Consider the following 52,895-nt stretch of genomic DNA (forward strand, 5'->3'; position numbering starts at 1 on the left):
AGCCGATCTTGAACTCGTGCAACGCACTGTAGTCTGCGGGCCGTTCTTGCCCGGGCAGACCCCAGGCCCAGTCATCTCAGATCTCAAACGCGGTCTCAGGCGAGGTGGTCCAAGTGCCCGCACGAGTACAAGATCCGGTACCGCAACGCGGCCGGGAAGCAGATCGAGGAGTCCGGGTACGCCACCCAGGACAAGGCCACCACCCGACTGTCCGAGGTCTACAAGGCCAAGAAGGACACCCCGAAGAACCAGACCAGGGCCGAGCGCATCCAGAAGTACGGGGGACGCCCATCGGCTCGGCATCTACGACGAGAACCCGCTTGAGGGGGTGAAACCTCCACAGTATGACCCGGCACGCGCAGTCATTCCCTCACCGTCGCAACTCCGGGACATACGCACCGCCGGCGACGACATGTTCCCCCTGATCACCGACCTCATGAGCGGCTGCGGGATGCGCAACGGGGAGGCAGCAGCAGTCAACCTCAAGAACATCGTGGCCGACGACATCTACCGGATCACGGAGCAGGTGAATCAGACCACCAAAACCTACGGGCGACTGAAGCACCGTAAGGTCACCGAGTACCGCGACGTCCCGCTTCCGGCACGCATCAAAGAGACCATCGACTGGTACGCGGACAAATACGGAACGGTCGACGGCTACCTTCTCCGGCATCCGCACGACCTCAGCAAGGCACTCCCCTACTATTACCCCGAAAACCAGTGGGTGAGGATCAAGCGGGCTGGCGGGGTCGATCGGCAAGGCCGCCAAGATCCTCGATCTCGGCCTGGCCTCTTAGAAGTCATCTCATTTGGGGAATCCGCGGCGTCGTAGTCCGCACCGAACAGGAGCTCCCCGGCCTCCTCGCGCTGCACGCAGGGACAGAGGTATCCCCGCCATAACAGGGGCTCGTCGAGGAGCTCGGGAAGATGGGCGAAGGGTCCGCCGTCGTAGCCTGGGATCCGGTCCGGGTGCATGTCCGCGCCGTTCGTCATGCCGCTCAGCATGCCGCCGACCCCTGTCCTGGCCGAGAGCGGGCGGGAGTTGGAGGCTGGAGGGTGGCTGCCGGAGCGCCCAGGCGGCCAGCCGGTCCGTGCGGGACGAGCGTGCAGGGTGACTTCACCGAGGCGGGCGGTGATCGCCGCCGGTCTCCGCTGTGGGGTCGGGCCGCCCCGGACAGGCAGGGCAGCGCGCGGGGCATTTGCCGATTAGGTCAGTCTCTGACCAGGACGGCCTGCTGTCTGACCGTCCCCGCCCTGCGCTCCCTGCGGTGGAGGTGCGGGGTCTTCAATCGGTGTGCCGCGGATGTCGCGGTGGTGGGTGGCCGACGGAAGGTGTGGCACATGACGGAGTTCGTGGTGTTGGAGGGCGGGCGCATCGCCTGCGACGTGGTTGGCGAGGGCCCGCTGGTGGTGCTKTCGCACGGCATGGGGACATGGCGCCAGGACTTCCGGCATCTGGTGCCCGTGCTGGTCGGCGCGGGGTACCGGGTGGTGAACGCGGACATGCGGGGGCACGGGGAGTCCAGTACCGGCTGGGCTTCTGTGACGGGGAAGCACGCCATCANGCTGGTCGGCGCGGGGTACCGGGTGGTGAACGCGGACATGCGGGGGCACGGGGAGTCCAGTACCGGCTGGGCTTCTGTGACGGGGAAGCACGCCATCAGCCGGACCGACGTCGCCGGTGATCTGCTCGGGGTCATCCGGTACTTCGGCGGGCCCGCGACGATCGTCGGGCACTCCATGTCCGGSGGCGCCGCCACCGTCGCCGCGGCTCTGGCCCCGGAACTGGTGACCGCGATCGTGGAGATCAACCCGTTCACCAGGGTCTCGAAGGTGGATGCGAGCGCGCTGCTCACCGTCCGGCGCTACCGCCGGGGCGGCTTGCGGCTGATCGGGACACAGCTGCTGAAGTCCCGTGGAATGTGGCGCAGTTACCTCGATGTCGCATATCCCGGCAAGCCCGACGACTACGGACGGCAGATCGACGACCTCATGACGGCGCTGCGGCGACCCGGGCGGTGGNGGCGCAGTTACCTCGATGTCGCATATCCCGGCAAGCCCGACGACTACGGACGGCAGATCGACGACCTCATGACGGCGCTGCGGCGACCCGGGCGGTGGGAGGAGTTCATGAAGACCGGCCGGACCACTCCGGCCGACGCCGAGGCTCGGCTGGCGGATGTGGAGTGCCCGGCGCTGGTGATCATGGGCGCCCAGGACCCGGACTTCCCCGACCCGGTGGCCGAGGGCGAGGCGATCGTCGCGGCCATGCCCGAAGGGCTCGGGCGGGTCGCCGTGATCGAGGACGGCGGGCACTACCCCCATGCGCAGTCCAGCGACCAGGTCGCCGAACTGGTCATCGCCTTCCTGCGGGAGCACGCCGGCGACACCGGCCGGCACACCGGGTGACCGGTGGCGGCCGAATGGGGGTCACAACATCCCCTGCTCGCGGCGATGATGGTGACATGCCTTCACCCCGCACCGTCGTTCTCGTGGTGTACGACGGTATTCAACTGACCGAACTGGCCGGTCCGATGGACGTGTTCAACGCGGCGAACACCGTGTTGGAAACCACGGCCTACCGGCTGGTGACGGCGGCGCCGCGGGCGGGGGCCGTCACCGCCGACGGCGGGCTGAGGTTCCACGTCGAGCACTCGATCCGGGGGGCCGCCCTCGGCGAGCCGGACATCGACACGATGATCGTGATCGGCGGCTTCGGGGCGTTCGACCCGTCGACGTCCCAGGGGGTGGTCCGGGAACTTCCCCTGCTCGCCGGGGTTTCGCAGCGCGTTGCCGCGGTGTGCTCCGGCTCGATACTGCTGGCCGCGGCCGGGCTGCTCGACGGGTACCGCGCGACGACGCACTGGGGCGCGACCGAGCAGCTTGCCGAGCGCTACCCGCGGGTGCGGGTCGAACCGGACCGGATCTACGTGCACGACCGCACTCGGTGGACCTCGGCAGGGGTGACCACCAGCATCGATCTCGCGCTGGCCCTTGTCGAGTACGACCACGGAGCCGAACTGGCACAGTCCATCGCCCGCAGGCTGGTCGTCTTCACCCGAAGGCCCGGCGGCCAGACCCAGTTCAGCGCCCAACTGCGCGCCCAGAACGCACGGACCCCGGCCATCCGGTCCGTCCAGGACTGGCTGCCCGACCACCTCGACCAGGACCTGAGCGTGGCGGCCCTGGCGTGCCGGGCGGGAATGAGCGAGCGGAACTTCGCCCGCGCCTTCCGCGCCGAAACCGGCAGCACCCCGGCCGACCTCGTCGAGAGCCTCCGCCTCGAAGCGGCCTGCCGCCTGCTCGAGACGACCGTCCTGACCGTCGGCGCCATCGCCAGGACGGTCGGGTACCGACACGGCGAGACCCTCCACCGCGTTTTCTCCCGCCGCCTGGCTACCACCCCGGACCGCTACCGCCGGAACTTCCCGATGTCCGCTCCCGCGGATACGCGCGCACTGCGGCCCGTCAGCGGGCGGTGACCCGGAAGGACCAAGGGTCTTTGCTGATCACGGGTCGGTCGACGAGCCGACGGCCGTCCCCCTGATGGGACAGACCGGCCGTCTGGGTGGCAGGGTCGACGTCCAAGGCGTTAGAAGATGTCTCATTTGGATAGTCGTCGGGTGCAAATGAGGGCTGCGGCGATGCTGGCGAAGGCAGCGAAGTGGTCGGCCTTGCGTTCGTAGCGGCGGTGCCTAAGCAGGCGGCGGTACCCCGACGTGCGCCTTGAACAGCGTCCGGAAGTTCGCCGGGGTGCCCAGGCCGCAGCGGCGTGCGACGGCTTCGACCGTGAGGTCGCCGGATTCGAGGAGTTCGCGGGCGCGGGCGAGCCGGGCGTCGAGCAGCCAGCGGATCGGCGGTTGGCCGGTGTCGGTCTGGAAGCGGCGGATCAGGGTCCGGCGGGAGGCGCCGGCCCGGCGAGCCAACTGGCGGGTCGCGAGGCCGGCGATGCCGCCGCCATGATGGTGATCCCCATCCTGTTCCTCCCCGCGCATCCCGCAATGCTGACCGGTGCGGGCGCGGATACGCACGACAGCGCCCCGGTAGCCAGTGTGGCCCGCTGTCCGGCCTCGGAGGCAGTGGTTGACGGAACCAAGCCGGCAACTACCGGGCATGGTTGGACCTTCAGGACCCGGCCCTCAGTGCGCAGCCCGTCGACGGGGCACGACCGTCCGCGGACTCGGTGGCACGGGAGATCTTCTCCGACCTCGCCAACAAGTGGGCCCTCCTGATCATCGAGGCCCTCGGGGACCGCACCCTGCTCTTCGGCGAGCTGCGCGACGAGGTCGAGGGCGTCAGCCACAAAATGCCCACCCAGAACCTCCGGATGCTCGAGCACAACGGCCTGATCCACCGGGAGGTCACCCCGTCGTCCCGCCACGGGTCGAGTACACCCACACCGAACCCGGCCGGCCCCGTGCTCCACCCCTCGACCGCTGCCACGCGAGCCGTCTGTAGGAAGATCGGTACGGCGACCACATGACGGCGTGGAAGCAGTGCATACGAGGGGATCGAAGAGGGATGCACGGTATCGGAGCGGAGACCGACGGCACGCGCGGGGTGTTCGCAGTGGACTCGACCGCCCAGGGCGCCGCACCGCGGGGACTCGACGCCTTCCGGCGCGGGTGGGAGACCCAGGTCGGCGACGACGTCTTCCAACTGCCGGACTTCACCACGGATACGGTCGGTGACTTCCGGGTCAAGGGCAACGTGGCCAAGGTGCACGACGCGGCGATCGCCGATCTGCACGCCGCGTCGGCCACCCGGACCGCGGACGTCCCGGGCGGCGATCAGGATCTGGTGGCCATGTACGTCGTGCGGCACGGCGCGTGGACTCTGGGCGGCCCGCCCGGTCAGGGCGACCGGACCGTGTCGGCCGGGCAGTTCCTCGTCCGGCACGTCGGGAGCCTGACGGCCTTCGAGACGTCGGCGAACCTCACGGCGAAGTTCCTCGTCCTTCCCCCCGCCGAGCTCAAACCCCTGCTCGGGAACCGGGTCGTCACCGGCCCGGCGGACTCGGCCGAGATGCGCTTGCTGACGGCCCTCACGGACATGATCCACACCACCGTGGCCGACCTCGGCCCGGCCGGTGTGGCAGCCGCCCAAGGCACCCTGGTCGAGCTGGCCAAGGCGGTGGCGAAGGGCCGGTTCGACGACGTGGAACCCCGGCTGGCCCCCGCACTCACCCAGGCGGCGAAGGACCTCGCGGACCGTCTGCTCACGCACCCCGAGCTCTCTCCGGCCATGCTCGCGCGTGAACTCAACGTCTCCGTCCGCACGTTGCACCGGGCCTTCGCCGCAGTGGGCGAGCAGGTGACCACCTACATCCGCCACCGGCGACTGCACGAGGCCCGGCTCGCCCTTGACGCGCCGTCAGGGCGACTGAGCATTTCGGAACTCGCCGCACACTGGCAGTTCGCGGACGGCAGCCACTTCACCCGAGCCTTCAAGAAGCACTACGGTCAGACCCCCAGCGAGTACGCCCGGTCGGCCGCAGCAGCCTCGCTCTCACCGAACCGGCACCCGCCCGGCCATGGACCGGCCGACAGCGCGTGACCAGAGGTGGGGCCGCAGCTCAGCGAATACCGCCAACTCACGGCCATGGAAAGGAAGTTCGGCGGCACGGGCGGTCCGGGCGTCAGCTGGAGGCTCGACGATCTGCATCACCTGCGGCCTGCGGACAACGAGGTCGCCACTACCCACGCTTCGCCAACCTCCGGTCCCCGTAGCCGGCGCGGCTCGACCCTCAGCGGGCGATCGAGATCGCGAAGGGGGTGAATCCGCTGGACCGGATGACGTGCGGCACAAAGAGGATGGCGGCCTCCGTGGCGCGGGCGGTCCGGATCCCGCCGAGGTCGGTGATCCATTCCTTGCTCCAGCCGAGGTCGGTGAGGAGTTCGCGGACGGTCTGCTTGGCTTGCGGGTCGTCGCCGGAGAGGAAGGCGGTGGGCGCCTGGGTGAGCGCGGCCGGCGCGGTCATCACGGGGAAGAGCATGGTGTTGAGCGTCTTGACGACGCGCGTCTCGGGGAGTGCCTCCTGGAGCTGCTCGGCGAGGCTCGAGCCGGGGTAGACGAGGTCGGCGGGCAGTCCGTCCGGTCCGTCGGTGGTGGCGTTGGAGACGTCGATGAGGATCTTGCCGTGCAGCTCCTCGCGCAGGGCGGCGAGACGCTCCAGGGAGCCGGCGCCAGGGGTGGCGTTGATGACGATCTCGGCTGTCCGGGCAGCATCGGCGGCGGCCCCCGGCGAGCGGTCCACTGCAGTCACCTGGTGGCCTGCCCGGGTGAGGGCCGTGGCCAGGTTGCCGCCGACGCGGCCGTTTCCGAGAACTGCGATCGTGGTCATGGTGATGTGCTCCTTGCGTGGGTGCGGTTGTGGTGTGCCGGGTCAGCGGGAGAGCGTGGCGACGGCCTGGGCGTGGACGCCGGGCGCGGTGGCGAGGAAGCTCTCGCTCTGCGGGGTCCAGGGCCGGCCCTCGGCGTCGGAGATCCGTCCGCCGGCCTCGGTGACGAGCAGCGCTCCGGGCAGCAGGTCCGCGCGGGCGCCGGCGAACTGCCAGAAGGCGTCGGTCCGGCCGGCGGCCACGTTCGTCAGGTGCAGGGTCGCGGGCACCGAGGTGCGGACGACGAGCGCGTCGAAGAGCATCGCGGTGATCGAGGAGCCGACGCGCAGCACGACCTTCTGGTCCTCGTCCGGCCGGGCCTGGCTGGTGGCCACGATGCTCAGGCCGAGGTCCGCGGTCGCCGAGACGTTCAACCGCCGGCCGTCCAGGTGGGCGCCGCCTCCGGTGCGGGCGGTGTAGGTCTCGCCGGTCAGCGGCAGGTGGACCACGGTGAGCACCGGCTGGTTGTCGCGCACCAGGGTGGCGGTCACCGCCCACTCGGGCAGGGCGTGCAGGTGGTTGACGTTGCCCTCGGCCGGGTCCACCACCCACCACTCGCCGGACGGCAGCGCCCCGCCGTCGAGCTCGTCCTCCACCCACCGGGCCCGCGGCCGCAGTCGGGTGAGGGCCGGGCGGAGGATCTCCAGGGCGGTGTCGTCGTTGGCGGCGAGCGCACGCATCAGCTCTTCGCGGCTCTCGTAGCGGACCACTTCGCCGAAGCGCTCGCGCAGCGCCGCGCCGGCTGCGTGCACGGCGACCGCGGTCTGATCGAGCAGGCCTGCGTCGGAGGTGGCGGCGTCAGTGGTCTGAGGAGTTTCGGACATGGCGGTGCTCCTGTCTGAGGAGGGGTGATGAGGCCGGTCGGAGCCGAACCGCGCGGTGCTTCTCGCGCTTTCCGGGTTTCCCTTCCGCCGTCGAAATCCTAGGAACACGAACACGGCACGCACTTGAACCTCCGCGACGTTCGTTCGGAACCTCAGCGCCATCCAGAGGCTCGTACAGCCTCAATGCCCGGGCCCCGTCCGCGAATACCCCAGCGCCGTGACACCCGAGCAGCAATGACGCTACGTCACCACCGATTACGGGCCAGAGCCGAAGACACCCACCCGCACCCAGGCACGTGATCTGCTGGCGCCTACCTGACTCCACGTCAGCTGAGTCAGCATTGCGTCAGCATTGATATGACTCAACCCGGCTACAGGCGGCCAAACCCGAGAACCCTGGCCGCCCAACAGAAGCGGCTTCCGGGCCCGCCGGCAGGCTCCCGGGGCGACCTACTGCGGCGCCTCGCGACAGCAATCCACAACCACGCGCCGCCAGTCGCCCTGAGCTCACCATCCCAGGTCAGCGCACTCGCCCCCGTGGTTTCAGGGGCAGTTGGGGCAGCTCGGGAGCAGGCAGCCGGGCGCCGTCGTAGCCCTGGACCTCGCCGAAGCGCGACCCCTCCATCCAGTCCGACCGCGCCTGGGCGATCTCCTCGCCGGATCGGCCCACATAGTTCCACCACGTATCACGCCTTTGGCGTTTCTCCCCAGCTCAGGGCTTGACCGATCATCCGGGATCAGCAAACAGTCAGCATGACACCCGGGAGTGGGACCGACCATGGCGACCACCAGCCTCATCCGCGGCATGGGTTCCTTCTTCAAGGACTGCGAGTACCCGGAATCCCGGTGGGTCAGGTGCCCCCACGGGTACAAGATCCGGTACCGCAACGCGGCCGGGCCCCCCGGTCGGCTGGCGCGGAGATCCAGAACAGGTCGGCCCGCTCATCGGTGAGCGCGAGGAACAGCAGGCCGTGGGCCTTGTGCTTGCCGGAGTAGCTGGTAGCGCTCCGGCCAACAAGGACGTTCACCGGCTTGCCTCGGCGGGCCGTGCGCCGGTGTCTCATGCGTCTACGGTCACCGGGCGCTGTGGCTGTGCTTGCCCTGCAGTTCGGCTTCGAGCCTGCCGTAGAGCTCGTGCCATGACGTGGTGAATTTGGCGATGCCCTCCTCTTCCAGGGCCTGGACCACGTCGTCGTACGAGATCCCGACGGCCGCCAGGTCGTCGAGGACCTGACGGGAGGCGGCGTAGGTGCCGTGGATGGTGTCGCCGCGGATAGGCCGGTCCTTGACGCCGGTGGAGGCCCACAGCGGTCGCTGCGGGCGGGCACCCGCCGCTGCCAGCGCGCTCCAGCGGTCCGAGGCGCAGACGCCTTCGTGGTGCTGGTAGGCGAGGCGGGCATTGGCGATCGCGGACAGGTCGCGCCCGGCCGCCCGGGCCCGCTCCATGCCGTCCAGGAAGGCGTTCACGACCTGGGCGTAGCGCGCCAGGGAGAAGATCAGCGTCACGTTGATGCTGATGCCCTCGCCGAGTGCCGCGCTGATCGCCTCCAGGCCCTCGAGGGTCGCGGGGATCTTGACGAACAGGTTGGGGCGGTCCACCGCCCACCACAAGGCGCGCGCCTCGGCGATCGTCGCCGCGGTATCGCGTGCGAAGCGCGGGTCGACCTCGATCGAGACCCGCCCGTCGAGGCCGTCGGTGGCCTCGAGACCGGGTGCAGCACGTCGCAGGCCCACCGGACGTCGTACGCGGTGAGTAGTCGCACCGCCTCTTCGACACCGGCGCCGCGCCGGGCGAGCATCGGCCCGGCGCTGACCGCCGAACAGATGCCGGACGGCTGGACCGAGACCGTGGCAGACGACGTCCCGAGCCAAGACCGACTGGTCGAGCTGCCGGCCGCCATCGCTGAGGCCGCCACCTGAACGCACCCGCACTGCACAGGCCTTTCCCGCCTACTCGGCGGTACTGCCATCCGGCCGTTGTGCCGGGTGGCCGCGCCGATAGAGTCCTGGCCCATGCGAATGATCAAGGCTTTCACAGTCGTTGTCGCGGTCGGTCTGCTGACCACCGCGTGCGGCGGTTCCAACAGTCCGTCAGGCTCCGCCGACAGCGGCGCGAAGAACGCCGTCAAGGTGCTGCCGGTGACCATCGACGGCCCGCAGAAGGACGTGCTCCCGCGCGGGGGCGACGCGCTCAGGGTCACACCGCTACCGGGCACCAAGGCGCCGGTGGTGGAGAAGGTCGAGCACGCGCTGCGCGAGGACGTTCTCTCCGGCGCCCACGTGCCCGGCACGACGAGCGCCAAGTGCGCCGACGGCATCACCATGAAGGCCGGCGCCGTCAGCCAGTGCGTGGTCACCTACGAGGGCGCCGAGATCCCCTACGAGGTCAAGATCGACGACAAGTACACCGAAGGCAGCATGGTCTTCTCCTACACCAAGACCCCGAAGAAGGCGCTCCTGGTCGCGAAGGAAATCTACAACCGGTTCAACGAGCGCTACGGCTCCGCCTCCGGTGCCAGCGACGCGAGCAAGCTTGCCTGCGACGAGATCCCGGTCGCCAAGACCTTCGACTTCGGAGCCGACACCGGCTACACCTGCCAGTACTGGGGCGAGCACGGCACCAAGGACGGCAAGCCCGGCTACGTCACCGTGAAGATCAAGATCGGCCCCACGCGCAACAGCATCGCCCTAGACGAGGTCCGCTAGCCACCCAGTCGAGCCGCCGCGCCCGCACCGCAGGAGTTGATGCTCCGATGGCGCGATACGGCGCTCGATTGGCGGCCCGAGGCCGGGGTCGGCGGGGGCCGGCCTGGCCGTGTGCGAGTTGTCCGTGTGCGCGCGGGTGACGCGCGTAGGGTCGATTCCGCGGGATCGGTGGAGCTGGACCTGGTGATGCGGTGGCTGGCGAGGCGGCGCCCGCCGGCGAGGATCAGATCTGCCGAGCCGGGTCGGAGAAGGTGAGGCCACCGGCGGCGAGCGGGCGCCGGGCCGGGGCGGGCACCGGCGCGGTCTCGCCGGGCGGCTGGCGGAAGTCCGCGCCCTGCTCGACCGGCAGCAGACGGCGGCCGCCCGCCTGGAAGGGTACGGAAGCGTCGGCGGTGGGCTCGGAGAAGGCAGGCAGCGAGAGGCTGCGACGGTCGGTCATGATCCCCAGTCTCGCAGCCCGAGCGGGCCGGCGGATCGGTATACCACTCGTGTACCAGCGGTATACGATTTCGGTATGGCTGATACGACGATCAAGGTTTCCCCTGATACACGTGACCGGCTGGCCGCTCTCGCGGCAGCTCAGGGCACCACGATCGGTGCCCAGGTGGCCCTGCTGGTGGAGCAGCAGCCCACCCCGGAGCAGATCGCCGAGCGCGTCGCCGAGGGCCGTCGGCTGATGCGGGAGCACTTCGGGATGACCCTCACCGACACCGATCTGGACCAAGGTCCGAACCTGCTCCAACGGGTCTACGACATCGCCGCGGCTGACGCGCGCGCCAAGGTCGCCCCCCGGCGCAGCGCGTGATCATCCTGGATTCCAGCGCCTTGGCCGCGCTGGCCGACGGTCACGAGCGTCTGCACCGCCTGGTGGACTCCGCCCTGCGGAGCCCGTTCCAGCATCTGCTGGTGCCGGTGCTGTGCCTGGTGGAGGCCGAGGTGAAGGACGAGGGCACCGCGCACGCGATCCTGTCGCTGCCCTCGGTCGAGTTCGAGCCCCTGGATGCGAGTACCGCCGTGATGGTGGCGACGATGGTCCGTGACGGGTTCGGGGGCCAGGATCTGGCCCATGTCATCGCCACGAGCCTGCCCACTCCGGTGCGTCCGTTGCAGCACCTGATCCTGACGGCCCGTCCGGGGCTGTATCCGCCTGGGATCCACACCGTCGACATCGAAGACCCGCGCCTGGCGCCGTAGGTGCCCGGCAAGCAGCTTGATCATCCGACCGAGCCGTTCCGGTCGGACTCACGTCCGTGAAGACCGGTACCGCAGACGCTTCTCAAGGGGTGCCGGGTGTGGCTCAGTGGCCCAGACGGGCGAGGAGGAGGTTGGGGTCCTTCGCGGTGAGGTAGGCGGCGCTCATGACGTAGACGGTGTTGCCGCGCAGCGCGATGGAGGTGGGCCCCTGGAGGCCGTCGGCTGCGGTCAGGACGGTGGTGTGGGTGCCGTCGGGCCTGATCAGGGCGACCTGGTTGACGGTGTTGAGGGCGGCGATGATCTGGTCGTCGCCGTGGCCTGTGAAGGCGAAGTCGTCGATTCCGGTCAGGCCGATGGCGGTGACCTGGGCGGTGCCGGCGCGTTGTCCGGGGAGGATCGGGATGCGGACGATGGTGCCCTTGTCGAGGTTGGTGGCCCAGACCGCCCCATTGTGGATCTTCAGGCCGTTGGCGCCGAGGAAACCGGCGGGAGCCAGTGCCGGGTCGGTGGACCAGGCGGTGGCGGTGCCGCCGGAGGCGGGCACACGCCAGATGGTTCCGAGGGCGGAGTCGGTGATGTACAGGGTGCGGGTGCGGGCGTCCAGGGCCAGGCCGTTGGGCAGGCCGGCGGCGGGCAGTGCGGCGATGCGCTGCGGTTGGCCGCCCGGACGCAGGCGCCATACGCCGGTCAGGTCCGCGGTGCCGGTGGCGTAGAGGAAGTACAGGGTGCCGTCGTGGGCGCGGACGATTCCGGTGGTCAGCGGAAGCCGAGGGCCGGGGTGTGCACGCCGCCGTCGGCTGGTGCGGGCAGGGTGGCCAGGATTTGGATGTCACCGAGGCGGGAGACTGCGGCGATCTGGCGGGCCTTGGCGAAGGTGACGTACGCGCTGCCGTCCGGGGCCAGCGCGATGTTCTCCGGTGTCCGCCCCTTGGCCAGGTCGAAGTGTACGGCGGTACGCGCGTGGTCGAGCGGCAGCGAGACAGCGGACGCCGCAGCCGGAGCGGCCATCGCGACCACGATCGCGGCGGCGGCCGGCATCACGGACTTGGGGAGCTTGGTGAACACGGGGATTCCTTCACTGCTTTCGGGCGTGCGGAGGCGACGCGCCGCCGCATCGGGTGGATGGTTGCCTGGTCGGGACCGGCCACGCAGGTACGGGCCGGCCGGAGAGAAGTGTGCGGGGTCAGCCGTTACTGAGCCGGCTGTCCGAACGGGCGGGGGCGGTCTGGGTGATGGCCTGGTCGAGGAGGCTGCGTGACGGTCAGTGAACCGACCAGCGGGTGCCGCATCTCGTACTCGGCGACCGCGCACGCCTTGACCCGGTGATCGGCCCACATGGACGCGAAGTCCTCACTCCGCGCGCTCAGCTCACCCAGCAGCGTGTGCAGTACGGCGTCCTGCGGGTACTTGCCCGCCACCAGGCGCAGGCTCCCCACCACCGCCCTGGCCTTGCTCGGCCAGTCCGCGTACAGATCGCGGGTGTGGGCGTCAAGGAACACCAGCCTGGCCATGTTGGGGCGCTGCGCCGGAATGTCCGGGGCGCCGGGGTCGAGGTGCCCCGCGAACAGCGCGTGACCCAGCCGGTTCCACGCCAGGACGTCGCTGCGCCGGCCGATCACGATCGCGGGGAGGTGCCCGAGCGCGTCCAGCAGTTGGGTGGTGGCCTCCGTCACGCGCTCCGGTGCGGGGCGGCGCCGGCTATGGGGTTTGGCCGACCGGGTCAGGTCGTGCAGGTGTCGGCGTTCGGACTCGTCCAGTCGCAGGGCCCGGGCGATCGCCTCCAGCACCTCCGGTGAGGCGTTGAGCGAGTGTCCCTGTTCCAGCCGGGCGTAGTAGGAGGCGCTCACCCCCGCCAGCAGCGCCAACTCCTCGCGGCGAAGCCCCGGCACACGGCGACGCTCACCGTATGTGGGCACCCCCGCCTCATCGGGGCGCAGCTGGGAGCGCCGCGTCTGCAGAAAGTCTCCGAGCTGTGATTTCCCGTTCATGGCTCCGAGTATGGGGCGGCCCGCAGCACGCAACCTCTCCCCGCCGTGGATAGGCGGCGGGAGGTCTGGCTACGCGGCACGAGCCGCGATGAGGTGGGCCTGACCGCACCCCCCTCACCTCCTCAGGAGGACGCTTTGAGCATCGCCGTCGTCCACGCACAAGACCCCTTCGATGCCCTGAACGCGGCGGATTTCGCCTTCACCAGACGCGCATGGGTCGACGCCACCCCCGCCCGGGTCTACGACCTCGTCAGTGACGTGTCCACGATCCCCCGGTGGAGCCCCGACACCACCGATGTCGCCTTCGACCAGGATGCGGGGCCCCGAGTCGGCGCCTGGTTCAGCGGGCGCAACCACAGGGACGGCAGGCACTGGACCACTCGCTCCCAGATCGCGCGGGCCGACCCCGGCACCGCCTTCACCTTCGTCGTCGGCGGCACCGAGAACGGCATCGTGCGATGGAGCTGGACCTTCCGACCCCAAGGACGCGGAACCCTCGTCCAGCAGTCGTGGCAACTCCTGCGCCTCGACCCCGTGCTGGGCACCACCCGCGGCGAACTCGACGCACTGCGCCACCACATGGTGGACAGCGCCGAAGCCACACTGGCCTCCCTCGCCCGGTGGATCGCCGAAGAACCCCGTCCCGACACCGCCCCCAGCCCACGCCGGATCTCCGGCTGACCCGCTGCCGCGGCAGCCCGACGATCCGCGCGGGGAGACGATCGGCACCAAGCAGGACGCCGCCCCCGAAACCTGGGTTCGGTTCTCTTCGGCAGACAGCGCGTCCGCCGAAGAGAACCAAGCCCTCTGGCCCTGCTGGTTGCAGGCATCGTGTTTCCACGCCGGCGCCGGCCGGTTCCTACGGGTTGAGCGCGGCGCCGGGTGAGGGACCGCGCGGAAATGGCTCCGCCGCGAACCCGTGGATCATCTTGCCCCTGCCGTCACAGACTCACCAACAGGTCTCGGACCGCTGCGGGTTGGGACAGGAACGGGTGGTGGCCGGCGTCGAGTTCGACGATGTTGCCGGCCCGGCGGGCGAACTCGTGCTGTAGGCGCGGCGGGGTGCCGCGATCTTGGGCGCAGACGAGGTACGTCGAGGGCACCTGTTGCCATGCGGCTGCCTTGACCGGCTGCGCGGTCACCTGCACGCTCTGCCGGGCGAGGTGGTCCGCCGCCTGTGCCTGGATCTCTGGGGCGCAGTCCTGCAGGAATGTGTCCGCGAGCAGTTCGGGGCGGACCCCGAAGGTGCCGGCATCGGGGTCGACGTCGAGGAACGGGGCGGGGGTGCCGTCCCCGAAGTCCGACAGGCTCTGGCCGATCTCGGGCAGGTAGCTGGAGACCAGCAGTAGGTGGCGTACCGACCCGATTCCCGCGGCGGCTTCCGCGGTGACGATGCCGCCGTAGCTGTGGGCGACCACGACGGTCGGCTTGTCGCTGTCCTGTAGTACCTGCCGCACCGCGGCGACGTCCTCGGACAGCCCAGGACCGCCGGCGCCTGCGGACCGGCCCGCCTCGCCGCAGCTCGGCAGTGCCGGGGCCACGCTCGGCACCCCTCGCTCCTGCAGCAGCTCGGCGGTGCGGTGCCACCACCACGACCCGTCCCGCACGCACGCCCCATGCACGAACACGACCCTCATCGCTGCCTCCACGTCTGCCTTGACCCTCTTTCGATCAACGGTAGACGTAGCCGTTGTTACGGGAAAAGATGTCGTCATGGGCAGACGACCGCAACCGCACATCAAAGAGGGACTGCTCGATGCCTGCGCCGATTACGCCCTCGCGCACGGCCTCCCCGACCGGCTCGAGCCGCTGGCCACCGCCACCGGCGCCTCGGCCCGCATGCTGATTTATCACTTCGGCACCCGCGACGCCCTGTTGCGGGCCGTCCTCGGGCACGCGCGGCAGCGTCAGCTCGACACCTTCGGCGACCTCCTGCGGGTGCGACCCGACGAGCCGTACACGGTCACCCTGGAGCGCGCCTGGACCTCGATCACCGGCCCGGACGGGCGACCGTACCTGCGGATGTTCGGTCAGCTGCGCGAGAGCGCGGAGCAGCAATTGTGGCCCGACTTCCGGCGCACCGCCACGACCGACTGGCTCGGGCCGCTCGAGGACGGCCTGCGCAGCATCGGTCGCCCGGAGCTCGCGACGCTCGTCCTGGCCGTCATCCGTGGTCTCCTCATGGACCTCGACGCCACTGCCGACGCCACCCGCACCGACCGGGCCTTCCAGGACTTCCTCGCCACAGTCGAGCACCTGTCCAGCGGTGACCGCTCAATCGCCCACCGCTCCCAGGAACGCAGCAGCACGACCCGCACCGACACGACGCCGGGCGCGTAGTGCTACGAGCTGACCAGCCCGCTGCGGGCCTTCGTGATGCTGCCGGTCGGCCGGGACTTGCTGAGCCGGGCCGAGCGGGTCCTGCCGGAGCTGTGCGAGGCGATCGACGACGCCCTGGTGCTCGCCGCGGGGACGCACCGGCGACCATTCCCCGCGCGGCTGGTGACGGCCCGTCGGATAGCGTCACCACGAGCCGGTCACGCGGCAGCTCGGCGACAACAGCGGGGACCGCTCGCCGGCGCGGCCGACCGGACCCAACTACTCGTCGGCCCCAGCTGGAGCCGACGACCGCCTGGCCGCCGCCGACATGAGCCGCTGAGCGGGGCGCGGCCGCCGTCCCGCTCGCTCTCCACGTCGATCTGCCCGTTGGGGGCGAAGATCTCCCGCTCGGTCCAGGCGTCGAGGTCTCGCTCGGAGCCGTCGTCGGACATGGTGGCGTCCGGGGTCAGCGCCCCCGGAAAGCCTGGCGGTCGTTGGCGTTCAGCGAGGGCGGCGAGGCTAGACCAGGCCCGGCTGTGTTCGTGAAGGATTTCTCGTGAACATCCATGGTCCCCAACATCGTCAACTCCTGCCAAGACACCTACGCAACCAGCCACCACCACACCTTCGATCGACCGGTCGGCCGAGGTGCAGACGGGGCGGCTGCACTGGGTGGGTGCGCGTCACTCCAGCGCAGCCGCCTTGCGCAGCAGTACTGACCGTTCGCGGGCGTTGCGGCACAGCCGGGCGGCGAGTTCCAGTTCGGCCCGAGCCTCGGCGGTCCGGCCGAGCCGGACCAGCAGTTCGCCGCGCACACTCGGGAGCAGGTAGGACCCCGAGAGGCGGCCGGCGGCGGCCAGTTCGTCGACCATGGACAGTGCCTGCTGCGGTCCGCTCGCCATGGCGACTGCCACGGCCCGGTTGAGCTCGACGACGGGAGAGGGGGCTACGCGGCCGAGCGCCTCGTAGAGGAGCACGACACGCTCCCAGTCGGTCTCCCGCACCGAGGGCGCGGTCGCGTGGCAGGCGGCGATCGCGGCCTGCAGACCGTACGGTCCGAGGCCCCGCCCGACGGTCGTGGCCCGGCCGATCGCGGCCAGACCACGACGGATCGCCGACTGGTCCCAGCGTCGGCGGTCCTGGTCCTCCAGGAGCACTGACTCCCCGTCGGGTCCGGTACGGGCCGGGAAGCGCGCGGCGGTGAGCTCGAAGAGGGCGAGCAGCCCGTACACCTCCGGCTCGGCGGGCAGCAGGGCGGCCAGCATCCGGGCCAAACGAACGGCCTCGTACGCGAGATCGGTGCGCAGCAGGCGGTCGCCGGTCGTCGCCGTCGAGCCCTCTGTGAAGATCACGTACAGGACGCTCAGGACCCCGCCGAGCCGCGCTGGTCGCTCCTCGGACGACGGCAGCTCGAACGGTACGTGCGCCGCGGCGAGTGTCTTCTTCGCCCGGGTGATCCGGGCCTGGATGGTTGGCACGGGTACGAGGAACGCCCGGGCGATCTCCTCACTGGACAGGCCGCCCACCACGCGCAGCGTGAGCGCCACTCGGGCCTCGGGCGCGAGCACCGGATGGCAGGCGGTGAACATGAGCGCGAGGACGTCGTCGTCGACCCGGTCGGGATCCCACGGCAGGTCGTCCGGCCGGCCGGCGGCCACCGCGCCCGAGCTGAACTCGCCCTCGGTCAGCTGGCCCGCGAGCATGGCGTACCGCTCGTCGAGCGCCGACTTACGACGGAAGCCGTCGATGGCCCGCCGCCGTGCGGTCGCCAGCAACCAGCCCACCGGGCTGGCCGGCGCGCCGTCGCGCGACCAGGTGACCAGTGCCTCCGCCAGCGCCTCCTGAGCGACATCCTCGGCGAGCGCGAAGTCCCCGGTGTAGCGGGCCAGTGCACTGATGATCCGTGCCGACTCGATCCGCCAGACCGCCTCGGCGGCCCGCCGCGCCGACTCGGCGCTCGGCGGGCCGCCGGCGGCCGCGGGCATCAGATCTGGCCGGTCCGCTCGCGCCATGCCCGCTCCTTGATGATCCACTCGTTGTCCTGCGGAAACTCCTCGATGCCCGGCACACGACGGACCTCGCACTTCGAGCCTGCGATGGCCGGGAGACGCTTGGCCCACTCGACCGCTTCCTCCTTCGAGGCGACATCGATCAGGTAGAACCCGCCGAACAGCTCCTTTGTCTCGCCGTAAGGGCCGTCGGTGACCACCGGGGTCTCCCCGCTGAAGTCGACCACCACGCCCTGCGACGGGTCGTCCAGCCCTTCAGCGGCGACGAGCACGCCAGCCCGGATCAGTTCCTCGTTGAACCGGCCCACCGTCTCGAGCATGTCCTCGAAAGGCGTCTCCATCATCTTCGCGACGGACTCGTCCGTGCCTCGCATGATCAACATGTACTTCGCCATCATCGTTCTCCTTGATCGGGGGTCGCTTCCCGGCCCTCTCTACCCCAAGGTCGAACGGCGCAGCCGCAGATCGACACGACAGACGAATATGGACCACATTCTTCTACAGACGCCTCCGCCTCACGCCAGGCGAGGACATCCTCGATCGCGGCCGGGGCTCCAAGACCTCGGGGCCGGCCTCACCGTTGGACCCAGCAGCGCGGCAGGCGTACGGAGGGTGGGGGCAAGCAGATCTGTCCATCCCTGAGCACGGGGTGGCGTCAAGCGGATCCCGGAAGGTACGACGAGATCGAGGCGCTGCTGTTCGGCTGACGCGTTACGGCAGCATCGTCATTGTCAGCTCCAGGGCGGCTTTCTGGCGGTGACGACGACGGCCAGGTCGCAGCGGTGGACGTCGCGGTAGGTGCCGTTGACCTTCTGGACGTCCTGGGAGCCCACGAAGGTGCGCGACCCGTACCGCTTGGCCTGGATGAGGATCCGCTTGCCGGTCGGGGTGGTGGCCAGCACGTCTGCGGCCAGGTCACCGGCCCCGCCGACAATGGTCACCTTCGTACAGCCATCGCGGCGGCACAGCACCGCCAGGGCGCGCTCGAAGTCCTCGGGCTCATGGTGAGGAACGGGCCGATGTGCCGAAGCTGGGCGGACTGCGCCGCGAGCGTCCGCCGGTCGGCCAGCTGCCGAGCGGCCGGCCCGTCGCGTCGTTCGAGAAGGCCACGGTCGTGCCGGCAGCCTGAAGCGCCGACGGCGAGACGCTCCCCGTCCACAAGGCCCCGGCCTACCTCTCCAACGACCCCCGGTACGTGGAAGGTCGTCAACGTCATCGCGACCGGCGGCTGGCAGGGCGGCAGCGCGGGCGCGCTCGGGCAGAACATCGCGGGCGCGAACACCAACCGGCAGGTGGATCCCCTCTGGGAGCCGTACCTGATGGTCCATAAGGGAATGCTCGTCTGCTACTACGTCGAGCTGACCCAGAACATGGGCGGGGGCAATACGGAGATCGGCGGCGGACGGCCGGGCATGGCCAACGTCGTCCGCACGACGGGCGGCAAGTGGCTGCTCCCGTACGAGTATTGGGGCGGCAGAGCCAACACCAGGTTCCGGATCGCCGACGACCCGCTGACGTTCTTCACCGGATCGCCCACCGGCGACGCCGTCACCTCGTTGCCGGTCGACACCGGCTCCCGCCCACTCGCTACGGGCGGCAGCCCGGTCGTCATCAAGCTTCCCGGCGGGCGCCTGGTCCACAACGCCGCCGGCAGCGGCAACATCTGGGTCAACGAGAGCGGACGCAGCGACGGCGTGTGGAAGGAGTACCAGACCATCCTGGGCCCCGGTTACAGCCGCAACCTGCAGTACGTCGAGGGCACCGGCCGCATCTCGATCCTCCGCAACCAGGGCACCTCGACGCTCGCCTTCGCCGACATCGACCTCGGCCACTCGGACGGCGCCTATTATCAGCTGGTGAACCGCAAGACCGACCAGGTGATCGGCACCGGGAGCAGGGCCAACGACGCGAACCTCGGCAACGGAGACGTTCCCGACGTCGTCCTGGAGAAGCCCGGCGCCGCGTCGAACCCGGACACCCAGGGAATGGGAACTCGTCCAGTAGGCCGACACGACCGACCAGTTGGCATCCGGCGACCGGCCCTCTGGATCGGCCGCCGGAAGCGCATCCCGCATGACGACGATCCCCCACCCGAGGAGCAGGTACCCATGACCGTGGCCACGACCAACTGGGCCGGGAACATCACCTTCAACGCCGAACGGTTCCACCAGCCCGCATCCGTCGTCGAATTGCAGGAGATCACCGCCAAGAGCCGCTCGCTCCGGGTGCTCGGCACCGGCCACTCCTTCAACACCATCGCCGACACCTGGGACGACCTGGTCTCCCTCGCCCGCCTGCCGCGCACGATGGAACTGGACGAACGGGCCGCCACCGTCACCGTCGGTGCGGGCCTGCGATTCGGTGAACTCACCGGCACCCTGCACCAGGCGGGCTTCGCCCTGCACAACCTCGGGTCACTGCCGCACATCTCGGTCGCAGGCGCCTGCGCCACCGGCACCCACGGCTCGGGCAACCGCAACGGCAACCTGGCCACCGCCGTCCGCTCGCTCGAACTCGTCCAGGCCGACGGCGAGTTGCTCACCATCGGGCGCGACGACCCCCGCTTCCCCGGCTCGGTGGTGGCGCTCGGCGCCCTCGGCGCGGTCACCCGGCTGACCCTGGACCTGGTGCCCGCGTTCGAGCTCCGCCAGTGGGTCTACGAGGACCTGCCGGTCGCCGAACTGCGCGAACACTTCGACGAGTTGACGGCGGCAGCGTACAGCGTCAGCCTCTTCACCGACTGGCGCGGTGACCGGATCAACCAGGTCTGGGTCAAGCGGTCCGACGGCCAGGACGCTGCGCCGCACTGGTACGGCGCCACGCTCGCGGACGGCCCGCGCCACCCCGTACCGGGAATACCGGCCGAGCCCTGCACCGAACAGCTCGGTGTCCCCGGCCCCTGGTACGACCGACTCCCGCACTTCCGGCTCGACTTCACCCCGAGCAGCGGCGACGAGCTCCAGTCCGAGTACTTCGTCGCCCGCGCCGACGCCGTCGCCGCTTTCGACGCCCTGGACGCGATCCGGGACCGGATTGCGCCCGCACTGCAGATCAGCGAGATCCGCACGGTCGCGGCCGACGGTCTCTGGCTCAGCCCGGCCTTCGAGCGGGACACCGTCGCCTTCCACTTCACCTGGCACCCCGCCCCGGCGGCCGTCGCGGATGCCGTCCGGGCGATCGAGCAGGCACTGGCACCCTTCGGCGCGCGGCCGCACTGGGGCAAAGTGTTCAGCACCGCCCCGCAGGAGATCCGCGAACTCTACCGCCGCTACGGCGACTTCGAGGGTCTGCTGGCTCAGCTCGACCCGGCCGGGAAGTTCCGCAACGAGTTCATCGCACGTCACTTCCCGGCCGACGGCCGGGTGTGAGTCCCCGCCCTACCCCTGTGCCAGGACCGCTGCCTCGCGGGCGTCGAGCCGTGCCAGCAGTGCCTGCAACGCCGCCATCGGCCGACCCTGGCGTCGGCCTTCGGCGAGGCAGCTACGTAGCCCTTCGACGTCCTGTGCGTGCACCTTGCCGCCGTGGTAGAAGCGGTTGAACGCCTGGTAGTCGAGCGGCAGCATCTCCCGCTACATGCTGGCCGCCTCGGTGCGCGGCCCGTACGTGTTCGCGGGCGTCTCCGGCACCGGCACCGAGTCCGTCGCCACCTGGTCGAACCAGGGCGACTGGAACGACCTGACGGTGCAGGTCACCACCGGCGCGGACACCACCGAACTGACCGTGTACTTCCACGGCTGGTACGAGCAGGCGCCCTACAGTGTGCGATGGGTCTCCCTCAGCGGCCCCGGCGTCCCCCCGAGCCCCTGTGGCGAGCCCGGCCCGCCTCCGGCATCCCCCTCGCCCACCCCCAGCTGCTCGCGCACGTACGGTCCCTGACCGTCCGTCGGCTTCTCGCACCGCCCGGACACCCGCACATCGGAGACGTCATGCGCTCATCCGCCCACGGCGGCGGCCCGCTCGGCGCGGCCGTCGAGGGCCACCCCGGTGGACACGACTACGCGGGCTGCTCCCAGAAGGTCTCGGTCGTGGCCGGCACCAGCTACGACTTCTCGGCGTACGTGTCCGGCGCGTACGCCTTCGTGCGCGTCACCGGCACCGGTACCGGCAGCGGAGAGGTGCAGCTCTGGGCCAACGGGCCGGACTGGACCGGGCTGCGGACGACCGTCGCCGTCGGCAACGTCCATGTGGTGACCGTCCACTTCCACGGCTGGTACGGCCAGGACCGCTACCGGATCAGCCGTATCTCGCTGGTCGGGCCGATGTACCCCGACCCGTGCGCCACCGCCACGGCCGGACCGACCTCGACCCCGACCTGCCTGCCCCGGCCGGTGGCACCCTCGAGCGCCCCCGACAGCCCCCACCCCAGCACAACCTGACGAACCGGCAGGTATGGGCGGGACTGTCAGGCGATGGTGATGTCGACGGTGCCGGTGTCGAGGGAGTAGTAGGCGCCGACGATCTGGGTGCCGTCGCCGACGCCGCTCAGAAGTGGGTCCTGCCGGAGCTGGGCGACTACGAGTTTGGTCTGCTCGCGCACGGTGTTGTCGATTTGGTCGCCGGGCAGGTTCTTCGCTGCGTGGTAGGCGGGGGTGAGGGCGTCGACGATTTTCTGGAGCCGTCCGGGGACGGTCGAGCCGTTGTTGAGGGCCCGGACCGTGGTGGTCACCGCGCCGCAGCGTTGGTGGCCCAGGACCAGGATCAGCGGTGTCTGGGCTTCCTCTGAGCCGTAGTCAGAGGCTCCCTCGATCAGGTCGTCGTTGGTCTGGCCGGCTGTGCGCACCACGAACAGGTCTCCGAGGCCGACGTCGAAGAGCAGTTCCGGTGGTACGCGGGAGTCGATACAGCTGAACACGGTGGCCAGGGGGCGCTGCTTCGTGGCGACCTCCGTTCTCCGGGCCACACTCTGGTGGGGATGTGTCGAGTTTCCTGCAATCCAGCGCGCGTTGCCCTCGTGCAGGGTCTGCAGGACCTGGGCCGGGGTGAGTGGTGCGCCGGCCGGGGACGGGGCTGCCGACGTAGGCGGCTCGGCTGTACGGCGCCGACCAGGGGCGGCGGCTGGCAGGTCGCCCAGTACCGGTGCCAGCGCGAGCGCCACTGCGCCACCGAGCATCAGGCGCCGACGGACGGAGGAAGGTCTGTCGGCGGGCAAAGGGGCGTGGTAACCGGGCATGTTGTTCACTCCTGAGCGGTGGCGGCCTGGCCCATGCCGGTTCGCTGCCACCGCGCGTGGTCGGTGGGCGGCTCGCGTGGCCCTGCGCTGGGAGGCGGAGCTCCACTTGGCTGGCCAGCCCGGGTCGCGCCCGGCGCGGACCGCAGGCGTCGTCACATCTCGAGTTCGGTTTCGATGCGGCGTGCGTGGTGGCGTGCCATGGCGAGGTTGGCGCGGGCGCGGTCCAGGATCAGGTAGAGGAACAGTCCGTTTCCGCCGGGGCGGGTGAGCGGGCGGATGAGGTGGTACTGGCTGGTCAGGGTGGTCAGGGTGTCTTCGAGGCCCTGGTCGTGCAGGCCGAGCAGGTCCAGGCTGCGCCGGGTGGCGCGGACGATGTCGGTGCTGCCGGCCGCCGCGAGCGGGAGGTCGAGGTTGGCACCGCCGAGGGTGCCCAGGGTCATGCCGCTCTCGGCGTCGACGATGGCCGCGCCGATCGCGCCGTCGATGGCCAGCGCCTCCTTGAGGGCGGTTTCGATGCTCAACACGTGGCAGTTCCTCCGGAGCCGTTGGCGGTGCTGGCCGGGCTGCCGGAGCTGGTGGGCGCCCGCAGCCGCATGTGATCTGGAGGTTACGGACCCGGTCGTCGGTGATCCGAAGGATGCGCGGTACTGACCGGAACCGGATGAATGCGGACCGATCATGGCTTGCAATGACTGGAACTTGAAGAACTCTTCACATTCATAGATGCTTCTTTCGTAACCACGTTGAGCGGTGCGGCCGGGGCCGGGAGGCGACGGCACGGGGAGGACGACTGTGAGCGAGATGTTCGGCCAGGAGCTGCACGCGCAGCTTGACCAGGCGCGCGAGGAGCTCGCCCTGGCGAGGGCGGCAGGTGACGAGGACGGCATGCAGGCGTACGCGGGGTGCTGCGGCTCGCCGCCCACCACGGCGTGCAGCTGCCGCACGAGACGCAGGAAGAGGACGGCGAGAGCTGATGGCCACACCGCTCTACCAGGCGAAGGCGGAGTTCTTCCGCACCCTCGGGCACCCCGCCCGCATCCGGGTCCTGGAGATCCTGCAGGACGGCCCGCGCCCGGTACGCGACCTGCTCGCCGAGATCGAGATCGAACCCTCCAGCCTCTCCCAGCAGCTCGCCGTGCTCCGCCGTACCCAGATGGTCACCGCCACCCGCGAGGGCAACACGGTCGTCTACGCCCTCAGTACCCCTGACGTGGCCGAACTGCTCCGGACCGCGCGCCGCATCCTGACGGAGATGATCACCGATCAGGGCGAACTACTCGCCGAGCTGCGCGAGCGCAATGCCAGGGCGAGCAGCGCATGAGCGCGACCGCCGCACCGCCCGGCCCGCTCGGCCGGGTCCGGGCCCGGGTGCGGGCGGTGCTGCCCGACCGGATGGCGCTCGCCTCGATGGGCCGCTCCCCGCGTAAGGATCTGATCGCCGGGCTGACGGTGGCGGTCGTCGCGCTGCCGCTCGCACTCGGTTTCGGGGTCGCCTCCGGTGCCGGGGCCGAAGCGGGCCTGGCCACCGCCGTCATCGCCGGCGCGCTGGCCGCGGTGTTCGGCGGCTCGAACTTTCAGGTGAGCGGGCCGACCGGCGCGATGACCGTGGTGCTGGTGCCGATCGTCCACGAGTTCGGCGCCTCCGGGGTGCTGACGGTGGGTCTGCTCGCCGGGCTGCTGCTGATCGCCCTCGCGCTGGGCGGGGCGGGCCGGTTCATGGCCTATGTGCCGGCCCCGGTGGTGGAGGGTTTCACCGTCGGCATCGCCGGTGTGATCGGCCTGCAGCAGGTCCCCGCCGCCCTGGGCGTGCCGCCGGGCGAGGCTTCGAGCGTGGTGGTCGCCGCTGTTCAGGCGACCGCCGACTTCGTTGGCGACCCGGATGTCTGGGCTCTGCTGCTGGCCGCCGGGGTGGCCCTGGTGATGCTGGTCGGCGCCCGACTGCGTCCGGGGGTTCCGTTCTCGCTGCTGGCGGTGGTCGCCGCGACGCTGGTGGCGACCTTCGCGCACCTGGACGTTGCGACGATCGGGCACCTGCCCGCCGGGTTGCCGCTGCCCTCCCTCGGCTTCCTCGACGTCGGCGCCGTACCCCACCTGGCTACGGCGGCGCTGGCCGTCGCCGCGCTGGCCGCGCTCGAGTCGCTGATGTCCGCGACCGCCGCGGACGCGATGAGCGTCTCCGAGCGGCACGACAGCGACCGCGAACTGTTCGGGCAGGGCCTGGCCAACATCGTCGCCCCGCTGTTCGGCGGCGTCGCCGCGACCGGCGCGATCGCCCGTACCGCCGTCAACGTCCGCTCCGGCGCCGCCTCCCGCCTCGCCGCCCTGGTGCACGCCGCCGTCCTCGCGCTGGTGGTCTTCGCCGCCGCCCCCCTGGTCTCCGGCATCCCCCTCGCGGCGCTGGCCGGCGTACTGATCGCCACCGCGATCCGCATGGTCGAGGTCGCCTCGCTGCGGGCGCTGGCCCGCAGCGGCCGCGGCGAGGCTGCCATCCTCGTGCTGACCGCGAGTGCGACGCTGGCCTTCGACCTGGTGACCGCCGTCATCGTCGGCCTGGTCGTCGCGAGCGTCCTGGCGCTACGTCAGGTCGCCCGCGCCGCCACCCTCGAGCAAGTGCCGCTCCACGAAGGCCTGGCACCCGCCGATCACCACGAGGAGGAACAGGCGCTGCTCGCCGAGCACATCGCGGCCTACCGGATCGACGGGCCGCTGTTCTTCGCCGCCGCCCACCGCTTCCTGCTCCAGCTCGCCGAAACCACCGACGTCAAGGTCGTCGTCCTGCGCCTCTCCCGGGTCAGCGCCATCGACGCCACCGGCGCCCTGGTCCTGGGCGACGTCATCGCCAAACTGCGCCGCCATCACGTCCTGGTGCTGGTGTCGGGCGTGCAGGACGAACACCTCAAGACCCTGGACGCCCTCGGCGTGCTGACCGAACTACGGGACGAGGGCCGGGTGTTCGCCGCGACACCGGAGGCCATCGCGTACGCCCGCAAGTACCTGCACACCACCGGCGCCCTGAACGGACCCGCCGAATGAAGCCACACTCCTCGAAGGACCTCACTGCCGGGAGCGTCCGGTGAGCGGCGGCTGGAGCCGCCGCCACAAACGGCCCCAGAACCCGCCGCCCGCCCCGGCCTCCGTGCCCGCGGGCAGGCACTACAACCTGATCGCCGCGAACCGGCCCGCCGCGGTCTCACTGTTCCGAGGGGCGACGAAGACCTGCTTCACCGTATGGGGTGTGGCACCGAACGCCGTCGTGCTGGACGCCGCCCTGCTGATCGTCACCGAGCTGGCCGTCAACTGCGTACGGCACGCGGCCGGCAATTCCCCGAACACCGAACTGATCCTCGACTTCGGCGGCGGAAACCTCCAGGTCGCGGTCGCCGACACCCACCCGTGGGTACCCGGCACCCTGCCCGCCAGCGGTGGCCTGCGGGTCATCGACGACCTCGTCCGCGACTTCGACGGCCACCTGATCGTCAACCTCGCCGACACCGGCCCGGGCAAGACCATCCGCGTGGTCCTGCCCGTCACCGCCTCGTAGAGCCGCCGACCCAAATGACCAACCCCTTGCACTTCGAGACCACCCTCCACGACGACCACGGCAACCCCAGCCCACCACGGGTCGTCGACCCGGCGGCCCGCAAACGACGACCAGGAGCAGCAGCTGTGAGCGACGCCATCCGCGACGAGAAGTCCAAGCGCAAAGCCATGATCGTCCGGGCCTGCATCTACATTGCCGGCACCCACCTGTTCGCCGGCTTCGTGATCCTCCTCTTCGCCCTCGGCAACCGCCACTGACCGGTCCTTCGCACCACCCACCGACCCCGCAGCTCCGACCGTGAACTGCCAGCCCGGACCCGGGCCGGGCCACCCCCGCCCACGGCCAGCGGCATCGGCTTCCGGGCGGAGGTGCGATGCCCCGCCCGATCCCCCCGCTCACCCGGGCCGCCGCCGTCCTGCGACTGCTCGCCGACGGCGGACGCCACCGGGCCCTGGCCGACATCGCAGGTGCCCTCCGCCTGCCCAACGACACCGCCCGCGACATCCTTGGCACGTTGCCCCGCCTGAGCACCTCTGATCCAGCCCGATGGGGCGTGATCAGCAGGTAGCTTCGGGGTGGCCCTGGTGGTGCTTCCACTCGGGAGCAAGGACGGACATCATGACGTAGTCCACCCACGCGCCGTCATACAGCACGGCATCGCGCTGGATCCCCTCCACGACGAAGCCCGCCTTTTCGTAGGCACGGCGGGCTCGCGGGTTGAAAGCGAGCACCTGCAGCGAGATCCGGTGCAGGCCGAGCCGCTCGAAGCCGTGGCCGACGATCAGCCTCAGTGCCTCGGTACCCAGCCCACGGTCCTGTCCGGCTGAGGTCAGTGCTATCCGGAAGCTGCAGCTGCGGTTGCCGCTGTCCCATTCGTTGAGCACCGCCTCGCCCACGCAGTCGCCTGTCGTCAGGTCGACCACAGCGAGGTCCAGCCGGTCCGTCTGCTCGTGACGGGTGCCGTACCACGCGCGCATCCGTTCCTCGGCGGCTTCGTCCCACGGCTCAGGATCTCCCGGTTCGTGGACACTGCCGGTCAGGCGGCCCACCTCCGGATCCTGGAGCAACCAGCGAAGAGCGGGAGCATCCTCCTCCAGGAGGAAGGAGCGCAACAACACCTTCTCCCCTGCGAGTGTGGGTTTGACCGAGAAGTCCGTTCGCGGAAGATCGTTCACGCGGCGATTGTGGGACGCCCGAGGCGGCCACGACAACTGAGTTCCCAGTCCCTTGTGCACCGATCGCAGCAACAGCGCGACCAGAACGTCAGAACTCACCGTCCGGTGGGAGCAGTGAGTACCTGCTGTCTGAACCTCAACTGCGTGTTCGCCCAGGTCAGGAATCCAATGGGCCGGGAATCAGAGGCCGTTGGCGGGGCGGATCGGGGAAGTGAGGAGGAAGAGCACCCGGCCGCAGAACTTGCGCCGGCCACACCCCTCATACGTGGCCGCGATGAGCGGCCGGCCCAGCTCTCGTGGATGCGGCCTTGCCTGACAGCCCCTAATCCTCGGCGGTGATGAACTGCTCGTACTGGGCGGCGGTGAGCAGCCCGTCCAGCTGCTTGACGTCGGACATTTCGATCTTGATGATCCAGGTGCTGTGAGGGTCCGTGTTGATGGCGTCCGGCTCGTCGCTGAGCAGCGTGTTGATCGCGACGACCTTGCCGGAGACCGGTGAGAAAAACTCGGACACCGCCTTGACCGACTCCACGCTGCCGAAGGGCTCCTCAGCATCGAGCTGGGTGCCCTCCTTCGTCGCCACCTCCACGAAGACGATGTCGCCGAGCTGCTTCTGCGCGAAGTCCGTCAGACCGACCGAGGCCGTCTTGCCGTCGACCAGGAGCCACTCGTGGTCCTTGGTGTACTTGTACTCAGTGGGGTACGTCATGCCAGACTCCCTGGGTTGTCGGTACGGGCACAGCCTTCCGCAGTTCCCCGGCCCCGAGTGGGACGCTCACTCCAACGAGTGAGCCGCAATCTGGCCGGCTGAGCCGGCCCGGGGCCGCTGTTCAGCGGGCTTGATGGGCGACAGCTCGACTCCCGGTCCCGATAGGGCAGCTGACGGCTGGTCAGCCTGGATGCAAGCCAAAGCCCCCGCGCCACGGACCATGCCACTGTGGGCTGCCCGGCCACTCGATGCCTCGGGTCTGGCCGCGGTGCGCGTCGCGGGCGCTCACGTCGTAGGGCGAGACGACGGCAACGGCGGATGGCCGGCGCGGTCGGCGTCCTGCCAGTGCAGTCGCTCCGGCGTCGCTCCAGTAGTTCTACGGGAAGATCTGGCGCAGGAGCTGCACCTGTTCGCCGTCGCCGAGCGCGGGCAGGTAGCGATTCACGCAGCGCAGCAGCAGGTGGGCGTCCTCGCCCGTCTCAGCGTCAAGTACTCAGGGGCCGGGAGCGTCGGCGGCTGCGAGCGCGGCGGTCAGGCCCTGAGTCAGGCCGGGCCGGCCAGCCGGGGGCAGGAGCTGGTGATCCTCGGCGAGGGCGGCCAGCGCGCGGGCGGTGGCCAGCAGGACCTGTGTGGTGGGGCGGGTGCCGCGGGCGGCTGCGGCGACCAGGGTGGGCAGGACGTGCAGCGGATGGGGATGGCGGTCGGTGGTGTGCAGCGGCGGCGGGTCCTGCGGGCAGGCCCGCAGCACCGGAGTGCCGTCCGATGGTGCGGGCATCGTGCCGGTCAGGTCGATGAGCAGGTCGGCGGCGCCCGTGAGGTCGTCGGCCTGCGGCGTGGTCGGGGCGTAGAGGATGAGTTCGCCAACCCCGCTGTCGTGGAGCAGGCCGACGAGGTCACCATTGAAGTGGGCCCCTACCAGGGCGACCACCGCCTGCTCCGGGGGTCGGCGTCGGCGGGTGAGGGCATTGAGTGCGGCGGCGAGGGTGGCGGTGGCGTGCGCGCTGGCAGTGTCCACGACCGGGGTGGCGCTGCCGGCGAGGGCTGCGCGGACCGCGGCGGTGTGGGCGGGGTGGGTGTGGGTGAGGCAGATCGCGGCGAAGCCGGGCGCGAGCGCCCTGGCGGTGGCGGCGAGCGCCTCGGGCCTGGCGGCGTCCAGTGGCACGCAGGTGGACGGCGGTGGACTCCAGTGCGGGCAGCACCATCGGTGCGGGCAGCGAGCCGAAGTCGTGGACGGCGGTGGCGTTGGAGAGCAGGGCGACGCGTCTGCGCCGGCCGGTGTAGGTGTCGATGCCGTCCGGGTCCAGCAGGAGGTGGGTGATGACGCGGTGGTCGGCGTCATGGTCCAGGAGTGCGAGGTCGCGGGCCTCGGTGGTCGGCACGCACAGTCGCTGGGTGATCTTGCCGGTCGCGGCGGTGGTCAGGGCGGGGTCGGCTAGGTGGATCAGGTCCGGGCCGAAGCGGTCCCGCAGCAGGGCCTTGACCTGATGGTGGGTCAGCGGCCCGTCGGTGTCGATGGTGATGGACTGCAGCCCGGTGTCCGGGTCGATGGCGTGCGAGGTGACGACCAGCCGTCCCGGGGCGGTGAGCATCGCGCCGATCAATGTGCGGGCGGTGCTCGGGTGGACGTGGGCCCGCAGGCTGTAGGCGGGCCGCAGCCGCTCGAACCAGCCGCTTGTCATCGGTGGTCGCGGGTCAGGCGGTGGCCGCTGACGAGGTCGGGTCGCATCCGCAGCAGGTGCTCGTTGCGGTCGTCGGGCCAGGCGCGCATCGGCACGCGGTAGCGGGCCTGCTCGGCGGGGTCGGTGATCTGCTCGGCGGGTCCGGTGGCGATGACGATCCAGCCGGTGAGGGTCTCCGCGTCGATCTGCTCGGTCAGGTAGGTGAGACGGGCGGGGTAGTCGTGGCGGCCGGGCCGGCCCTGCAGTACCCGCACCCGCACGATCAGCCGCCGGTCGTCGAGCAGGTGTCCCAGCACCCGCACGGCAGGCAGGCCCTTGGCGGGGCGCAGGAGGCTGCCGGCTGTCACCGAGCCGAGCAGGGCCAGTGCCTCCTGTTCGGGCAGGGCGGCCAGCTGAGGCACGGGCAGGTGGTTCACCTGTCGTCCTCCTGCCTGGGCTCCTTCACCGGGTCGATCCCGCGGGCTCGGCACAGGCGCTCGGCATCGTCGAGATCCACCGAGTACAGGGCGACCAGCCAGGCGTCCTGCTGTTCACTTGCCTCGGCGAGGGCCCAGGTCAGCCTGTCCGTCCGGGCTCGCAGCGCGTCCTCGGTCTCCTCGCTCATCACTCACAGGCTCCTGTTCGTCCCCGCCGGGCTGGTCACAAGAACGGCCGCCCCGGCGTCGGCTTCCGGGGCGGCCGCTGTCTACGGACCTTAGCAGTTGCTAACATTGGCAACTGCGAGGGATGGAAGGAGATGGGGATGCGTATCTCTGCGAGTCGCGGTACCGGGTCGCCCGTCGTGCCACGCCAGGAGTGCGGCACTGTGCGGCGCCGCTCTGCTCCCGGCGGGCACGGACCCCGCCCGCGGCTCGGGCATCCTCATCTCCCCGCTCGCCCCGCTCGCGCCCGACGTCACGCCGGGCCCCCGGTACCCGGCGTGACAGGGCGGCGATGACCATGCAATGGCACTTCGAGGAGCACGGCGGCACCGGCGTGCTGTCCCTGTCGGGCTTCCTGGGCGAGCGGGTCGTCCACCGCTTCCACGGGGCGTTCGCCTGGGCGTGCGCCCGCTCGACGGGCGCCCTCGTCCTGGACCTGACCACCCTGCGCGGCATCAGCGCCGATGGCGAGCGCGCGATCGCAGCAGCTGCCGCGACCCTGCCGGCCGACCGCACCCCGCTCGCCGTCTGCGGCCTCACGGGCCAGCCGGCCGCGCTGCTGACCGGCGGCGCCTGCCCGGCCCGCTTGCGCCTGCACCCGGACCTGGACGCCGCGTTGGCCGCGACCTGCTCGAACCGGTCCGCGTGAGCGTCGATAGCCGTCCGGCGTGATTGCTAAAGTCAACAATTGATAATCTTCTGAGACCTCAGACCTCATGAGGGCGACCGAGACGGTGGCACGGTGAACGTCGACACTCCGCAGCCCGCACCCGCGGGCGACAACGTCCAACCCACCGCTCCGCCCCGGGAACCGAACGCGGTGAGCACCCCGCTCTACCAGCTCAAGGCGGAGTTCTTCAAAACCCTCGGCCACCCGATCCGCATCCGCGTCCTGGAACTCCTCAGCGAACGCGAGCAGGCCGTCGCCGAACTCCTGCCCGAGATCGGCGTCGAAGCCGCCCACCTCTCCCAGCAACTCGCCGTCCTGCGCCGCGCCAAACTCGTCGCCACCCGCCGCGAAGGCGTCAGCGTCGTCTACAGCCTCACCAGCCCCGAGGTCGCCGACCTCCTCAAGGTCGCCCGCAGCATCCTGTCCGGCGTCATCGCCGGCCAAGCCGAACTCCTCGAAGACCTCCGCTCCACCCGGCCGACCACGCACCGCGCGGCCTCCTGAACCAGACAGCGACGCCGCGCGATTCAGCAGCAGCTCACCGGTCAGCTGGCGCCGGCCGCGCGACTGCGGTGGCCGAGGACCAATGTGCGACCAGCAGCAGACCCACCACGCCCGCCGACCAGTTACACCTGGCCCACCGCCCCGTAGTGGTGGACCGCTCGGGGTGGCCGGGCCCGAACACCGCCCGGCTACCCCGAATCCGTTCCGCCTCGGTGAGATCTACGGCGTGTTTCGAAAGACCTGCGCGGGTCGCGCGAGTCGATATCGCCGACACGTGACTGTCCGTGTCTTCGAGTAGGTTCTGTCCGTTCGGCCTGACAAGCGGTCATTTGAGTTGAGGGATTCGCCCTAGTGAGCATCTACCTGCACCTTCGTGCCGTGGCTGAGTCCGGGATCCGGGACGACCACACCTGGCTCGCTGCGTTCATGTCTGAAGCTTGGGAAAACGACGAAGCCGAGTACGCAGCGGGCATCGCCCACTCGATCAACAAGAGCTGGAACGCTGTCCACGACCTCTACGCCGCCGCCGATGCCCTCTGTGCAGACGGCGACGAGTCCTGGAATCTGCCGATCTACGGCGGCCGCCCTGTGCCCCACAGCGCCGATGCGGACCCCTCCCATCCCCCGCTGATGCTTCTGGAGCCGACCGGGGTGTCACAGGCCGCGCGATTCCTTACGACTGTCTCTTTCGACGAGCTGTGGAACGTTGTCGGTGCCAGGTTCAGTGACGTCGGCTGGGCCAGACAGGAGTACCTCGAACATCATCGGGACCTCCAAGAGTTCTATGGGCAGGCGGCTTCGGCAGGTCACGCCGTGGTCAAAGCGGTGTGGGCTTGAGACGTGGCCACGTGCTGGTCTCAGCCATTCGTTGATGGCTGCGACGAGCACAGTCGTCTCGTAGCGGACCGCGAGTTTGTCGTACGGGGGTGGCCACAGCGCGGTGTCTCTTGAGGCGGTTGATCCCGCACTCGACTGCGTGGCGCTCGCGGTAGTCGACCGGGTCGAAGTGCGGCGGTCGGCCGCCGCGGGAGCCGAGCTTTCGGCGGTTGCGTGCCTGGTCGGCCTTGTCGGGGATGGTGCCGCGGATCCCGCGGCGGCGCAGGTAGGCGCGGCTCTTGAACGCACGCGCACCTTCGCGAGGACGGGGACGAACTGCGGGCTGTCACCGGCCTGCCCCGCGGTCAGGACGAGCGCCAGCGGGCGGCACCGGCGGTCGGCGGCGAGATGGACCCTGCTGGTCAGCCCGCCCCGTGACCCTCGAGCAGGGCCTGCTTCAGACGGAGCTTGCGTCGCAAGGGACCTGCCTGCGCTCGTCTTGTCCGTTCTGTTCCTGCGACTCGCCCCCTTTTTGTCGGGCCGTCTCCTGCTCGCGTGCGGCCTCCTCCAGGGCCTGCATGATCTCCTCGTCCACGAGCATCCCGGCACTGTCGTGGTGCGCGCGGACGGTTGTGGAGTCCACGCTGACCAGCGAGAGGTCCGCCTTCCCTTCGCGGGCGGCCTCGGCGATGAGGCCTTCGAGCAGGGCGCTGAACACGCCGGCCTCCCGCCAGACCCGGAACCGGCCGAAGACCGTGGACCAGGGGCCGAACTCGTCAGGCATCTCCCGCCACTGGGCGCTGGAACGGAACCGCCAGATCGCCCCCTCGAACTGGTCACGGAGCCGTTGGGGGTAGGGCCCGAACCTGCCGATCGGCAGACAGGGCTCGATCAAACTCCGCTGCTCGTCCGTGAGTTGCCTGCGCGTCATATCGGAGCCGTTCTGCTCAGGTGAGGGTGGCCAGTCCGTGCAGGGCTGCCCAGAACGTTTCGGTGAACGGTGGCCGGGTTCAGTCCCAGGAGGAAGGCGATGCGGGCCGGTCCCCAGCGGCGGAGGACGCGGACCTTGATGATCCTGCGCACGGTGCGGGTCGGGGTCCGGCGCGGGCTGTGCGCGGCTGGCTGGACCGGTCCGCTCTGGCGGCGTGTGCCGGTCCGTTGGTACTGAACCGTCGCGCGGGCTGACGGCGTCTCGTCCGGTAGGGCGGGGCGGTGGGGCTCATCGGGCGCTCCGATCGTACAACCACTGGTCCACCTCGGCCTCCAGGTCCGGTGGGCCGTCGAGCAGGGATCAATCCGCCAACGGTTCGGCGGGGATCGGCAGAAGGCCAGCGGCGTACTCGATCGCCAGCTCCTCCGGCGTGCGGCCCAGCACGGCGGCCAGGTCCCGCAGGATCTGCGCCGGACACGGTGACACTCGCAGTGATCGACAGCTGCGCCTGCGGCTCCGGGACGAGGGAGCATCCGCGCGCGTGCGGGCTGATATGCCGCGGGGGTCGCGCCGTTGAGGAAGAAGGGGGCAGCCTCGCGCAGCGGGGATGCTCCCTTGGAGTACAAGAGCCCCGTTGACGACCCAGAGTCGGGCCCCCGCACGCGCGGGGATGGCCCCGTGGGAGGGGCTGTTGGAGCAGAGAAGTATCGGCCGATTGGGTGTCTGGCCGGATGGCCATCATGTCGGCGGCTCTGCCCGTCACCTGGTGACCATCGTGTCCCTGCCCAGTAGCCACCTTTTTGTGCGTACTGGGCAGGGCGTGCGGGTGCGACGAGACTGATACCCAGAAGGGCGAAGGGAGATGACAGCAGGTCAGGAGGCCGACAGTTCGACCTGCCCGGCCTGCTCGGCCGCCATCCGGTCGAGGCGTTCGTGGCCCAGGTCGGAGACTGGGCCGAGGGCCTCGGAGAGGCGGCGGGCGAAGTCGGTCAGCGAGTAGACCGTCTTCAGCGGAAGGACGTCGTGCACCTCACGGTGCACCAGGCCGTCGGACTCCATCTCGCGCAGGGCCTGGGTGAGGACCTTCTCACTGAGGCCGGGCAGCCGTCGGCGGAGTTCGGCGGGGCGGTGCGGGCCGGCCTCCAGCAGCCAGAGCAGCGACGTCTTCCACTTGCCGTCGATCACGGCGATCGCTGCGGTCACCCCGCACACGTTCGGGTTCACGGCCTGACTGCGCGTCATCTCTTCTCCCCAGCACCATCGTTGTCCACCACCATGTCTACAGGAGATGAAGTATGCCCACCAACCACACCCAGCCCACCGTCACCGTGCTCGGCCTCGGGCCGATGGGCCGCGCCCTGGCAAGTGCCTTCGCGGACGCCGGCGTCCGCACCACGGTCTGGAACCGCACCCCGGGCCGGGACGCCGAGCCGGTCGCCCGGGGCGCGGTGAGCGCAACCACGGCAGAGGAAGCCGTGGCCGCGAGCGAACTGACCGTCATCTGCGTGGTGAACTATGACGCCTCGGACGCCGTGCTGCGCCGCGAGGAGGTCGAGGCCGCGCTCAAGGGCCGGGCGGTGGTCAACCTGACCGCCGACTCGCCGGACCGGGCCCGCTCCACGGCCGCCTGGGCGGCGGAACTCGGCGTCGAGTACCTGGACGGCGCCATCATGACGCCGGCCCCGAGCATCGGCACGCCGGAGGCGGTCTTCATCCACAGCGGGCCGGCTGACCTCTACGAGCGGTACGCGCCGGTGCTGGCGGTGCTCGGCGGTACCCACACCCACCTCGGCGAGGAGATCGGCCGGGCGGCCGGCTTCGACATCGCGCTGCTGGACATTTTCTGGACGGCGATGGCCGGGTACGTGCACGCCCTGGCGCTGGCCAAGGCGGAGGGCATCAGCGGACGGGAGCTGGTGCCGTTCGCCCAGGGGATCGGCGCGATCCTGCCCCCGCTGTTCGCGGAGTTCGCCGAGGACTTCGACAGCGGCAGCTACTCAGGCGCGATCAACCCGCTCACCTCGGGGGTCTCCACCATGGCCCACGTCGTGCACACCGCCGAGTCGCACGGCATCGACTCCGGGGTGATGCGCGCGGCCGAGGGTCTGGTCCGCCGGACCATCGCGCTCGGGCACGGAGAGGACGGGGTGAGCCGCCTCGCCGAGGTGCTGGGCCGCCGCTGAACGCCCCGCCGTACTGGGCGGGTTCAGGCGCAGGCGTCCAGCTCGCCGAGCAGCGAGGCCACCTCGAGGCCGGTGGTGAGGTACTGCTCGCAGACCTCGTTGCCGAGCGCCGCCGCCGGATCAGGGCGGTTGGTGATGATCCGCGAAATTGGCGGTGACGGACAATTCGTGATCGCCGTTGGGCATTCGGGTGATGCATTGTCAGCTGGATGCGAGGCAGTGTCGCTTGGTCCGGATGCTCAGCAGCTGCCGTACCGGTTTCGGCAGGTGACGCAGGCGTGGGCCGGGTGGGTCCCGCATCGGTTGATGGGTATGCCACAGCCACCGCAGAGCTCGGTCTCGTGGGGTTCGCAGTTTTGCTCGGCGGCGGCCTGGACGCGCTGGTCCCAGGTGCCATGGAGGGCTGGCGCCTGCTGGTGAAGGGTTTCCCGTGATCTCGGACACTCGTTCTTACGCGGCGAGGGTGTGTCGTAGGCGGGTCTCGTGCGGGGTGGATGACGGGCCGGGCGGCCTCGGGGGTGGTCGGCAGGGCGACCAACGAGATGGCGTCACCCTGCGTTACCCGAATCGGGACGCGCAGGGGTGGCCCTGGAGCATTGGCAGCGATCCGCCCTGAATCTCGTAGTCGGCAGGAGTCCCACAGGGCTTGCCTTGCCTAACCGTGATCACGAAGGATCGAGGGCATGGCAAAGGTGGAGAGTGGCGCGTTCAGTGATGTGCCGTTGACGGGGCTCTTTCGTGATCTTGCGACTGTCGATGTGGAGCGCATGCGACAGGCGGCGCGATCGGTGGACTCCGTGCGTCCTGCGGGGAAGCGACCGCCATGGGATTGGTTCATGGAACATGCTGCTTCGCCCGCCCCCCTGCCCTCCGCTGCCACTGGGGCCATGGTTGTCCTATTGACCGCTGTCGGTCTGTACGACGGCTCGTCCGACTGGTTGGAGCTGGAGCTGGATGTCTCGTGGACGTGTGACGGGCTCAGCGTGACCGCAGCTGTCAGCGTTGCCTGCTGGTGCGATGTCAACCACAACACCCACTACATCGACCCCGTGGATCTGAAGGTCGTGGACGGCGCATCGCTGGCCGCATCCTTCGAAGCCGCAGCTGGCCGTGTGCTCAGCTGGACTAAGCGCCCGCACGACCCCTCGTTCTGGCGGGCCCGCGCGGGACTGCCACAGCCACCTTTGCACTGACCGGCTGGATGTCCGACCGCGGACTGCCCGCCCGGGAGCGATGCGAGAGCGGGGGCTCGGCTGCGACCTCTTGGCCCACATCGTCGAATTCGGACGGAACAGGCCGTTCACCAGGGAAAGCATCACCTTCCGCAGCCCGTCTCAGTCGGTTCTCGCCAACTATCACTGACCAACCTCACCTGCTCAGCTACCGCATTTGCCCGCCAAGTGCCGCTGCCGGCCGCAAAGGCCATGCCCACTCCCTATCGCAGGTGGGGAGTTTGAGTGAGCAGGTCTGTCCCATACATGAGGGGTGGGGATTTTCAACGGGCCCCATCAAAGCTCTCCCGATCGGGTTCGCGGGCGTCGTACTCCTCTTCCCAGCGGGCCCGCTCTTCCACGGACGGGAACGGGCGGTCCAAGAGGGCGTTGTCAGCGCGAAGCCCGTACTCGTTCGGCCCAGTGCCACCCGCGCTCGTCGTGGCGCAGGGAGAAGAGCCCGTAGTGCGGTCCGGCCCCGCCCGCACCCACCTCGAGAAGGAAGGTGCGGTAGGCCGGAGGGAAGGAGAGGCCGAGCTGTTCCTCGGCCGTTGCCACCTCGGCCTCGCTGAGAGGAGGCTCCAACCGGAACTCATGCCCGAACCCCCGTTCGGCACCGAAGACCTTCTCCGGGAACGGCGCCTCCCCCAGGGCCAGGACCTGCTCACGCACTCCCGGCCAGCCCGCGGTCATCCGTGGCACCTGAGCTTGATCAGCAGGACGTCGTCGGCCAGCGCGTCCAGGTATCCGCCGATGTCCTGCTGGCGGTGCCACCCGTCCCTCATGTGCGGGCAGGTGTCCTCGTCCTCGCAGAGGCCGTGGATGGGCATGGTCCCGTCCTCGATCCACCAGCCGTCGAGGGTGAGAATGTCGGGCTGATAGACATGGGAGACCATCCGGCGTTCGAAGTCCGAGCGCTCACCGTCGAGCGCCCCGACAAGGCCGACCTGGTTGCGCAACCACAGGATCTCCCGGTGGCCCGGGATCTGACTGAGCGGATCCGCGGCGAACGCCTGCAGAAGCGGTTGAGCCGTGTAGTCGGCCAGTACTCGTTCCGCCGGATAGCCCTGGGGGTCGTCGAGGTGACGGGCCTGGAACGTCGACCACGGCAGCAACGGCGGGTGTTCGGGGGCGAGGCGGTGCCACAGATCCCAGGGCCCGCCCGCCCCGGCACGGACAGTGGCCATCGTCTTCGAGAGCGCACGGAAGTCGGTCATGTCGAGCATCCCCCGAGGACCGCCGGCGCACATCCCCGCCTGACTCGGCAGCGGCGTGCCGTCGTAGCGAGGGTCATCGTGGATCAGTTGGGAGCTGTCCTGGAAACCGGGCAGCACCGAGAACCCGCTGCCGTCGCTGCCTCCGCGGACGGTCCACGAGTCCCAGATGAACCGCCACTGGGGGTTGGCGAACATCTCGAACGGCGCCATCGCCTGCCCGAGCGCCGTGCCCAGATCTTCTCTCGCAGCCGCGGGCAGACAGACCACGACCCGGATTCCCGCCATCTCCGCCCCCGTATCCCATGTTCGATCAGTCGACACATGACCCTATCGAGCTGATACCACCCGCCACGACCGGCTTTCTCCGGGAAGCGATCTTCAACACGATGCCTTGCCGCAGGCCGGCCTCACTCGTGAACACCCCTGGCCGCGGCTGTTCTTGAGTTGGCTCGGCAACCAACAAGGTCCCGTCCGGTCGGACCAGGTCAAGCCCAAACTACCGGCCGCACCTGCAGGTTGGCCCCCGGCAGGGTCGTGCGGCGGCCGGTTCGCCTAACGGTTGCACAGTCGCAGGTAGGTCTCAACGACGCTCGGCGAGCCATAGGGCCAGCCGGCTTGCGAGCGGATCGAGGGCGGTGGGGTCGGGATCGGGTGGCCCCGCCAGCGGGACACCGCCGGAGTGGTACTGGAAGAAGAAGCTCAGGTCGCCGTCGGTAGCGGCGAGGGAGGCCAGGGGGAGCAGAGGGTCGGCCCCGGCCATGAAGCGAGGGCTCGCCCACTCCGGCGAGATCTCGGCGATCGGGGAGCCCTCGGCGCGGTTCCAGCCAAGGAACATCACCCAGCGGGCGCCGCGCATGCGGAGAGGGTAGCCGGCTACCCGGTTCACGAAATCGCCCAGGGTGGTAGCGCCGTCGAAGGTGGCGTCCTGCTGGTGCGGCGCATCGCAGTCGTCCCCCATGCACACGCTGTCTCGCGTCAGGAGCACTTTCACTGTCATGCCCGGAACGGTAGCCGCCAGATCCAGTTATCGTCAATATGACATTAATTGCGAGATGCCACGTCGGCCAGTTCGTCGACACGGGATTGAGCTACCGCCCGATGGCACTGTGACGGAGCCTCAGCGCCCGCCGCCCCGGTGAAATGTCTGCGCGTCCGCCGGTACGGCACGAACATGGGCCAAGCAACGAAGCCGTACTGGCTCGGGACTTCGCCCTGGCCGCCGTCCTCGCGGTCAGGGCTTTCTGCGTTCGACGACCTGGCTCCTACGCTGTCCTCCCAGTACAGCGCAGAGCGCAACCGCTGACTCTGGCGCGAGTTCCGTGAAAGCCGCCAGTCGTGCCGAGCACCGGTGCCATGACTTCCCCTGCGGTACAGCGGAGTTGATAATCGGTCATATTCGTGCGGCAGTTCGAGGCCGCCCGGTCCGTGTACTCGGGGGAGTCCGCTTGCCGACCGACAAGGGCTCGAAGCCCGCGCCTCACGTCAGATCCGCCAAGGTCCTACCCCTTGCGGGGAAGCTGCCCCGGCCCGGCTACAGGCCGAGGACGGCACGGGGGGCGGTCGACCCGAAATGGAACCAAGCGGCGCTGCTCTCTGCGCTGTTCGCCCTCCTCAGCTGGTCGATGCCGCTGATCAGTGTGGCGGCGATCGGATTCGGAGCGGCCGCACTGTGGACCCGAGACCGCAGGCGCCTGCGCGCTACGGCGCTGGCCGTGCCGGCACTGGTACTCCCCCCGGTCTGGGTCGGCTACCTGCTGCTCACCGGAGCGCAGCTGATCGGCAGTGGCGGATCGGAGCTCAGCACCCTCGAGATCGGAGAGTGCTACAACCGCACGACCGACCCGGACTACAAGACGAGCCCCTTGGTGCTGCCAGTGCCCTGCACGGGCGCGTACGAGGGCAAGGTCTACGCCACGTTCCAACTGACCGGCGGCAGTACTTCCCCGGGCTCGGCGGCCCTGCACCGCCAGGCGAACGAACTGTGCACCACGTGGCTCGCCGACCACCGCCAGTGGCTCGGCACGCCGCGCACCGGGGTGCCGTCGGACAGGCGCTGGTCGACAGACGGGAAGCGGAGGGCCACCTGCGCCGTCGAATGACTGCACCGGTCCTGACGTGTCTGCTCACCAACAAGGTGCCCAGCTGCTGCGGCTGACTCCCCCTCAAGCTGAAGGCAGTCGCGCACCATTGTGGCCGACGGCCAGGTCCTCGTGTCCGCCCAAGGGGTCCGGCCGCTCGGGCGGATCGGCATCCAGACCCTGATCGAGCCTGCCCCGCCGGTCCCGTGACCGCCCGCGCTGGTCGGCAACCGCGATGGTGAGGATGCCGCCGTGTGTGGCGAAGCGACTCTCAAGACCGGTCAGGAATCGAGAAGCCCCGACTGCCACGCAGCCCCTAGCGTGATGGTCATGGCAACCACCGCTTCCACCGCAGCCCACACGTCCCTCGCGTCCGTCACCCTTGAGGTGGCCGACCTCGAGGCCGCCCGCCGCTTCTACAGCGCCTTCGGCGTGGACAGCTACCTGTCCCTACGGGCGTCCCAGGCGCACTCCACCGGATTCCGCGGCTTCACCCTGGCGCTCACGGTGTCCGGGCCGACCACCGTCGACAGCTTCGTCGGCGCCGCCGTGGACGCCGGCGCCACGGTGCTGAAGCCGGCCGCGAAGTCGCTGTGGGGCTACAGCGGCGTCGTCCAGGCCCCGGACGGGACGATCTGGAAGATCGCGACCTCGGCGAAGAAGGACACCGGCCCCGCCACCCGCAAGATCGACCAGGTCGTCCTGCTGATCGGCGTCGAGGACGTGAAGGCCACCAAGCAGCTCTACGTCGGCCGGGGCCTGACCGTGGCCAAGAGCTTCGGTGGCAAGTACGCCGAGTTCGCCCCCGGTCAGTCCAGCCCCGTCACCCTGGCGCTGTACAAGCGCCGTGCCCTTGCCAAGGACCTCGGCGTCCCCGCCGACGGCACCGGCTCGCACCGCATCGTCCTCGGCAGCGCCGCCGACGCCTTCACCGACCCGGACGGGTTCGCCTGGGAGGCTGCCGCGCCGGTCGGCGGCACGCCGTCCTGACTCTCGGCCCGCTTGACTCTCCCGCCGTACCGATTGAGCGGCGAACACGCATACATCCACAGTGCAAGGAGTAAGACATGAAGGCGCACGTCAGCTCGATCCTCCTCGGTGTCCGGGACATGGACCGGGCCAAGCGGTTCTACACCGAGGGGCTCGGCTGGAAGATCACGAACGACTACGGCATCTCGGTGTTCTTCGAATCGGACGGCGCCTCGCCGGTCGGCTTCTACAGCCGCGACGGCCTGGCCGACCAGGTGGGCACGGACCCGGAAGGCAGCGGCTTCAGCGGACTGGTTCTGACCTACGTCGTCCGCAGTGAGGCACGGGTCGCGGAGATCATGGCGGAGGCCCAGAAGGCCGGCGCCACGATCCTCAAGCCCGCTGGTGCTCTGCCGTGGGGCGGGTACGGCGGCACCTTCGCCGACCCGGACGGCCACATCTGGAGTCTCGGCTACAGCGCCCAAGGAACCGACCAGCCCTACGCGGAGTAGCCGCAAATCTCCTGCCTCACACCCGGTTGCGGGAAGCGGGAGCGGTGATCGGAGCCGGGCGAGCGGGATCCACGGTGAACCAGCAGAACAACAGGAGAAGATCATGAAGTTTCGGGCCCACGTCGAGCCCCCCGAACCCATGCGGGGCCTGGAGGTTCCGCCCGAGGTGGTCGCAGCACTCGGCGGGGGCGCGCGGCCTCCGGTGACGATCACGCTCAACGGGCATTCCTGGCAGAGCCGGGTCGCCCTCCTGCGCGGCCGTCACCTGCTCGGCCTCAGCAACGCCAACCGGCAGGCCGCGGACGTTGCGATCGGCGAAGAGGTCGAGGTCGAGGTGGAGCTCGACACCCAGCCGCGCATCGTCGTCGAGCCCCCGGACTTCGCCCAGGCCCTGGACGACGAACCGGTCGCCCGCGCCGCGTACGACAACCTTGCGTACAGCCACAAGCGCGAGCATGTACGCGCCGTTGAGAGCGCGAAGAAGCCCGAGACGCGCCGGCGCCGTATCGAGAAGGCCATCGCCACCCTGCGGGGCTGACCCTCGAAAGCAAGACTCCGGCGGCAATGCAATCGCCGTGCGGAGGCATCGTCCTGCCCAACTCCCCCGAAGGGACAACTATGTCGAAACGCGTCATGACCGGTCTGTACTGGTTCCTGGCCTTCGAGTTCGCGCTGGGCGCCGTGACCAAGTACTGGCCAGGCGACACGATGTTCAGCTCGGCGTACTCCGCGAAGTTCGTCGAGTGGGGATACCCGTCCTGGATGCGCTTCGTGGTCGGTGCTCTGGAAGGTGCCGCCGCCGTCCTGCTGGTGATCCCCAAGGGGCGAACACGCTTCCTGGGTGCCATGACGCTGATGTTCGTGCTCACCGGCGCGGCCACCACTCACATCGTCAACCACGACCCGACGGTGGAAAGTTGGGCCGCGCCGACCCACCTCGTCATCATGGGCATCCTCGCACTGGCCAACTGGCCCGCCGACTGGCGAGACCTCCTGCGGGCTCCTACCGCGCCGACAGCCCGAACATCACGTCCAACCGACGAAATGACAAGGGCGCACCATCCTTAGAGGGAAACCCTGACCTGCACCGACCTGCGGCGGCCACATCGCCCCGCCGCTCTGGGCTTTGCCCCGCGACGTGGACAGCGGCCTCCCGTAGGAACACGCTCGCCGCATGAAACTCTGGTATGCACGGCCTGGTGTCCTCGTACCCTGCGGACCTCACGGTCCGGCAGCGGCTGGCCGAGGTCTACCGGCCGAGGCAGGTCTCTGGGCCTACGACCGCCTCCAAGCCCTCGCCAAGGGCTGACCCGCCGTCAGCCGCGGTGCCCAGGAGCTCCCTCGCGAAGCCCCCGGGCAGCACCGAACCTCACCCTCGCGGAGGCGCTGACCTCCCCGGCGATCAGGCCCGGACCACCGACCGATACCGTTCGCCGATGACCACGCTCAACCGGCTCTCACTCGGCCTCCTTCCGACCGTCTCGTTCGACCGGGCCTACGGGGATCTCGACCTCCGACAAGCCGGCGACGCCCTCGCCAGGCGCGGCGATTGGCACCCGGCCCGGGACCTCCTGCTCGCGACCGGCGAGGACTGGGCCCTCAAGGAGCACCGGGTGTCCTACCTGGCCAACCGCGCCGTCGGCAAGCCGGTACTGCAGCAGTGGGCCGAGGCGGAGACGCAGAGCGGCGACCCGCTCGCCGTCCTCGCCGAAGCCGAAGTGACACGCGCCTGGGCCATCCGCGGCAACGGGCGGGCCCGGTACGTCCGCAAGAGCGCCTGGCCGCAGTACTTCGAGATCCTGGGCCAGGCCGACCGGATCGCCCGGGAGGCCGGCCGACGGGCGCCGCTCGACCCCACCCCCCGCGTGACCGCCCTCAGGACGGCGCGCGGACTCCAGCTGCCTCGAGCCGAGTTCGACCAGCGCTGGGAAGCGTTGGTCACCCGTGACCCCCTGCACCGCGCCGGGCACCACCAGGCCCTGCAGTACCTCTGCGCCAAGTGGTACGGCTCCGACGAGCAGATGCTCCGCTTCGCCCACGACGCTGCGGATCAGGCGCCGGACGGCCATCCGCTGGTCCTGCTGCCCCTACTCGCCAACCTGGAAATGCGCCTGGCCGGTCAGGCCACCGGATCGACCCGCTACCCGACCGGCCTCGCCCGGGCCCGGGAACACTGGGTCAAGACCGCCCAGGACCACCCCAGGATCGTCGAGGACCGCTCCATACTCGCCCACCACCTGAGCCTGATTCAGCATCACCCCCAGGCCGCAGCCCAGTTCCGCGCCATGGGCCGACACGCCTCCACGGCAGGCTGGCCCTACTCCCTGACACCCCGCTACAGCTTCCTCCACGCCCGGGCGACCGCACTCCGCTCCGCCTGACAGCCGAGAGGGGCGGGCGGGCCAAGGGCGCACCGGGGTGTGAGCGGGAGGGGACAGCTCTCGTCGTTGCGCTCGTCTGACCGGTGATTCAGTCCTACCCGGCGGACGAAGCCAACGTGACGGATGCTCAGGAAGTGGGTTCCGTTCCGGGGCGTTCCACCGACGTGCCAGACCACGAGACCGTGATCCGACTCCCCGCCAACATGCTTCAGTTCAGCCCTCGGCCCGATAGGGAGTGAGGTCAACGACGGTGCCAACGGCGGTTCGAGTCTGATGGCTCGGATGGGTGATCTCTTGGCCGGTGGACAAAGTAGCGTCGGCCACGTCCCCTGTCCCGCTGTCACGGGTCACCGCAGTACGGGGGAACTGTTCGGTGGCCGCGTCAAAAACGGGTGCGGGAGCCGATCCCCGGATGCGAGCATCGTGGCGTGAAGCAGAGGTCACCTCAGGAGAAGAAGCGGCTGAGCTACCTGAAAGACCGCAGGAACGACTACGGCGAGAACCAGAAGAGCTCGCGAAGGAACATCCCGCGCTCGAGGCGCGCTCGTCACCATGCGCTGCGGCGTGGGGAGCAGTTGGCGCTGGAGAAACTCAAGTCGTTCCGCGGAGCGGTGGACGAGTCAGAAGTGCGCTTCGCCCGCCGAAGGACCGGTGACTGGCGCAAGTGGCCGGATGCACCACTCGGCGTACTAGTCGCGTACCGACTGGAGCGGCGAGCTCGGCTTGGCAGCGACGCTCTCCCCCTCAACCAGACGCGGCTGGAGCAGGTCCGCCGGCATGGGGCCGCGCGGCGAGTGCCCCTACCGCAGGGGTCTCATCAGGTTGAAGTGGACCGGCCGGCAGGCAACGCATAGGAAGCCGTTGTCATACCGATCTTGGTTTCGAGTGCGGCGGCTCGGCCGGGTGATCTCTTGGCCGGGTGTGCATGAAAGCCGTCCACGCCGCCGTGCTCCTGGTCCCGGCATCAAGGGCCGGCCGCCGGGGATGCGGCTGATCGTCCACAAGGAACGGCCGCACCCCGGCGCGCAGTTGCAGCAGGTCGCGCAGCTGTTCGTCGTCCAGGACCGCCCGGTCGTCGGCCAACACGCATGCCGCACCGCTGGACAGCGAGGTCCAGGCTGACAATCACGGCTGACAACACACCAGCGCACATCACCGGATCCCGGCCCGCCCTTCGGCGGACTCGCGAAGAGGCAGACGACCCTGTCCGCACCCCGGGTCCCGTCCTTTACCGTGCGGGCGACCTCATCGCTCGGACAGCATATTCGCTGGGCCGCCCGAGCGTTGCGAGGCTATAACCACCGGATCGCCGCTCCGTCCGGCCTCGGCCTCGGCCATCGCCCGGCCGACCGACCGCGAGCCAGGCGTTGCCGTGGTCGCCCGGTTTGAGGAGCAGGCTCACTGCGGTCGGGGAGCCCGTCGCGAGCAGACCGGCTGGCGCGGGCTCACCACGCGTGTACAGCGAAGTCGGTGGCGTGGCGCCGACCCCGGCGCCGGAGGGTTCGGCTGTGGCGGCGCAGGAGACCGCCGAGCACTACCCGGCCCCGACCTGCCCGCCGCCCGCCGCGGCCGTGCTGCCGAGCGTGTGCCCCAGCAGCGACAGCGCGTCGGGCATCACCCKCCGCCAGAAGCCGTCCGTGTGCTCCCCGTCCGGGAAGTGCGCCGCTCGCGCTCGCGCCTGCCGCGCGACCTCGCGGGCGGCCGGGCAGAACGGGTCCTCCTGGCCGCACCACACGCCGAGGGCGCCGACCCGCAGCCGGTCGAGGCGGAGCGTCGGTTCGTGGGCCTGCCAGTCCGCCTCGTCGGCGTACCCACCCGTGGTGCGGGCGTCCGCCCAGGTGCGGAAGACGGCCGGGCTGAGCAGCGCCACGGCGTCCAGGTTGCGGCCGCTCTGGGTGCGCCCGAGGGCGTACTGCAGGGCGCCCGCGCCGCCCATGGAGATCCCCATGACCGCGCGCGGCGTGGGCAGTTCGCGGGCGTGCAGCCAGCCGGGGAGCTCCTCGCGCAGCATCACCTGAGGGTCGTCGCCGGGCGAGCGCTGGTGCCAGTACGTGGCGTCTCCGCCGTCCACCGCGACGACGGCGAACGGCGGCACGCCGGACTCGACCGCGGCCGCCAGGAACTGCGGCACTCCCAGCGTCACCATGCCCCGCGCGTCGTTCCCGCGCCCGTGCAACAGCACGCAGACCGGCAGCTTCGTGTTCGCCGCGCTGCCGGGCGGCAGCATGGTCACCATCGTGACCTCCCGGCTCCGCGCCGCCGAACGGACCTGCTCGACCCGTACCACCCCGGGTGCCACGTCCGGCACCGTGCCGTCCGTCCCGGTCAGACCCAGCGCCCTCTTCAGCTTCACCCCGCCGGGCAGCCACCCGGCGAGCATCCCGCCACCGGCCGCGGCCCCGAGCAGAGCGCCACCACCCACGACGCCGGCCCCGAGCCGCAGCACCCGCCGCCGCGAGACCGCACGGTCGGCGGGGGCGACGGGGTCCACCGCGGACCCGTCCGTCGACCCTCCACCGGGCTGAATGGTCTCGAGCCGACCAGGCGTTGTCCCCACGGTTCCCCCTGAATCAGTCGACCGGCCCAAGCAGCCGATCGTCGTAGTGGACGAGGGATCGGGCCGCACGGTTTCGCCCTCCCCTCACCAACTCCCGCTCGAGCCGGCCGGGTGAGCGTCACCGCAGCGAGCGCTCCGCCTCCGCCAGCAGCTCGACCACCCGCAGCCCGAAGGCCGCGTCGCACGGATGCGCCGTCCCGTCCGCCGCCGAGGCGAGCAGGGCCGAGACCGCCCGGGCGTACGCCGTCTGCGGGCTCTCGTTCCGGTCCGGCATCACCAACCGCCCGGCCTCGCCGCGCAGTTCGACCACCACTCCCTCCACAGCCGCGGACACCGGGGTGGTCAGACTCAGCGTCAGGGTGCTGGACGCGCCGCCGACGTGCCGCAGCACCAGGTGCACGGTGTCCAGCGGCCCGGCCACCGCGCTGACCTCGGTGGCGTCACCGAGCACCGGCAGCAGCATCGACAGCGCGTGCGGGCCGACGTCCCACAGTGCGCCCTTCTCCCGCCGCCAGGGGGAGTCCGCGTACGGGCTGCCGCTGTCCGGTGCGAAGACCGAGCCGAACCACTCGGCGCGGGCGGTGAACCACCCGCCCCGCGAAGCCTGTTCGGCCAGCCAGGCGGCCTGCTCCGCGCCGAAGCGGAGGGTGAAGAACACCACCGAGGCGACCTTCGCCCGCTCCGCCGCCTCCACCACCCCGCGCGCCTGATCGACCGTCAGCGCCACCGGCTTGTCCAGCAGCAGGTGCTTGCCCACCTCGGCCGCCCGCACCGCGTACTCGGCCTGCACGGCCGGCGGCAGCGCGATCGACACCGCGTCCACCTCGGCCAGCAGCCGATCGACGTCGGCGAACGCGGGCACGCCGTACTCGGCCGCCAGCTCCGCCGCCGCCTCGGGCCTGCGGCCCCACACCCCGGCGAACTCCGCCTCCGGGTGCGCGGCCAGCGCCGGTGCGTGCACCCGCTGCGCCCAGGGGCCGGTGCCCAGCAGTCCTATCCGCATTCCGTACTCCCTCGAAGAACTGCTGAAAACCTGCCGCCGACTACCGCTCTACCGCTCCACCCGGATCAGGGTGAAACCGTCGTACCCCTTGGTCCCGACCGTCTGGACCGAGGTCGCCGACACCCGGTCCGAGGCCGCCAGTTCGTCGTGCAGCCGACGGGTGCCCAGCACGCTCGGGTCGGTGCTGTCGGCGTCGGCCACCGCACCGCCACGCACCACGTTGTCCACCACGATCAGGGTGCCCGGGTGCGAGTGCTCGATCGCCCAGGCCACGTAGTCCGGGTTGCTCACCTTGTCGGCGTCGATGAAGTAGAAGTCGAACGGCTCGACCCCGTCGGCGGCGAGCGCCGCCAGCGTGTCGGCGGCCCGGCCGAGCCGGACCTCGGTCTGCTTGCCGAGTCCGGCCAGTTCGAGGTTCTGCCGGGCCACCTCGGCGTGCCGGGCGTCGATCTCCAGCGTGATCAGCTGCCCGTCCGCCGGGAGCGCCCGCCCGAGCCAGATCGTGCTGTACCCGCCGAGCGTGCCGATCTCCAGGATCCGCTTCGCCCCCGCCGTCTTCGCCAGCAGGTGCAGCAGCTTGCCCTGGTTCGGCGCGACCGCGATCTGCGGCAGGCCCGCCTGGTCGGCAGCCGCCAGCGCGGCCGTCAGCACCTGGTCGTCGCCGATCAGCTGCTCACTGAAGTACTCGTCGACCGTCGTCCACTGCTCCTGGCCCATGCGATCCTCCGTGTCCGTCGTGTCCGTCGCTTCGGTGATCGACCACACCCTATAACTTGCTCTTCAACGGCCGGGCCAGGCCTCTACGCAGGCAGGACCGCTACGTGAGCGTGAACGCCGTGTAGCGGACGGCGTCCCCGGTACGGGTGGCCGAGGCGACGGCGAGGGTGTGGTTGAGCCACCGGTAGCGCTCGTCGCCCGTCTCGAAGCGGCAGAACAGCCTGAAGTAGTACTCGGCCGGGTCCACCTCCGCCCCGGCGGCCAGCCGCCGGAGCACCTCGGGCGGGCCGTGGCGTACGCCGCTGGTGGCGAGGTAGAGGTGCGCGCCGTCGTGGGTGCGCAGCGTGTACCGGGTGTCGATGCTGGCCATGCCGTCGGGGTGCAGCACCTGCCAGTCCGCGCCGCCGGGCAGGATCTCTCCGGCCAGGCGCGGTCCCTCGAAGGCGCCGCCGATGATGTTGATCACCCGGCGGCGGCCCCAGTGCGAGTCGCCGAGGTCGAGGATCGGGTCCAGCCGCACCTCGAAGGTGGCCAGGCTCTCCAGGTTCACCGCACGCTCCAGGACGCGCGCTCGTTGAGCAGGGCGGGGTCGAAGCCCGCGATCCGCTTGTACGAGGCGGCGATCTCGGTGCGCTCCGCGAGCGGGACGACCTGCTCGATGTCGTGGAAGCCGTCGGGGGCCCGTTCGTGGGCGAGCCGCATGACCACCTCGGGTCCCTGCTGCCGGTTGGCGAGTTGGAGCGCGGTGGTGGCGGGGCGGCGGATCTCCTCGTACGCGGCGGCGGAGCCGGTGGTGGCGAGCGAGTGGGCGAGCACCCGGGCGTCGATGATCGCCTGGGAGGCGCCGTTGGAGCCGATCGGGTACATCGCGTGGGCGGCGTCGCCGAGCAGGACGACGTCGTCCCTGGTCCAGTACGGGAGGGGCTCGCGGTCCACCATCGGGTACTCGTAGGCGGCCTCGGCACCGGTGATGATCCCCGGCACGTCCAGCCAGTCGAACTGCCAGTCGGCGAAGTGCTCGACGATGGCGGCCAGGTCGGCGGGGCGGTTCCAGTTCCCGCGCTCCGGCGGCTCACCGTCCAGCGGCCGCTCGGCGATCCAGTTGATCTGCCGCCCGTCACCGATCGGGTAGGCGACGAACTTCTGCGAGCCGTCCCCCGCCATGATCATGGAGCGGCCGGTCAGGAACGGCTTGCCGTACGTCGTTCCGCGCCACAGCACCAGCCCGTTCCACGGCGGCGCCCCCTCGCCGGGGAAGAGCGCGGCCCGGACGGCCGAGTGGATGCCGTCGGCGCCGACCAGCAGGTCGGAGTCGTGGCTCAGGCCGGTGATCCGGCTCCCGGTCCGGACGGCGTCCGTGCCGAGCCGCTCCCGGACGGCGTCCAGCAGGAGCAGCTGCAGCCTGCCCCGGTGCACCGAGTACTGCGGCCACCGGTAGCCGGCGTCGAGTCCGCGTGGTTCGGACCAGATCGCCTGCCCGTACCGGTTGAAGTAGGCCAGCTCGGCGGTGGGGACGGCGATCGCGGCCAGCCGGTCGGCCAGGCCCAGTTCGGTCAACTCCCTTACCGCGTGCGGGAGGAGGTTGATTCCGACGCCGAGCGGACGGATCTCCTCGGCTGCCTCGTGTACGACGACGTCCGCGAACCCGGCCGCGTGCAGGCTGAGTGCGGTGGCGAGTCCGCCGATGCCCGCGCCTGCGATGGTGATCTGCACAGGACTCTCCCTGGTGAGATTGTTATGGCCGTAACAATCTCCTACTGCGCCGCCATGCGCAAGACTCTGTCCCGTGGACCGACCAGACCGACCAGAGCAGTCAGACCGACCCGATCTCCGATACGCCGCCTTCGCCCGCGACCGGCTGGCAGCGATGCCCCCACCGGCCGACCCGGAGGCCTTCTCGCTCGCCTACCACCTGCTGCACCTGTCCTACCTGGTGGTCGCCGACCTGGAGAGCCAGATCCACCGCCCGCGCGGCTGGACGCTCCCCGGCTTCCGGCTGATGTTCAAGCTCTGGCTGCTGGGCCCGACCCAGCCGGCCAGGCTCGCCGAGCTCTCGGCGATGTCGAGGTCCGCCGTCACCAACGCCGTCAACACCCTGGAACGGGACGGCCTGGTCGAACGCCGTCCGCTCCCCGACGACCGCCGCGCCGTCGCCGTCGCCCTGACCGCGCAGGGCGAGGCCGCCGTCCGAGAGGCGTTCGCCGAGCAGACCCGGCGCGAGCAGCAGTGGTTCGCCGTCCTCGACACCGAAGAACGGGCGACGCTCACCGAGTTGGTGACCCGCGTCCTGGCCGCCCGCCCCGACGACTCCGACTGACCCTCAGGACCACGGTGGCCGGAACGCGAAACCGCCGGTGACCCCCCTGTGGGGATCACCGGCGGCCGGTCACTCCGTCAGCTGACTCTCAGTCAGCCGCCGGGGCCGGAACGGGCTTGACCTCGGTCTCGGCGACGACCTCGGCGGCGGGCTGCCCGCCCGACGTCTCCGGGTGCTCGGCCCGGTGCTTGGCGGCCCGCCGCTTGAGCACCCAGGCGGACCCGGCGCCGAACACCGCGGCCAGGATCAGGCCGACCCAGGAGAAGCTCTTCAGCCACTGCTCGGCGGCCTTGCCCACGGTGTAGATCAGCCAGGTGGTGCCACCTGCCCAGATGACGCCGCCGAGCACGTTGGCGATCAGGAACTTCCAGTACGGCATCTTCAGCGAGCCCGCGAGCGGTCCGGCGAAGATCCGCAGCAGCGCGATGAACCGGCCGAAGAAGACCGCCCACATGCCCCACTTCTGGAACGCGCGCTCGGCGGTGGCCAGATGGTCGGGGCCGAAGTGCTTGGGGAACTTCCGACCGAGTTTCTCGAACAGCGGCTTGCCGCCCTTGCGCCCGATCGAATAGCCGATCGAGTCACCGATGATCGCCCCGGCGATCGCACACGCCGCCACCAGCCAGGGGTTGACCACACCGCTGGCGGCCAGCACCGAGGCCGTCACCAGCGCGATCTCGCCGGGCAGCGGGATGCCCAGGCTCTCCAGCAGGATGATCACGCCAACGAGCGCGTACACCGCGTTCGGCGGCACGCTCTCCAGCCATACGTCGATGTGCAAGGTCGGATACCTCCGGGGCAGGACACTCGGTCGGCGAGAGCCGGCAAGGGTCGAGAGTCGGCAGAGTCGTGGAACGTCGCGGCGGCACAGTGGAGCCGTGGCGCGGAAGAGTCCAAGGAAGCCTAACCCGGTCGCCCCACCCGCCCGGTAACAGTCACGTCCCGGAGCCCCGGTCAGTTCCCGCCACCGGCCAGGCCGCGATGCAGCAGGGCGGTCAGGGTGTCGACGATCTCCCGGTCGGTCGCGCCCGGGCCGTGCTCACCCGCCGTCAGCACCGCGTAGCCGAACATCGAGAGCATGCCGCCCATCGCGGCAGCCACCAACTCCGGCTCCCCCGGCAGGCGGTGGCCCTGCTCGCGCATGTACTCCAGGTGGTCGCGGAACACCGCGGTCTCGGCGGCCAGGGAGGCCCAGGCGCGGCCGGAGCCGGGCGGCTCGGCCATCGTCGACTGGGTCAGCGCGATCACCACCGGCAGGTGGTCGCGGAACACCTGCCAGGAGACGGCCAGGTGCTCGCGCAGCTGGTCCTGGTCGGAGAGGTCGTGCTCCCGGTCGTGCCCGTCGGCGGCGATCGCCCGGTCGGCCTGGTCGCCCATCTCCCGCAGCAGGGCCTCGAGCAGCTCGTCCTTGCTCGCGAAGTGGTCGTAGAACGAGCCGGTGGCCCGCCCGGCGGCCCGGGTGATGTCGGTGATCTTGGTGTTCAGGTAGCCGTTCTCCACGAACAGCCGCCGGGCCGCCTCCTTGAGAGCCGCCTCGGTCTCCGCCGCCCGCTCCTTGCGCACTCCCACCGGGGTCACTCCCTGTCCTCTTGACGCCGTGCTCCGGGCCTCAGCATACTGAGCCCGGTTTCACCGAATAGAGATTCACCGAATCATGATTCAGGAGGCTTTCATGCGGATCACCGTCATCGGCGGCGGCGTGGCCGGAGCGGCGAGCGCCATCGCGCTGCGCCGGACCGGGGCCGAGGTCACCGTCCACGAGGCATACCCGGACCCGGCAGGACCGGTCGGTTCGTTCCTCAGCCTGGCCTCCAACGGGCTGCGCGCCCTGGAAGCCCTCGGCTGCCTGCCCGAGGTGCAGCGGCGCGGCTTCGCGGTGGCCGAGCAGCGGATGTGGTCCGCCTCCGGCCGGCTGCTCGGCGCGATGCCGCGCGGCCGGCTCGCCGAGGACGACCTGCTGAGCGTCACCCTGATGCGGGGTCAGCTGGTCGAGGCCCTGCGCACCGAGGCCGAACGGGCCGGGGTCACCATCGTCACCGGGCAACGCCTGACCGAGGTGACCACGCACGAGGACGGCGTACGGGCCGGGTTCGCCGACGGCTCCGCCGCCGAGGCCGACCTGCTGGTCGGGGCGGACGGACTGTGGTCGGCCACCCGCGCGCTGCTCGATCCAGCCGCGCCGAGCCCGGCGTACGCGGGGCTGTACAGCGTCTCCGGCCGGTCCGAGGGTGTGCCGAGCGACCCGTCCTGCTTCAACATGACGTTCGGCCGCAACGGCGCCTTCGTCCACATCCCCGCCCCCGACGGCTCGACCTGGTGGTCGGCCCAGGTCGCCACCCCGGAACCGCCGGACCTGGCCACCGTCCCGCTCGCCGAGTGGCCCGACCGGCTTGCCGCGCTGTACCGGCAGGAGGAGCTGCCGCTCGCGCTGCTCCGGGCGAGCACCGAGGTGCACCGCCCGACCCTGATGCACACCCTGCCCGCCGTACCGGCC

At 70.3% G+C, this 52,895-nt stretch carries 60 protein-coding genes and 10 pseudogenes (1 of these 70 running past the window's edge); 34 read left to right on the forward strand and 36 right to left on the reverse strand.

What is annotated here, in order from left to right:
* The first annotated feature begins 412 nt into the window (after positions 1–412).
* The 5 genes and pseudogenes from ASC99_RS40865 to ASC99_RS22200 all read left to right on the forward strand — a co-directional run bounded on the left by ASC99_RS40865 (position 413) and on the right by ASC99_RS22200 (position 3,482).
* Complete coding sequence (locus ASC99_RS40865; protein ID WP_235502698.1) at positions 413–832, forward strand: hypothetical protein; 420 nt, start codon at positions 413–415, stop codon at positions 830–832.
* Positions 833–1,341: 509 nt separating this feature from the next.
* On the forward strand, positions 1,342–1,564 hold a 223-nt coding region (locus ASC99_RS40870), incomplete at its 3' end, for an alpha/beta fold hydrolase (RefSeq protein ID WP_235583094.1).
* A gap of 1 nt (position 1,565) precedes the next feature.
* Positions 1,566–2,022: pseudogene (locus ASC99_RS40875) on the forward strand (alpha/beta fold hydrolase); the annotation flags it as partial.
* 1 nt (position 2,023) lies between these two features.
* Positions 2,024–2,409: pseudogene (locus tag ASC99_RS40880) on the forward strand (alpha/beta fold hydrolase); the annotation flags it as partial.
* A gap of 56 nt (positions 2,410–2,465) precedes the next feature.
* Positions 2,466–3,482, forward strand: a complete 1,017-nt coding sequence (locus ASC99_RS22200; protein ID WP_057234794.1) for a GlxA family transcriptional regulator — start codon at positions 2,466–2,468, stop codon at positions 3,480–3,482.
* A 213-nt stretch (positions 3,483–3,695) separates the two neighbouring features.
* On the opposite strand, the gene ASC99_RS22205 is transcribed toward ASC99_RS22200, so the two are convergent.
* Positions 3,696–4,031 (reverse strand): helix-turn-helix domain-containing protein, encoded by a 336-nt coding sequence (locus ASC99_RS22205; protein ID WP_369824257.1) that lies wholly within the window; start codon positions 4,029–4,031, stop codon positions 3,696–3,698.
* An 86-nt stretch (positions 4,032–4,117) separates the two neighbouring features.
* Between ASC99_RS22205 and ASC99_RS22210 the strand changes: the two are divergent.
* Positions 4,118–4,434: pseudogene (locus ASC99_RS22210) on the forward strand (winged helix-turn-helix transcriptional regulator); the annotation flags it as partial.
* Positions 4,435–4,521: 87 nt separating this feature from the next.
* Complete coding sequence (locus ASC99_RS37525; RefSeq protein WP_057234798.1) at positions 4,522–5,556, forward strand: helix-turn-helix domain-containing protein; 1,035 nt, start codon at positions 4,522–4,524, stop codon at positions 5,554–5,556.
* Positions 5,557–5,746: 190 nt separating this feature from the next.
* Here ASC99_RS37525 and ASC99_RS22220 read toward each other — a convergent pair whose 3' ends face one another.
* The 4 genes and pseudogenes from ASC99_RS22220 to ASC99_RS22230 all read right to left on the reverse strand — a co-directional run.
* Complete coding sequence (locus ASC99_RS22220) at positions 5,747–6,343, reverse strand: NADPH-dependent F420 reductase (RefSeq protein ID WP_057234800.1); 597 nt, start codon at positions 6,341–6,343, stop codon at positions 5,747–5,749.
* A 42-nt stretch (positions 6,344–6,385) separates the two neighbouring features.
* Positions 6,386–7,204 (reverse strand): inositol monophosphatase family protein, encoded by an 819-nt coding sequence (locus ASC99_RS22225; RefSeq protein ID WP_057234802.1) that lies wholly within the window; start codon positions 7,202–7,204, stop codon positions 6,386–6,388.
* Positions 7,205–7,724: 520 nt separating this feature from the next.
* Positions 7,725–7,886 (reverse strand): annotated as a pseudogene (locus ASC99_RS40885) (pirin family protein); the annotation flags it as partial.
* 392 nt (positions 7,887–8,278) lie between these two features.
* Positions 8,279–9,000, reverse strand: a pseudogene (locus ASC99_RS22230) (transaldolase family protein); the annotation flags it as partial.
* On the opposite strand from ASC99_RS22230, the gene ASC99_RS40890 reads away from it, so the two are divergent.
* Positions 8,954–9,124 carry a hypothetical protein gene (locus ASC99_RS40890; protein WP_235502716.1) on the forward strand — a complete coding sequence of 57 codons (171 nt, stop codon included), beginning with the start codon at positions 8,954–8,956 and terminating at the stop codon, positions 9,122–9,124. The pseudogene ASC99_RS22230 and the gene ASC99_RS40890 overlap by 47 nt on opposite strands.
* Positions 9,125–9,217: 93 nt before the next feature.
* Positions 9,218–9,910, forward strand: coding sequence for a hypothetical protein (locus ASC99_RS22235; protein WP_082598531.1), 693 nt, complete (start codon positions 9,218–9,220; stop codon positions 9,908–9,910).
* 223 nt (positions 9,911–10,133) lie between these two features.
* On the opposite strand, the gene ASC99_RS22240 is transcribed toward ASC99_RS22235, so the two are convergent.
* On the reverse strand, positions 10,134–10,349 hold the full coding sequence (locus ASC99_RS22240; RefSeq protein ID WP_057234808.1) for a hypothetical protein: 216 nt from the start codon (positions 10,347–10,349) through the stop codon (positions 10,134–10,136).
* Between the two features lie 75 nt (positions 10,350–10,424).
* On the opposite strand from ASC99_RS22240, the gene ASC99_RS22245 reads away from it, so the two are divergent.
* Together ASC99_RS22245 and ASC99_RS22250 are read left to right on the forward strand one after the other, a co-directional pair.
* Positions 10,425–10,715 (forward strand): hypothetical protein, encoded by a 291-nt coding sequence (locus tag ASC99_RS22245; protein ID WP_057234810.1) that lies wholly within the window; start codon positions 10,425–10,427, stop codon positions 10,713–10,715.
* On the forward strand, positions 10,712–11,104 hold the full coding sequence (locus tag ASC99_RS22250) for a hypothetical protein (RefSeq protein ID WP_057234812.1): 393 nt from the start codon (positions 10,712–10,714) through the stop codon (positions 11,102–11,104). Before ASC99_RS22245 ends, ASC99_RS22250 begins: the two co-directional genes overlap by 4 nt.
* 103 nt (positions 11,105–11,207) lie before the next feature.
* Here the strand turns inward: ASC99_RS22250 and ASC99_RS22255 are convergent.
* A pseudogene (locus ASC99_RS22255) lies at positions 11,208–12,142 on the reverse strand (SMP-30/gluconolactonase/LRE family protein).
* Positions 12,143–12,294: 152 nt separating this feature from the next.
* The gene (locus tag ASC99_RS22260; RefSeq protein ID WP_082598532.1) at positions 12,295–13,092 is read right to left on the reverse strand and encodes a helix-turn-helix transcriptional regulator; all 798 of its coding nucleotides are present in this window, start codon (positions 13,090–13,092) and stop codon (positions 12,295–12,297) included.
* 135 nt (positions 13,093–13,227) lie between these two features.
* Between ASC99_RS22260 and ASC99_RS22265 the strand changes: the two genes are divergently transcribed.
* On the forward strand, positions 13,228–13,773 hold the full coding sequence (locus ASC99_RS22265) for an SRPBCC family protein (protein ID WP_235502699.1): 546 nt from the start codon (positions 13,228–13,230) through the stop codon (positions 13,771–13,773).
* Positions 13,774–14,033: 260 nt separating this feature from the next.
* Here ASC99_RS22265 and ASC99_RS22270 read toward each other — a convergent pair whose 3' ends face one another.
* Entirely contained in the window at positions 14,034–14,729 is a 696-nt protein-coding gene (locus tag ASC99_RS22270) for an alpha/beta fold hydrolase (RefSeq protein WP_057234814.1), read from the reverse strand.
* Positions 14,730–14,805: 76 nt separating this feature from the next.
* On the opposite strand from ASC99_RS22270, the gene ASC99_RS22275 reads away from it, so the two are divergent.
* Entirely contained in the window at positions 14,806–15,432 is a 627-nt protein-coding gene (locus ASC99_RS22275; protein WP_057234816.1) for a TetR/AcrR family transcriptional regulator, read from the forward strand.
* A 662-nt stretch (positions 15,433–16,094) separates the two neighbouring features.
* Here the strand turns inward: ASC99_RS22275 and ASC99_RS22280 are convergent.
* The 3 genes and pseudogenes from ASC99_RS22280 to ASC99_RS40900 all read right to left on the reverse strand — a co-directional run.
* Complete coding sequence (locus tag ASC99_RS22280) at positions 16,095–17,423, reverse strand: RNA polymerase sigma factor (protein WP_057234817.1); 1,329 nt, start codon at positions 17,421–17,423, stop codon at positions 16,095–16,097.
* Positions 17,396–17,815, reverse strand: coding sequence for a YciI family protein (locus ASC99_RS22285; protein ID WP_057234819.1), 420 nt, complete (start codon positions 17,813–17,815; stop codon positions 17,396–17,398). Before ASC99_RS22285 ends, ASC99_RS22280 begins: the two co-directional genes overlap by 28 nt.
* 336 nt (positions 17,816–18,151) lie before the next feature.
* Positions 18,152–18,409 (reverse strand): annotated as a pseudogene (locus tag ASC99_RS40900) (restriction endonuclease); the annotation flags it as partial.
* A gap of 1,119 nt (positions 18,410–19,528) precedes the next feature.
* Here ASC99_RS40900 and ASC99_RS22295 point away from each other — a divergent pair.
* Positions 19,529–20,788: an FAD-binding protein gene (locus ASC99_RS22295; RefSeq protein WP_057235148.1), complete on the forward strand. Its 1,260-nt coding sequence runs from the start codon at positions 19,529–19,531 to the stop codon at positions 20,786–20,788.
* A 9-nt stretch (positions 20,789–20,797) separates the two neighbouring features.
* Here ASC99_RS22295 and ASC99_RS22300 read toward each other — a convergent pair whose 3' ends face one another.
* A complete protein-coding gene (locus ASC99_RS22300; RefSeq protein WP_057234823.1) occupies positions 20,798–20,983 on the reverse strand; it encodes a hypothetical protein in 186 nt (61 codons plus the stop codon).
* Positions 20,984–20,993: 10 nt separating this feature from the next.
* On the opposite strand from ASC99_RS22300, the gene ASC99_RS39470 reads away from it, so the two are divergent.
* Together ASC99_RS39470 and ASC99_RS22310 are read left to right on the forward strand one after the other, a co-directional pair.
* A complete protein-coding gene (locus ASC99_RS39470) occupies positions 20,994–21,296 on the forward strand; it encodes a hypothetical protein (protein WP_057234825.1) in 303 nt (100 codons plus the stop codon).
* 50 nt (positions 21,297–21,346) lie between these two features.
* On the forward strand, positions 21,347–21,796 hold the full coding sequence (locus tag ASC99_RS22310; RefSeq protein WP_057234826.1) for a hypothetical protein: 450 nt from the start codon (positions 21,347–21,349) through the stop codon (positions 21,794–21,796).
* A gap of 26 nt (positions 21,797–21,822) precedes the next feature.
* Here ASC99_RS22310 and ASC99_RS40905 read toward each other — a convergent pair whose 3' ends face one another.
* Positions 21,823–22,272, reverse strand: coding sequence for a carbonic anhydrase (locus ASC99_RS40905; protein WP_235502700.1), 450 nt, complete (start codon positions 22,270–22,272; stop codon positions 21,823–21,825).
* A 470-nt stretch (positions 22,273–22,742) separates the two neighbouring features.
* Entirely contained in the window at positions 22,743–23,111 is a 369-nt protein-coding gene (locus tag ASC99_RS22320) for a hypothetical protein (protein WP_057235152.1), read from the reverse strand.
* Between the two features lie 452 nt (positions 23,112–23,563).
* Here ASC99_RS22320 and ASC99_RS22325 point away from each other — a divergent pair, with 452 nt between their 5' ends.
* From ASC99_RS22325 to ASC99_RS22340, 5 genes are all read left to right on the forward strand, one after another.
* Positions 23,564–23,911 (forward strand): helix-turn-helix transcriptional regulator, encoded by a 348-nt coding sequence (locus tag ASC99_RS22325; RefSeq protein ID WP_057234828.1) that lies wholly within the window; start codon positions 23,564–23,566, stop codon positions 23,909–23,911.
* Entirely contained in the window at positions 23,908–25,623 is a 1,716-nt protein-coding gene (locus tag ASC99_RS22330; RefSeq protein WP_057234830.1) for a SulP family inorganic anion transporter, read from the forward strand. Before ASC99_RS22325 ends, ASC99_RS22330 begins: the two co-directional genes overlap by 4 nt.
* A gap of 40 nt (positions 25,624–25,663) precedes the next feature.
* Positions 25,664–26,131: an ATP-binding protein gene (locus ASC99_RS22335; protein WP_057234832.1), complete on the forward strand. Its 468-nt coding sequence runs from the start codon at positions 25,664–25,666 to the stop codon at positions 26,129–26,131.
* Between the two features lie 14 nt (positions 26,132–26,145).
* A complete protein-coding gene (locus tag ASC99_RS38800) occupies positions 26,146–26,388 on the forward strand; it encodes a DUF6126 family protein (protein ID WP_157531684.1) in 243 nt (80 codons plus the stop codon).
* A 116-nt stretch (positions 26,389–26,504) separates the two neighbouring features.
* Positions 26,505–26,699: a helix-turn-helix domain-containing protein gene (locus ASC99_RS22340; protein WP_057234833.1), complete on the forward strand. Its 195-nt coding sequence runs from the start codon at positions 26,505–26,507 to the stop codon at positions 26,697–26,699.
* Here the strand turns inward: ASC99_RS22340 and ASC99_RS22345 are convergent.
* The 6 genes from ASC99_RS22345 to ASC99_RS39475 form a co-directional block, all read right to left on the reverse strand.
* Positions 26,689–27,306 carry a GNAT family N-acetyltransferase gene (locus ASC99_RS22345; protein ID WP_057234835.1) on the reverse strand — a complete coding sequence of 206 codons (618 nt, stop codon included), beginning with the start codon at positions 27,304–27,306 and terminating at the stop codon, positions 26,689–26,691. The genes ASC99_RS22340 and ASC99_RS22345 overlap by 11 nt on opposite strands.
* 322 nt (positions 27,307–27,628) lie before the next feature.
* Positions 27,629–28,015, reverse strand: a complete 387-nt coding sequence (gcvH, locus tag ASC99_RS22350) for a glycine cleavage system protein GcvH (protein ID WP_057234838.1) — start codon at positions 28,013–28,015, stop codon at positions 27,629–27,631.
* A 493-nt stretch (positions 28,016–28,508) separates the two neighbouring features.
* Positions 28,509–28,943, reverse strand: a complete 435-nt coding sequence (locus tag ASC99_RS22355) for a hypothetical protein (protein ID WP_157531685.1) — start codon at positions 28,941–28,943, stop codon at positions 28,509–28,511.
* On the reverse strand, positions 28,909–29,694 hold the full coding sequence (locus ASC99_RS38805; protein WP_157531686.1) for a hypothetical protein: 786 nt from the start codon (positions 29,692–29,694) through the stop codon (positions 28,909–28,911). Before ASC99_RS38805 ends, ASC99_RS22355 begins: the two co-directional genes overlap by 35 nt.
* Positions 29,691–30,110, reverse strand: coding sequence for a pyridoxamine 5'-phosphate oxidase family protein (locus ASC99_RS22365; protein WP_057234844.1), 420 nt, complete (start codon positions 30,108–30,110; stop codon positions 29,691–29,693). Before ASC99_RS22365 ends, ASC99_RS38805 begins: the two co-directional genes overlap by 4 nt.
* A complete protein-coding gene (locus ASC99_RS39475) occupies positions 30,107–30,298 on the reverse strand; it encodes a hypothetical protein (RefSeq protein ID WP_162257910.1) in 192 nt (63 codons plus the stop codon). Before ASC99_RS39475 ends, ASC99_RS22365 begins: the two co-directional genes overlap by 4 nt.
* Before the next feature lie 329 nt (positions 30,299–30,627).
* Here ASC99_RS39475 and ASC99_RS22375 point away from each other — a divergent pair, with 329 nt between their 5' ends.
* From ASC99_RS22375 to ASC99_RS22385, 3 genes are all read left to right on the forward strand, one after another.
* Positions 30,628–30,984 carry a hypothetical protein gene (locus ASC99_RS22375; protein WP_057234848.1) on the forward strand — a complete coding sequence of 119 codons (357 nt, stop codon included), beginning with the start codon at positions 30,628–30,630 and terminating at the stop codon, positions 30,982–30,984.
* 171 nt (positions 30,985–31,155) lie between these two features.
* Entirely contained in the window at positions 31,156–31,509 is a 354-nt protein-coding gene (locus tag ASC99_RS22380; protein ID WP_057235154.1) for a helix-turn-helix transcriptional regulator, read from the forward strand.
* 351 nt (positions 31,510–31,860) lie between these two features.
* Positions 31,861–32,346 (forward strand): DUF1877 family protein, encoded by a 486-nt coding sequence (locus ASC99_RS22385; RefSeq protein ID WP_057234851.1) that lies wholly within the window; start codon positions 31,861–31,863, stop codon positions 32,344–32,346.
* 73 nt (positions 32,347–32,419) lie between these two features.
* Here the strand turns inward: ASC99_RS22385 and ASC99_RS37540 are convergent.
* The 4 genes and pseudogenes from ASC99_RS37540 to ASC99_RS22395 all read right to left on the reverse strand — a co-directional run.
* Positions 32,420–33,256: pseudogene (locus tag ASC99_RS37540) on the reverse strand (IS5 family transposase); the annotation flags it as partial.
* Positions 33,257–33,315: 59 nt separating this feature from the next.
* Positions 33,316–33,470 (reverse strand): annotated as a pseudogene (locus tag ASC99_RS38810) (IS481 family transposase); the annotation flags it as partial.
* A 146-nt stretch (positions 33,471–33,616) separates the two neighbouring features.
* Positions 33,617–33,742: a hypothetical protein gene (locus tag ASC99_RS41750; protein ID WP_255359267.1), complete on the reverse strand. Its 126-nt coding sequence runs from the start codon at positions 33,740–33,742 to the stop codon at positions 33,617–33,619.
* A 387-nt stretch (positions 33,743–34,129) separates the two neighbouring features.
* On the reverse strand, positions 34,130–34,498 hold the full coding sequence (locus ASC99_RS22395) for a helix-turn-helix domain-containing protein (RefSeq protein WP_057234855.1): 369 nt from the start codon (positions 34,496–34,498) through the stop codon (positions 34,130–34,132).
* A gap of 53 nt (positions 34,499–34,551) precedes the next feature.
* Here ASC99_RS22395 and ASC99_RS22400 point away from each other — a divergent pair, with 53 nt between their 5' ends.
* On the forward strand, positions 34,552–35,439 hold the full coding sequence (locus ASC99_RS22400) for an NAD(P)-dependent oxidoreductase (RefSeq protein ID WP_057234857.1): 888 nt from the start codon (positions 34,552–34,554) through the stop codon (positions 35,437–35,439).
* Between the two features lie 683 nt (positions 35,440–36,122).
* Positions 36,123–36,632, forward strand: a complete 510-nt coding sequence (locus tag ASC99_RS22405; RefSeq protein ID WP_057234859.1) for a hypothetical protein — start codon at positions 36,123–36,125, stop codon at positions 36,630–36,632.
* A gap of 411 nt (positions 36,633–37,043) precedes the next feature.
* Here the strand turns inward: ASC99_RS22405 and ASC99_RS22410 are convergent, their stop codons facing one another.
* From ASC99_RS22410 to ASC99_RS22420, 3 genes are all read right to left on the reverse strand, one after another.
* Positions 37,044–37,343, reverse strand: coding sequence for an SMI1/KNR4 family protein (locus ASC99_RS22410; protein WP_057234861.1), 300 nt, complete (start codon positions 37,341–37,343; stop codon positions 37,044–37,046).
* A complete protein-coding gene (locus ASC99_RS22415; RefSeq protein ID WP_057234863.1) occupies positions 37,340–38,152 on the reverse strand; it encodes a hypothetical protein in 813 nt (270 codons plus the stop codon). Before ASC99_RS22415 ends, ASC99_RS22410 begins: the two co-directional genes overlap by 4 nt.
* 295 nt (positions 38,153–38,447) lie before the next feature.
* Complete coding sequence (locus tag ASC99_RS22420; RefSeq protein ID WP_157531687.1) at positions 38,448–38,864, reverse strand: hypothetical protein; 417 nt, start codon at positions 38,862–38,864, stop codon at positions 38,448–38,450.
* A 448-nt stretch (positions 38,865–39,312) separates the two neighbouring features.
* Here ASC99_RS22420 and ASC99_RS22425 point away from each other — a divergent pair, with 448 nt between their 5' ends.
* From ASC99_RS22425 to ASC99_RS22450, 6 genes are all read left to right on the forward strand, one after another.
* Positions 39,313–39,966, forward strand: a complete 654-nt coding sequence (locus tag ASC99_RS22425) for a hypothetical protein (RefSeq protein WP_157531688.1) — start codon at positions 39,313–39,315, stop codon at positions 39,964–39,966.
* Positions 39,967–40,275: 309 nt separating this feature from the next.
* Positions 40,276–40,935 carry a hypothetical protein gene (locus ASC99_RS22430; protein WP_063857155.1) on the forward strand — a complete coding sequence of 220 codons (660 nt, stop codon included), beginning with the start codon at positions 40,276–40,278 and terminating at the stop codon, positions 40,933–40,935.
* A gap of 77 nt (positions 40,936–41,012) precedes the next feature.
* Positions 41,013–41,426, forward strand: coding sequence for a VOC family protein (locus ASC99_RS22435; RefSeq protein ID WP_057234871.1), 414 nt, complete (start codon positions 41,013–41,015; stop codon positions 41,424–41,426).
* A gap of 103 nt (positions 41,427–41,529) precedes the next feature.
* Positions 41,530–41,964, forward strand: a complete 435-nt coding sequence (locus tag ASC99_RS22440) for a YdeI/OmpD-associated family protein (RefSeq protein ID WP_057234872.1) — start codon at positions 41,530–41,532, stop codon at positions 41,962–41,964.
* An 80-nt stretch (positions 41,965–42,044) separates the two neighbouring features.
* A complete protein-coding gene (locus tag ASC99_RS22445) occupies positions 42,045–42,494 on the forward strand; it encodes a DoxX family protein (RefSeq protein WP_201009280.1) in 450 nt (149 codons plus the stop codon).
* A 368-nt stretch (positions 42,495–42,862) separates the two neighbouring features.
* Positions 42,863–43,807 carry a hypothetical protein gene (locus ASC99_RS22450; RefSeq protein WP_057234876.1) on the forward strand — a complete coding sequence of 315 codons (945 nt, stop codon included), beginning with the start codon at positions 42,863–42,865 and terminating at the stop codon, positions 43,805–43,807.
* Between the two features lie 1,287 nt (positions 43,808–45,094).
* On the opposite strand, the pseudogene ASC99_RS40915 reads toward ASC99_RS22450, so the two are convergent.
* The 6 genes and pseudogenes from ASC99_RS40915 to ASC99_RS22475 all read right to left on the reverse strand — a co-directional run.
* Positions 45,095–45,242, reverse strand: a pseudogene (locus tag ASC99_RS40915) (transcriptional regulator); the annotation flags it as partial.
* Between the two features lie 99 nt (positions 45,243–45,341).
* Positions 45,342–46,298: an alpha/beta hydrolase family protein gene (locus ASC99_RS22455; RefSeq protein ID WP_057234878.1), complete on the reverse strand. Its 957-nt coding sequence runs from the start codon at positions 46,296–46,298 to the stop codon at positions 45,342–45,344.
* A 184-nt stretch (positions 46,299–46,482) separates the two neighbouring features.
* A complete protein-coding gene (locus ASC99_RS22460; protein ID WP_057234880.1) occupies positions 46,483–47,367 on the reverse strand; it encodes a Gfo/Idh/MocA family protein in 885 nt (294 codons plus the stop codon).
* A gap of 48 nt (positions 47,368–47,415) precedes the next feature.
* Entirely contained in the window at positions 47,416–48,084 is a 669-nt protein-coding gene (locus ASC99_RS22465) for an O-methyltransferase (protein WP_057234883.1), read from the reverse strand.
* Positions 48,085–48,184: 100 nt separating this feature from the next.
* On the reverse strand, positions 48,185–48,634 hold the full coding sequence (locus ASC99_RS22470) for a DUF3237 domain-containing protein (RefSeq protein ID WP_235502702.1): 450 nt from the start codon (positions 48,632–48,634) through the stop codon (positions 48,185–48,187).
* Positions 48,631–49,797, reverse strand: coding sequence for a flavin-dependent oxidoreductase (locus ASC99_RS22475; RefSeq protein ID WP_057234889.1), 1,167 nt, complete (start codon positions 49,795–49,797; stop codon positions 48,631–48,633). The genes ASC99_RS22470 and ASC99_RS22475 overlap by 4 nt, the downstream gene beginning before the upstream one ends.
* A gap of 154 nt (positions 49,798–49,951) precedes the next feature.
* On the opposite strand from ASC99_RS22475, the gene ASC99_RS22480 reads away from it, so the two are divergent.
* Entirely contained in the window at positions 49,952–50,401 is a 450-nt protein-coding gene (locus ASC99_RS22480; protein ID WP_057234891.1) for a MarR family winged helix-turn-helix transcriptional regulator, read from the forward strand.
* A gap of 88 nt (positions 50,402–50,489) precedes the next feature.
* Here the strand turns inward: ASC99_RS22480 and ASC99_RS22485 are convergent, their stop codons facing one another.
* Together ASC99_RS22485 and ASC99_RS22490 are read right to left on the reverse strand one after the other, a co-directional pair.
* Complete coding sequence (locus ASC99_RS22485; protein WP_057234893.1) at positions 50,490–51,182, reverse strand: DedA family protein; 693 nt, start codon at positions 51,180–51,182, stop codon at positions 50,490–50,492.
* A gap of 173 nt (positions 51,183–51,355) precedes the next feature.
* Positions 51,356–51,970, reverse strand: coding sequence for a TetR/AcrR family transcriptional regulator (locus tag ASC99_RS22490; protein ID WP_057235155.1), 615 nt, complete (start codon positions 51,968–51,970; stop codon positions 51,356–51,358).
* A gap of 103 nt (positions 51,971–52,073) precedes the next feature.
* Here ASC99_RS22490 and ASC99_RS22495 point away from each other — a divergent pair, with 103 nt between their 5' ends.
* Positions 52,074–52,895, forward strand: partial view of an FAD-dependent monooxygenase gene (locus ASC99_RS22495; RefSeq protein WP_057234895.1) — the 5' portion only. The gene runs 318 nt beyond the window's last position; only the first 822 of its 1,140 coding nucleotides appear in the window; the start codon lies at positions 52,074–52,076; the stop codon falls past the right edge of the window.

The sequence above is a fragment of the Kitasatospora sp. Root107 genome, from assembly GCF_001424875.1.
GTDB lineage: Bacteria > Actinomycetota > Actinomycetes > Streptomycetales > Streptomycetaceae > Kitasatospora.

What these genes read in the sequence shown, in the direction of transcription:
- ASC99_RS22235 (WP_082598531.1), top strand. Translation starts at nt 9,218, where the DNA reads ATGCGAATGATCAAGGCTTTCACAGTCGTTGTCGCGGTCGGTCTGCTG.
- ASC99_RS22460 (WP_057234880.1), bottom strand. Translation starts at nt 47,367, where the DNA reads ATGCGGATAGGACTGCTGGGCACCGGCCCCTGGGCGCAGCGGGTGCAC.
- ASC99_RS22480 (WP_057234891.1), top strand. Translation starts at nt 49,952, where the DNA reads ATGCCCCCACCGGCCGACCCGGAGGCCTTCTCGCTCGCCTACCACCTG.
- ASC99_RS22420 (WP_157531687.1), bottom strand. Translation starts at nt 38,864, where the DNA reads ATGACAGTGAAAGTGCTCCTGACGCGAGACAGCGTGTGCATGGGGGAC.
- ASC99_RS22440 (WP_057234872.1), top strand. Translation starts at nt 41,530, where the DNA reads ATGAAGTTTCGGGCCCACGTCGAGCCCCCCGAACCCATGCGGGGCCTG.
- ASC99_RS22400 (WP_057234857.1), top strand. Translation starts at nt 34,552, where the DNA reads ATGCCCACCAACCACACCCAGCCCACCGTCACCGTGCTCGGCCTCGGG.
- ASC99_RS22285 (WP_057234819.1), bottom strand. Translation starts at nt 17,815, where the DNA reads ATGGCGAAGTACATGTTGATCATGCGAGGCACGGACGAGTCCGTCGCG.
- ASC99_RS22260 (WP_082598532.1), bottom strand. Translation starts at nt 13,092, where the DNA reads ATGAACGGGAAATCACAGCTCGGAGACTTTCTGCAGACGCGGCGCTCC.
- ASC99_RS22220 (WP_057234800.1), bottom strand. Translation starts at nt 6,343, where the DNA reads ATGACCACGATCGCAGTTCTCGGAAACGGCCGCGTCGGCGGCAACCTG.
- ASC99_RS22415 (WP_057234863.1), bottom strand. Translation starts at nt 38,152, where the DNA reads ATGGCGGGAATCCGGGTCGTGGTCTGTCTGCCCGCGGCTGCGAGAGAA.
- ASC99_RS22445 (WP_201009280.1), top strand. Translation starts at nt 42,045, where the DNA reads ATGTCGAAACGCGTCATGACCGGTCTGTACTGGTTCCTGGCCTTCGAG.
- ASC99_RS22280 (WP_057234817.1), bottom strand. Translation starts at nt 17,423, where the DNA reads ATGGCGCGAGCGGACCGGCCAGATCTGATGCCCGCGGCCGCCGGCGGC.
- ASC99_RS22245 (WP_057234810.1), top strand. Translation starts at nt 10,425, where the DNA reads ATGGCTGATACGACGATCAAGGTTTCCCCTGATACACGTGACCGGCTG.
- ASC99_RS22430 (WP_063857155.1), top strand. Translation starts at nt 40,276, where the DNA reads ATGGCAACCACCGCTTCCACCGCAGCCCACACGTCCCTCGCGTCCGTC.
- ASC99_RS22200 (WP_057234794.1), top strand. Translation starts at nt 2,466, where the DNA reads ATGCCTTCACCCCGCACCGTCGTTCTCGTGGTGTACGACGGTATTCAA.
- ASC99_RS38805 (WP_157531686.1), bottom strand. Translation starts at nt 29,694, where the DNA reads ATGACAAGCGGCTGGTTCGAGCGGCTGCGGCCCGCCTACAGCCTGCGG.
- ASC99_RS22395 (WP_057234855.1), bottom strand. Translation starts at nt 34,498, where the DNA reads ATGACGCGCAGTCAGGCCGTGAACCCGAACGTGTGCGGGGTGACCGCA.
- ASC99_RS39475 (WP_162257910.1), bottom strand. Translation starts at nt 30,298, where the DNA reads ATGAGCGAGGAGACCGAGGACGCGCTGCGAGCCCGGACGGACAGGCTG.
- ASC99_RS22375 (WP_057234848.1), top strand. Translation starts at nt 30,628, where the DNA reads ATGACCATGCAATGGCACTTCGAGGAGCACGGCGGCACCGGCGTGCTG.
- ASC99_RS22405 (WP_057234859.1), top strand. Translation starts at nt 36,123, where the DNA reads ATGGCAAAGGTGGAGAGTGGCGCGTTCAGTGATGTGCCGTTGACGGGG.
- ASC99_RS22410 (WP_057234861.1), bottom strand. Translation starts at nt 37,343, where the DNA reads ATGACCGCGGGCTGGCCGGGAGTGCGTGAGCAGGTCCTGGCCCTGGGG.
- ASC99_RS22225 (WP_057234802.1), bottom strand. Translation starts at nt 7,204, where the DNA reads ATGTCCGAAACTCCTCAGACCACTGACGCCGCCACCTCCGACGCAGGC.
- ASC99_RS22435 (WP_057234871.1), top strand. Translation starts at nt 41,013, where the DNA reads ATGAAGGCGCACGTCAGCTCGATCCTCCTCGGTGTCCGGGACATGGAC.
- ASC99_RS22270 (WP_057234814.1), bottom strand. Translation starts at nt 14,729, where the DNA reads ATGAGGGTCGTGTTCGTGCATGGGGCGTGCGTGCGGGACGGGTCGTGG.
- ASC99_RS22450 (WP_057234876.1), top strand. Translation starts at nt 42,863, where the DNA reads ATGACCACGCTCAACCGGCTCTCACTCGGCCTCCTTCCGACCGTCTCG.
- ASC99_RS22340 (WP_057234833.1), top strand. Translation starts at nt 26,505, where the DNA reads ATGCCCCGCCCGATCCCCCCGCTCACCCGGGCCGCCGCCGTCCTGCGA.
- ASC99_RS22240 (WP_057234808.1), bottom strand. Translation starts at nt 10,349, where the DNA reads ATGACCGACCGTCGCAGCCTCTCGCTGCCTGCCTTCTCCGAGCCCACC.
- ASC99_RS39470 (WP_057234825.1), top strand. Translation starts at nt 20,994, where the DNA reads ATGCTGGCCGCCTCGGTGCGCGGCCCGTACGTGTTCGCGGGCGTCTCC.
- ASC99_RS22300 (WP_057234823.1), bottom strand. Translation starts at nt 20,983, where the DNA reads ATGCTGCCGCTCGACTACCAGGCGTTCAACCGCTTCTACCACGGCGGC.
- ASC99_RS22310 (WP_057234826.1), top strand. Translation starts at nt 21,347, where the DNA reads ATGCGCTCATCCGCCCACGGCGGCGGCCCGCTCGGCGCGGCCGTCGAG.
- ASC99_RS38800 (WP_157531684.1), top strand. Translation starts at nt 26,146, where the DNA reads ATGACCAACCCCTTGCACTTCGAGACCACCCTCCACGACGACCACGGC.
- ASC99_RS22330 (WP_057234830.1), top strand. Translation starts at nt 23,908, where the DNA reads ATGAGCGCGACCGCCGCACCGCCCGGCCCGCTCGGCCGGGTCCGGGCC.
- ASC99_RS22465 (WP_057234883.1), bottom strand. Translation starts at nt 48,084, where the DNA reads ATGGGCCAGGAGCAGTGGACGACGGTCGACGAGTACTTCAGTGAGCAG.
- ASC99_RS37525 (WP_057234798.1), top strand. Translation starts at nt 4,522, where the DNA reads ATGCACGGTATCGGAGCGGAGACCGACGGCACGCGCGGGGTGTTCGCA.
- gcvH (WP_057234838.1), bottom strand. Translation starts at nt 28,015, where the DNA reads ATGACGTACCCCACTGAGTACAAGTACACCAAGGACCACGAGTGGCTC.
- ASC99_RS22325 (WP_057234828.1), top strand. Translation starts at nt 23,564, where the DNA reads ATGGCCACACCGCTCTACCAGGCGAAGGCGGAGTTCTTCCGCACCCTC.
- ASC99_RS22295 (WP_057235148.1), top strand. Translation starts at nt 19,529, where the DNA reads ATGACCGTGGCCACGACCAACTGGGCCGGGAACATCACCTTCAACGCC.
- ASC99_RS22275 (WP_057234816.1), top strand. Translation starts at nt 14,806, where the DNA reads ATGGGCAGACGACCGCAACCGCACATCAAAGAGGGACTGCTCGATGCC.
- ASC99_RS40865 (WP_235502698.1), top strand. Translation starts at nt 413, where the DNA reads ATGTTCCCCCTGATCACCGACCTCATGAGCGGCTGCGGGATGCGCAAC.